54 protein-coding genes, 1 tRNA gene, 4 pseudogenes and 2 riboswitches (1 of these 61 only partly in view) are annotated in these 54,795 nt (G+C 63.9%); of the genes and pseudogenes, 23 read left to right on the top strand and 36 right to left on the bottom strand.

Translation table 11 applies throughout. The annotated features are described in order from the left end of the window. Positions 1-979, bottom strand: the 5' portion of a protein-coding gene (locus K359_RS0123645; RefSeq protein ID WP_029081555.1) for a circularly permuted type 2 ATP-grasp protein. Its footprint begins 440 nt before the window's first position; only the first 979 of its 1,419 coding nucleotides appear in the window; its start codon is at positions 977-979; its stop codon lies off the left edge, out of view. 225 nt (positions 980-1,204) lie between these two features. Here K359_RS0123645 and K359_RS0123640 point away from each other — a divergent pair, with 225 nt between their 5' ends. The 3 genes from K359_RS0123640 to K359_RS0123630 all read left to right on the top strand — a co-directional run bounded on the left by K359_RS0123640 (position 1,205) and on the right by K359_RS0123630 (position 3,231). After that, on the top strand, positions 1,205-1,960 hold the full coding sequence (locus tag K359_RS0123640) for a molybdopterin-binding protein (protein ID WP_029081554.1): 756 nt from the start codon (positions 1,205-1,207) through the stop codon (positions 1,958-1,960). 6 nt (positions 1,961-1,966) lie between these two features. After that, positions 1,967-2,494 carry a xanthine phosphoribosyltransferase gene (gpt, locus tag K359_RS0123635; RefSeq protein ID WP_029081553.1) on the top strand — a complete coding sequence of 176 codons (528 nt, stop codon included), beginning with the start codon at positions 1,967-1,969 and terminating at the stop codon, positions 2,492-2,494. A gap of 113 nt (positions 2,495-2,607) precedes the next feature. After that, positions 2,608-3,231 carry a hypothetical protein gene (locus tag K359_RS0123630; protein ID WP_029081552.1) on the top strand — a complete coding sequence of 208 codons (624 nt, stop codon included), beginning with the start codon at positions 2,608-2,610 and terminating at the stop codon, positions 3,229-3,231. Between the two features lie 16 nt (positions 3,232-3,247). Here K359_RS0123630 and K359_RS0123625 read toward each other — a convergent pair whose 3' ends face one another. Then, the gene (locus K359_RS0123625) at positions 3,248-4,270 is read right to left on the bottom strand and encodes a methionine synthase (protein ID WP_035976962.1); all 1,023 of its coding nucleotides are present in this window, start codon (positions 4,268-4,270) and stop codon (positions 3,248-3,250) included. A gap of 99 nt (positions 4,271-4,369) precedes the next feature. Between K359_RS0123625 and K359_RS0123620 the strand changes: the two genes are divergently transcribed. From K359_RS0123620 to K359_RS0123610, 3 genes are all read left to right on the top strand, one after another. Then, the gene (locus tag K359_RS0123620; protein WP_029081550.1) at positions 4,370-5,074 is read left to right on the top strand and encodes a glutathione binding-like protein; all 705 of its coding nucleotides are present in this window, start codon (positions 4,370-4,372) and stop codon (positions 5,072-5,074) included. Positions 5,075-5,212: 138 nt separating this feature from the next. Then, complete coding sequence (locus tag K359_RS0123615) at positions 5,213-5,824, top strand: 2-hydroxychromene-2-carboxylate isomerase (RefSeq protein ID WP_029081549.1); 612 nt, start codon at positions 5,213-5,215, stop codon at positions 5,822-5,824. Continuing rightward, complete coding sequence (locus K359_RS0123610; RefSeq protein ID WP_029081548.1) at positions 5,824-6,798, top strand: NADPH:quinone oxidoreductase family protein; 975 nt, start codon at positions 5,824-5,826, stop codon at positions 6,796-6,798. The genes K359_RS0123615 and K359_RS0123610 overlap by 1 nt, the downstream gene beginning before the upstream one ends. Positions 6,799-6,875: 77 nt before the next feature. On the opposite strand, the gene K359_RS0123605 is transcribed toward K359_RS0123610, so the two are convergent. The 11 genes from K359_RS0123605 to K359_RS0123555 all read right to left on the bottom strand — a co-directional run bounded on the left by K359_RS0123605 (position 6,876) and on the right by K359_RS0123555 (position 21,082). Continuing rightward, the gene (locus K359_RS0123605; protein ID WP_029081547.1) at positions 6,876-7,550 is read right to left on the bottom strand and encodes a triacylglycerol lipase; all 675 of its coding nucleotides are present in this window, start codon (positions 7,548-7,550) and stop codon (positions 6,876-6,878) included. After that, positions 7,547-8,437: a crotonase/enoyl-CoA hydratase family protein gene (locus K359_RS0123600; RefSeq protein ID WP_029081546.1), complete on the bottom strand. Its 891-nt coding sequence runs from the start codon at positions 8,435-8,437 to the stop codon at positions 7,547-7,549. Before K359_RS0123600 ends, K359_RS0123605 begins: the two co-directional genes overlap by 4 nt. Before the next feature lie 138 nt (positions 8,438-8,575). Continuing rightward, positions 8,576-9,994: an amidase gene (locus tag K359_RS0123595; RefSeq protein ID WP_029081545.1), complete on the bottom strand. Its 1,419-nt coding sequence runs from the start codon at positions 9,992-9,994 to the stop codon at positions 8,576-8,578. Then, positions 9,987-11,159: a M20 aminoacylase family protein gene (locus K359_RS0123590; RefSeq protein WP_029081544.1), complete on the bottom strand. Its 1,173-nt coding sequence runs from the start codon at positions 11,157-11,159 to the stop codon at positions 9,987-9,989. The genes K359_RS0123595 and K359_RS0123590 overlap by 8 nt, the downstream gene beginning before the upstream one ends. Positions 11,160-11,164: 5 nt before the next feature. Then, positions 11,165-12,685: a M81 family metallopeptidase gene (locus K359_RS0123585; RefSeq protein WP_029081543.1), complete on the bottom strand. Its 1,521-nt coding sequence runs from the start codon at positions 12,683-12,685 to the stop codon at positions 11,165-11,167. A gap of 271 nt (positions 12,686-12,956) precedes the next feature. Further along, positions 12,957-14,621, bottom strand: a complete 1,665-nt coding sequence (locus K359_RS0123580) for an ABC transporter ATP-binding protein (protein WP_029081542.1) — start codon at positions 14,619-14,621, stop codon at positions 12,957-12,959. Further along, complete coding sequence (locus K359_RS0123575) at positions 14,618-15,505, bottom strand: ABC transporter permease (protein ID WP_029081541.1); 888 nt, start codon at positions 15,503-15,505, stop codon at positions 14,618-14,620. Before K359_RS0123575 ends, K359_RS0123580 begins: the two co-directional genes overlap by 4 nt. A gap of 3 nt (positions 15,506-15,508) precedes the next feature. Further along, positions 15,509-16,450, bottom strand: coding sequence for an ABC transporter permease (locus K359_RS0123570; protein WP_029081540.1), 942 nt, complete (start codon positions 16,448-16,450; stop codon positions 15,509-15,511). Between the two features lie 278 nt (positions 16,451-16,728). Next, a complete protein-coding gene (locus tag K359_RS0123565) occupies positions 16,729-18,027 on the bottom strand; it encodes an ArgE/DapE family deacylase (RefSeq protein WP_029081539.1) in 1,299 nt (432 codons plus the stop codon). 233 nt (positions 18,028-18,260) lie between these two features. Beyond that, positions 18,261-19,568 (bottom strand): D-amino acid dehydrogenase, encoded by a 1,308-nt coding sequence (locus K359_RS52770; RefSeq protein WP_051346325.1) that lies wholly within the window; start codon positions 19,566-19,568, stop codon positions 18,261-18,263. A gap of 65 nt (positions 19,569-19,633) precedes the next feature. After that, positions 19,634-19,749: riboswitch (glycine riboswitch) on the bottom strand. 3 nt (positions 19,750-19,752) lie between these two features. After that, positions 19,753-19,859: riboswitch (glycine riboswitch) on the bottom strand. 92 nt (positions 19,860-19,951) lie between these two features. Further along, positions 19,952-21,082, bottom strand: coding sequence for a M20/M25/M40 family metallo-hydrolase (locus K359_RS0123555; protein ID WP_029081538.1), 1,131 nt, complete (start codon positions 21,080-21,082; stop codon positions 19,952-19,954). 265 nt (positions 21,083-21,347) lie between these two features. Between K359_RS0123555 and K359_RS0123550 the strand changes: the two genes are divergently transcribed. Next, positions 21,348-22,967, top strand: coding sequence for an ABC transporter substrate-binding protein (locus tag K359_RS0123550; protein ID WP_029081537.1), 1,620 nt, complete (start codon positions 21,348-21,350; stop codon positions 22,965-22,967). Between the two features lie 174 nt (positions 22,968-23,141). Here K359_RS0123550 and K359_RS0123545 read toward each other — a convergent pair whose 3' ends face one another. Then, the gene (locus K359_RS0123545) at positions 23,142-23,438 is read right to left on the bottom strand and encodes a hypothetical protein (protein WP_029081536.1); all 297 of its coding nucleotides are present in this window, start codon (positions 23,436-23,438) and stop codon (positions 23,142-23,144) included. A 278-nt stretch (positions 23,439-23,716) separates the two neighbouring features. Between K359_RS0123545 and K359_RS0123540 the strand changes: the two genes are divergently transcribed. Further along, on the top strand, positions 23,717-24,004 hold the full coding sequence (locus K359_RS0123540; protein WP_245284703.1) for a PilZ domain-containing protein: 288 nt from the start codon (positions 23,717-23,719) through the stop codon (positions 24,002-24,004). 95 nt (positions 24,005-24,099) lie between these two features. Here K359_RS0123540 and K359_RS0123535 read toward each other — a convergent pair. Further along, a tRNA-Leu gene (locus tag K359_RS0123535) sits at positions 24,100-24,186 on the bottom strand. A 224-nt stretch (positions 24,187-24,410) separates the two neighbouring features. Here K359_RS0123535 and K359_RS0123530 point away from each other — a divergent pair. Further along, positions 24,411-24,848: a hypothetical protein gene (locus K359_RS0123530; RefSeq protein WP_029081534.1), complete on the top strand. Its 438-nt coding sequence runs from the start codon at positions 24,411-24,413 to the stop codon at positions 24,846-24,848. A 54-nt stretch (positions 24,849-24,902) separates the two neighbouring features. Here K359_RS0123530 and K359_RS0123525 read toward each other — a convergent pair whose 3' ends face one another. Beyond that, positions 24,903-26,105 carry an FAD-dependent monooxygenase gene (locus K359_RS0123525; protein ID WP_029081533.1) on the bottom strand — a complete coding sequence of 401 codons (1,203 nt, stop codon included), beginning with the start codon at positions 26,103-26,105 and terminating at the stop codon, positions 24,903-24,905. A 7-nt stretch (positions 26,106-26,112) separates the two neighbouring features. After that, positions 26,113-26,358 (bottom strand): zinc-finger domain-containing protein, encoded by a 246-nt coding sequence (locus tag K359_RS0123520; protein ID WP_029081532.1) that lies wholly within the window; start codon positions 26,356-26,358, stop codon positions 26,113-26,115. 235 nt (positions 26,359-26,593) lie between these two features. On the opposite strand from K359_RS0123520, the gene K359_RS0123515 reads away from it, so the two are divergent. Together K359_RS0123515 and K359_RS59005 are read left to right on the top strand one after the other, a co-directional pair. Next, positions 26,594-27,727 carry a hypothetical protein gene (locus K359_RS0123515; RefSeq protein ID WP_029081531.1) on the top strand — a complete coding sequence of 378 codons (1,134 nt, stop codon included), beginning with the start codon at positions 26,594-26,596 and terminating at the stop codon, positions 27,725-27,727. Between the two features lie 57 nt (positions 27,728-27,784). Continuing rightward, a complete protein-coding gene (locus K359_RS59005; protein WP_084518491.1) occupies positions 27,785-28,537 on the top strand; it encodes an alpha/beta fold hydrolase in 753 nt (250 codons plus the stop codon). Between the two features lie 15 nt (positions 28,538-28,552). On the opposite strand, the pseudogene K359_RS52765 reads toward K359_RS59005, so the two are convergent. Then, positions 28,553-29,932, bottom strand: a pseudogene (locus K359_RS52765) (hypothetical protein); the annotation flags it as partial. 197 nt (positions 29,933-30,129) lie between these two features. On the opposite strand from K359_RS52765, the gene cysE reads away from it, so the two are divergent. Both cysE and K359_RS0123490 read left to right on the top strand, forming a co-directional pair. Further along, positions 30,130-30,957, top strand: a complete 828-nt coding sequence (gene cysE, locus K359_RS0123500; protein WP_029081529.1) for a serine O-acetyltransferase — start codon at positions 30,130-30,132, stop codon at positions 30,955-30,957. Positions 30,958-31,142: 185 nt separating this feature from the next. After that, the gene (locus tag K359_RS0123490; protein WP_024582483.1) at positions 31,143-31,355 is read left to right on the top strand and encodes a DUF3126 family protein; all 213 of its coding nucleotides are present in this window, start codon (positions 31,143-31,145) and stop codon (positions 31,353-31,355) included. Positions 31,356-31,509: 154 nt separating this feature from the next. Here K359_RS0123490 and K359_RS0123485 read toward each other — a convergent pair whose 3' ends face one another. The 3 genes from K359_RS0123485 to K359_RS0123475 form a co-directional block, all read right to left on the bottom strand. Continuing rightward, positions 31,510-32,247 (bottom strand): sulfite exporter TauE/SafE family protein, encoded by a 738-nt coding sequence (locus K359_RS0123485; protein WP_245284702.1) that lies wholly within the window; start codon positions 32,245-32,247, stop codon positions 31,510-31,512. A 124-nt stretch (positions 32,248-32,371) separates the two neighbouring features. After that, complete coding sequence (locus tag K359_RS0123480) at positions 32,372-32,968, bottom strand: family 16 glycoside hydrolase (RefSeq protein WP_084518490.1); 597 nt, start codon at positions 32,966-32,968, stop codon at positions 32,372-32,374. 656 nt (positions 32,969-33,624) lie between these two features. Beyond that, a complete protein-coding gene (locus tag K359_RS0123475; protein WP_029081526.1) occupies positions 33,625-34,335 on the bottom strand; it encodes a hypothetical protein in 711 nt (236 codons plus the stop codon). A 219-nt stretch (positions 34,336-34,554) separates the two neighbouring features. Between K359_RS0123475 and K359_RS0123470 the strand changes: the two genes are divergently transcribed. Next, complete coding sequence (locus tag K359_RS0123470) at positions 34,555-34,884, top strand: hypothetical protein (RefSeq protein WP_029081525.1); 330 nt, start codon at positions 34,555-34,557, stop codon at positions 34,882-34,884. Between the two features lie 22 nt (positions 34,885-34,906). Here K359_RS0123470 and K359_RS61460 read toward each other — a convergent pair whose 3' ends face one another. After that, complete coding sequence (locus K359_RS61460; RefSeq protein WP_156928634.1) at positions 34,907-35,077, bottom strand: hypothetical protein; 171 nt, start codon at positions 35,075-35,077, stop codon at positions 34,907-34,909. Between K359_RS61460 and K359_RS0123465 the strand changes: the two genes are divergently transcribed. Then, complete coding sequence (locus K359_RS0123465) at positions 35,076-35,606, top strand: gamma carbonic anhydrase family protein (protein ID WP_029081524.1); 531 nt, start codon at positions 35,076-35,078, stop codon at positions 35,604-35,606. The two genes, K359_RS61460 and K359_RS0123465, sit on opposite strands and share 2 nt — an antisense overlap. 4 nt (positions 35,607-35,610) lie before the next feature. On the opposite strand, the gene K359_RS0123460 is transcribed toward K359_RS0123465, so the two are convergent. Together K359_RS0123460 and K359_RS61455 are read right to left on the bottom strand one after the other, a co-directional pair. Then, positions 35,611-35,865, bottom strand: coding sequence for a hypothetical protein (locus K359_RS0123460; RefSeq protein WP_029081523.1), 255 nt, complete (start codon positions 35,863-35,865; stop codon positions 35,611-35,613). Between the two features lie 147 nt (positions 35,866-36,012). Next, positions 36,013-36,234 carry a hypothetical protein gene (locus K359_RS61455; RefSeq protein ID WP_029081522.1) on the bottom strand — a complete coding sequence of 74 codons (222 nt, stop codon included), beginning with the start codon at positions 36,232-36,234 and terminating at the stop codon, positions 36,013-36,015. A 174-nt stretch (positions 36,235-36,408) separates the two neighbouring features. Here K359_RS61455 and K359_RS0123445 point away from each other — a divergent pair, with 174 nt between their 5' ends. Together K359_RS0123445 and K359_RS63365 are read left to right on the top strand one after the other, a co-directional pair. Beyond that, entirely contained in the window at positions 36,409-36,927 is a 519-nt protein-coding gene (locus K359_RS0123445) for a hypothetical protein (protein WP_035976957.1), read from the top strand. Positions 36,928-37,138: 211 nt separating this feature from the next. After that, positions 37,139-37,288: a hypothetical protein gene (locus K359_RS63365; protein ID WP_165124383.1), complete on the top strand. Its 150-nt coding sequence runs from the start codon at positions 37,139-37,141 to the stop codon at positions 37,286-37,288. A gap of 351 nt (positions 37,289-37,639) precedes the next feature. On the opposite strand, the gene K359_RS0123430 is transcribed toward K359_RS63365, so the two are convergent. The 3 genes and pseudogenes from K359_RS0123430 to K359_RS52760 all read right to left on the bottom strand — a co-directional run bounded on the left by K359_RS0123430 (position 37,640) and on the right by K359_RS52760 (position 39,238). Next, a complete protein-coding gene (locus tag K359_RS0123430; RefSeq protein WP_029081520.1) occupies positions 37,640-38,131 on the bottom strand; it encodes a hypothetical protein in 492 nt (163 codons plus the stop codon). A 157-nt stretch (positions 38,132-38,288) separates the two neighbouring features. Then, a pseudogene (gene fabA / locus K359_RS58995) lies at positions 38,289-38,564 on the bottom strand (bifunctional 3-hydroxydecanoyl-ACP dehydratase/trans-2-decenoyl-ACP isomerase); the annotation flags it as partial. 20 nt (positions 38,565-38,584) lie between these two features. Continuing rightward, a complete protein-coding gene (locus K359_RS52760) occupies positions 38,585-39,238 on the bottom strand; it encodes a TetR/AcrR family transcriptional regulator (RefSeq protein WP_051346321.1) in 654 nt (217 codons plus the stop codon). A gap of 112 nt (positions 39,239-39,350) precedes the next feature. Between K359_RS52760 and K359_RS0123420 the strand changes: the two genes are divergently transcribed. Together K359_RS0123420 and K359_RS0123415 are read left to right on the top strand one after the other, a co-directional pair. Continuing rightward, complete coding sequence (locus K359_RS0123420; protein ID WP_029081519.1) at positions 39,351-39,584, top strand: hypothetical protein; 234 nt, start codon at positions 39,351-39,353, stop codon at positions 39,582-39,584. Between the two features lie 164 nt (positions 39,585-39,748). Continuing rightward, on the top strand, positions 39,749-40,135 hold the full coding sequence (locus tag K359_RS0123415) for a hypothetical protein (protein ID WP_029081518.1): 387 nt from the start codon (positions 39,749-39,751) through the stop codon (positions 40,133-40,135). 175 nt (positions 40,136-40,310) lie between these two features. On the opposite strand, the gene K359_RS0123410 is transcribed toward K359_RS0123415, so the two are convergent. The 6 genes and pseudogenes from K359_RS0123410 to K359_RS0123390 form a co-directional block, all read right to left on the bottom strand. Then, positions 40,311-40,925 (bottom strand): transglutaminase-like cysteine peptidase, encoded by a 615-nt coding sequence (locus K359_RS0123410; protein ID WP_029081517.1) that lies wholly within the window; start codon positions 40,923-40,925, stop codon positions 40,311-40,313. Positions 40,926-41,258: 333 nt separating this feature from the next. Then, a complete protein-coding gene (locus K359_RS0123405) occupies positions 41,259-41,876 on the bottom strand; it encodes a PilZ domain-containing protein (protein ID WP_029081516.1) in 618 nt (205 codons plus the stop codon). A 133-nt stretch (positions 41,877-42,009) separates the two neighbouring features. Continuing rightward, positions 42,010-42,456, bottom strand: a complete 447-nt coding sequence (locus K359_RS66230) for a hypothetical protein (protein ID WP_334262147.1) — start codon at positions 42,454-42,456, stop codon at positions 42,010-42,012. A gap of 78 nt (positions 42,457-42,534) precedes the next feature. Further along, positions 42,535-43,568, bottom strand: a pseudogene (locus K359_RS52755) (FAD-dependent monooxygenase); the annotation flags it as partial. 244 nt (positions 43,569-43,812) lie between these two features. Beyond that, positions 43,813-44,748, bottom strand: a complete 936-nt coding sequence (locus tag K359_RS0123395) for an acyl-CoA desaturase (protein ID WP_029081515.1) — start codon at positions 44,746-44,748, stop codon at positions 43,813-43,815. 144 nt (positions 44,749-44,892) lie between these two features. After that, positions 44,893-45,579 carry a GDSL-type esterase/lipase family protein gene (locus K359_RS0123390; RefSeq protein WP_029081514.1) on the bottom strand — a complete coding sequence of 229 codons (687 nt, stop codon included), beginning with the start codon at positions 45,577-45,579 and terminating at the stop codon, positions 44,893-44,895. A gap of 76 nt (positions 45,580-45,655) precedes the next feature. Between K359_RS0123390 and K359_RS0123385 the strand changes: the two genes are divergently transcribed. Next, positions 45,656-46,756 carry a hypothetical protein gene (locus K359_RS0123385; protein ID WP_156928633.1) on the top strand — a complete coding sequence of 367 codons (1,101 nt, stop codon included), beginning with the start codon at positions 45,656-45,658 and terminating at the stop codon, positions 46,754-46,756. A 91-nt stretch (positions 46,757-46,847) separates the two neighbouring features. Here K359_RS0123385 and K359_RS0123380 read toward each other — a convergent pair whose 3' ends face one another. Continuing rightward, a complete protein-coding gene (locus K359_RS0123380; protein ID WP_029081512.1) occupies positions 46,848-47,330 on the bottom strand; it encodes a hypothetical protein in 483 nt (160 codons plus the stop codon). 139 nt (positions 47,331-47,469) lie between these two features. On the opposite strand from K359_RS0123380, the gene K359_RS0123375 reads away from it, so the two are divergent. The 3 genes from K359_RS0123375 to K359_RS0123365 all read left to right on the top strand — a co-directional run bounded on the left by K359_RS0123375 (position 47,470) and on the right by K359_RS0123365 (position 51,872). Then, positions 47,470-48,621 (top strand): zinc-binding dehydrogenase, encoded by a 1,152-nt coding sequence (locus K359_RS0123375; protein ID WP_029081511.1) that lies wholly within the window; start codon positions 47,470-47,472, stop codon positions 48,619-48,621. A 168-nt stretch (positions 48,622-48,789) separates the two neighbouring features. Further along, the gene (locus K359_RS0123370) at positions 48,790-50,673 is read left to right on the top strand and encodes a cyclic nucleotide-binding and patatin-like phospholipase domain-containing protein (RefSeq protein WP_245284701.1); all 1,884 of its coding nucleotides are present in this window, start codon (positions 48,790-48,792) and stop codon (positions 50,671-50,673) included. 59 nt (positions 50,674-50,732) lie between these two features. Continuing rightward, positions 50,733-51,872, top strand: coding sequence for an amidohydrolase/deacetylase family metallohydrolase (locus tag K359_RS0123365; protein WP_029081509.1), 1,140 nt, complete (start codon positions 50,733-50,735; stop codon positions 51,870-51,872). Between the two features lie 1,051 nt (positions 51,873-52,923). Here K359_RS0123365 and K359_RS0123360 read toward each other — a convergent pair. Together K359_RS0123360 and K359_RS58985 are read right to left on the bottom strand one after the other, a co-directional pair. After that, positions 52,924-54,144, bottom strand: a complete 1,221-nt coding sequence (locus K359_RS0123360) for an ABC transporter substrate-binding protein (RefSeq protein WP_035976956.1) — start codon at positions 54,142-54,144, stop codon at positions 52,924-52,926. Positions 54,145-54,342: 198 nt separating this feature from the next. Then, positions 54,343-54,795, bottom strand: a pseudogene (locus K359_RS58985) (IS5 family transposase); the annotation flags it as partial.

The raw sequence follows: 54,795 nt of genomic DNA, 5'->3' as shown, positions 1-54,795 counted from the left end.
TGTCGGGCATGTAGGAATAGATCGCCTTGTCGTCGGCGATGCCGGTGCCGACCGCGTTGGCAAGCGTGATGTTGCCGGCCGCATAGGCCGACATCAGCCCGGGAACGCCGAGCGCGGAATCCGGGCGGAAGGTGAGAGGGTCGAGGAAATCGTCGTCGACGCGACGGTAGATCACGTCGACCCGCTTCAGCCCCTCGGTGGTGCGCATGAACACCTCGTCGTTCTTGACGATGAGGTCGCGCCCCTCGACCAGCTCGATGCCGAGCTTGTCGGCCAGGAACGAGTGCTCGTAATAGGCGGAGTTGTAGACGCCGGGCGTCATCAGCGCCACCGTCGGCTCGGCGGAGGCGCTGTGCGGCGCCACCGAGCGCAGCGCCGACAACAGCTCGTCAGGATAGCGCTCGACCGGCGCGACGCGGTGCCGCGCGAACAGGTCCGGAAACAGCCGCATCATGATCTCGCGGTTTTCCAGCATGTAGGAGACGCCGGACGGCGTCCGTGCATTGTCCTCCAGCACGATGAAGTTGTCGGGATCGGTGCGGATGATGTCGATGCCGGCGATGTGCACGTAGATGTCGTGCGGCACGTCCTGGCCGTTCATCTCCGGACGGAACACCGGGTTCTGGAAGATCAAATCCTCGGGGATGACGTTGGCGCGCAGAATGTCGCGGCCGTGATAGATGTCCTTGAGGAACATGTTGAGCGCGAGCACGCGCTGCTTGAGGCCTTTCTCCAGCAGCGTCCATTCGTTCGCCGACATGATGCGCGGAATGACGTCGAACGGGATCAGCCGCTCCTGGGCTTCGGTATCGCCATAGACCGCGAAGGTGATGCCGATCCGGCGGAACAAGAGCTCCGCTTCCTGGCGTCGATATTCGAGCGCATCCGGCGGCGTCTCTTTGAGCCAGCGGGAAAGCTCCTGGTAGGCCGGGCGAAGGTCCTCGCCAAGGCCGTTCATCTCATCGAACGCGACTGCCATATATCCTGACTGCCCTCCCAAGCCATGTGACACAGTGCATGACTTGATGGGATGGTAGCAAGGGGCGGGCCAGCGCGATATGCATTGGCTTATGGCATTTGCTAAGGGTGAGACGGAAGGCCTGCCCGAAAAACCGGCTGAGGTCTGCTTAATTCGGCGGCAAAACCTCGTGACATCAAGGCATTGGGTCGGCAATGTCAGGGGATCAAGTTAGGGAATGAGACCATGAGCGAGATTGTCACGGCGGGGATATTGGTGATCGGCGACGAGATCCTGTCCGGCCGGACCAAGGACAAGAACATCGGCTTCATCGCCGAATACCTGACCAATATCGGCATCGACCTCAAGGAGGTCCGCGTCGTCGCCGACGACGAGGCCGACATCATCGCCGCCCTTGATGCGCTGCGGCATAGATACAACTACGTGTTCACCACCGGCGGCATCGGGCCGACCCATGACGACATCACCGCCGACAGCGTCGCGAAGGCATTCGGGGTCGAGATCCACCATCATCCTGACGTGGTGGCGCGGTTCAGGGAGCGCTGGAGCGAGCAGGACCTCAACGAGGCGCGGCTCCGGATGGCCCGGGTGCCCGACGGCGCCGAGCTGATCCAGAGCGCGACCATCTTGGCGCCGGGCTTCAAGCTCGGCAATGTCATCGTGATGGCCGGTATCCCCACCATCATGCAGGCGATGATGGACATCGTGGCGCCGACCTTGAAATCCGGCCAGCGGATGCTGTCGGATTCTGTCCGCGCTGACGCGCGGGAAGGCGATATCGGTGGTCCGCTGCGGGCGATCGCGGAGGCCCATCCCGACACCATCATCGGCAGCTATCCGTTCCAGGATGAGAACCAGAAGCCGAACACCAATCTGGTGGTGCGCTCGCGCGATTCGGAGAAGCTCGCGGCTGCGATGGCCGCGGTGAAGGACATGCTGAAGCAGGTGCAGGCCGCGCAGAAAAAGCCGGCAGCGGGTTGAGACGATATGGTCGAGAGAAGTTCTGAACCGAGTGCGCAGGAGCGGGCCGGCAGGCCGTTCCCGGTCTCGTGGGATCAATTCCACCGGGATTGCCGGGCGCTGACCTGGCGGCTCAACGAGGTCGGCCCGTTCCATGCGGTGATCGCCATCACCCGCGGCGGACTGGTGCCGGCCGCGATCGTGGCGCGCGAACTCGGGCTGCGGATCATCGATACGGTCTGCGTCGCGAGCTACGACCATGACAAGCAGGGCGATCTGAAAGTGCTCAAGGGCATTTCGGAGCAAACCGCCAAGCTCGGCGGCGGCACCGGCAAGGGGCTTCTGATCGTCGACGACCTCGTCGATACCGGCAAGACCGGCAAGCTGGTGCGCGAGCTGCTGCCCGACGCGCATTTCGCAACCGTCTACGCCAAGCCGAAGGGACGGCCGCTGGTCGACACCTACATCACCGAGGTGTCGCAGGACACCTGGATCTTCTTTCCCTGGGATACCGCGCTGTCGTTCCAGCCGCCGATCCGCGACGGGGCGGCGTAACTTGACCGTCATTGCGAGCGAAGCGAAGCAATCTATCGCGCCGCACCCGTGGATGCATGGATTGCTTCGTCGCTGACGCTCCTCGCAATGACGGTTGTGGCTAAAGGTTCGCCATGCCCCTGCAAAACCGCGTCACCCCGACCGGAGACATCGTCGCGTCAGAACATCGCGGCACCTTCACCGGCAATCGCGGCATCATCCACGATCCGGCGACGCGGACGCTCTTGAACAAGCGCTGGTCGTCGCCGGCGTGGCTCACCTGTGTCTGCGAGTTCAGGGGACGGCGGCGCAAGGTGATGAGCCGGCAGAGCTGGACCGAACTGTTCTTCCTTGATGAAGCGACCGCCTTCGCAGCCGGGCACCGGCCGTGCTTCTACTGCCGCCGCGATGACGCCAAGCGGTTTCGCACGGCCTGGGAGAGCGGCAACGGCGTCAACGATCTCAGTGCCAAGGCGATGGATGCGATGCTGCATGCCGAGCGGCTCGCTCGCGGCAGGAAGCGGCTGCATCCGTTGCCGCTCAAGCTGCACGAACTGCCCGACGGCACGATGGTGCAGGCGAACGGGGAAAGCTATCTTGTCGCCAATGGCAAGACGTTGCGCTGGTCGTTCGCCGGTTACGACCGGGCTGATGTGACCGGTCCCGCGATGCTGCTGACGCCGCCGTCGACTGTCCGCGCGTTTCAGGCCGGCTATTGGCCGGTGTTGCATCCGAGCGCGGCGACTGCTTTGGGCTGAGCCGCCGCTGCTGCCCTTACGCCAACCGTTGTCGCGCCAGCTTTGCACCCGCACCGAGCGCAATCAGCTTGGCTTCGGCGATGTCCCGCCGCATCGGGGCCATGCCGCAATTGGTGGTCGCGATGATGTTGCCCTTCGGCACGAATTTCGCGACCGCCTCGATCACCTTGACGACATCCTCGGCGGTCTCGACCTCGTCGCTGGCGACGTCGATCACGCCGGCCTGCACGATCTTGCCGGGCAGCGCCGCGAGCAGCTCGATCGGCACCTTCGAGTTGCGACATTCGATCGCGACCTGCTGGATCGTGCTCTTGTCGATCACCGGGAAAGTCTCTTCATATTGCCGCCACTCGCCGCCGAGCGTCTGCTTCCAGTCGGTGTTGGCCTTGATGCCGTAGCCGTAGCAGATGTGAACCGCCGTGGCGCAGGTCAGGCCCTCGGCGGCGCGCTCCAGCGCCTTGATGCCCCAGTCGCGGACCTCATCCATGTAGACATTGAACGCGGGCTCATCGAACTGGATCATGTCAACGCCGTCGGCCTGCAACGCCCTGGCTTCCTGGTTCAATAGCTCGGCGAAGGCGAAGGCCATCTTCACGCGGTCGCCATAGTATTGGTCGGCGATGGTATCGATGATCGTCATCGGGCCGGGCAGGGTGAACTTCAGCCTGTTTTTGGTGTGGGCGCGTGCCGCGCGCGCCTCGCTTTCGTGGACACGGCCCTTGAGTTGCAGCGGCGCGACCACCTGCGGCACCATCGCCTTGTAGCGGTCCTTGCGGATGCCCATCTCGACCTTGTGGGCAAAATCGATGCCCTCGATCCGCTCCAGAAAACCGTGCACGAAGTGCTGGCGCGCCTGCTCGCCCTCGGTGACGATGTCGACGCCGGCATCCTCCTGCAGCTTGACCGCAAGCACCGTGGCATCGCGCTTGGCGCGGGCGAGCTCGGCGCCGTCCGACTTCCAGGGCGCCCACAGCATGTTCGGTTCGGCGAGCCATTCCGGCTTCGGCAGGGAGCCTGCGATCGTGGTTGGAAACAGCATGGGTGCCTCCCGATGGGTTCTGATTGAGCGCCTGTGTGCCATGTCCTAAGGTGGAGGTACAGAACAACAAAAGTCTTTGTGATGGGGAATAGGACGCCGATGATCGACCTGCACTACGCGCCGACGCCGAACGGCTGGAAGATCTCGATCATGCTGGAGGAACTGGGGCTGCCCTATCAGGTGATCCCGGTGAACATCCGCGCCGGCGAGCAGTTTCGGCCCGAGTTCCTGGCGATCAGCCCGAACAACCGCATCCCCGCGATCGTCGACCATGCGCCTGCCGATGGCGGCGGGCCGTTCCCGGTGTTCGAGACCGGCGCGATCCTGATCTATCTCGCCGACAAGACCGGCCGCTTCCTGTCCCGGGAGCTGCGTGCGCGGTCGAATGTCATCCAATGGGTGATGTGGCAGGTGGGCGGCCTTGGGCCGATGCTCGGCCAGCACGGCCATTTCGCGCTTTATGCGGCCGAGAAGATTCCCTATGGGATCCAGCGCTACCGCGACGAGACGGCGCGGCTCTACGGCGTGCTCGATCGCCAGCTCGGCAAGACCGGTGCCTACATCGCCGGCGACGACTATTCGATCGCCGACATCGCCTGCTTCCCCTGGACCATGACCCACAAGGCGCAGGGCTTTACCCTCGACGATTACCCGAACATCAAGCGCTGGTACGCGGCCGTGCGCGCCCGCCCGCAGCTGCAGGCGGGGCTGGCGATCGGAAAATTCGTCAAGGAACCGTTTGACGAGGAATCACGCAAGAACATGTTCGGCCAGCGTGCGAAGGAGCTGGTCGAGAGGAAATGATTGTCGTCATTCCGGGGCGCGACGTAGTCGCGAGCCCGGAATCCATAACCACCATCGTGAATATGGATTCCGGCTCGCGCCAAGGGGCGCGCCCCGGAATGACGAGAATGAAAGAATGAAACTCTGAGGGAAAACGCCATGATCGAATTCTTCTTCGACTGTTCCAGCCCGTGGACCTATCTGGCCTGGCACAACATCCAGCCGCTTGCGAAGGAGTTCGACGCTCCGATCAGCTGGCGGCCGATCCTGGTCGGCGGCATCTTCAATACCGTCAATCCGTCGGTCTACGCGCAGCGCGAGACGCCGGTGCCGCTGAAGGCGCGCTACATGAAGAAGGATCTCGCCGACTGGGCGCGCTCGGTGGGCCTTGCGATCAAGATGCCGCCGACCGTATTCCCGGTGAACAGCGTGAAGGCAATGCGCGGCTGCATCCTTCTCGGCAACGAGAAGATGGTGCCGTTCGCGCGCGCCGTGTTCGAGGCCTATTGGGGCGACGACAAGGACATCTCGCAGGACGCGGTGTTGGCCGAGATCTGCACCAAGGTCGGGATCGATCCCGCAAAGTTCCTTGCCGGCATCGGCGATCAGGCGATCAAGGACCAGCTCAAGGCCAACACCGAGGAGGTGATGGCGCGCGGCGGCTTCGGCTCGCCCACGATCTATCTCGACAAGACCGACATGTATTTCGGCAACGACCGCCTGCCGCTGATCCGCGAGGCGCTGGCACGTCTCAAGGCGAGAGCTGCCTGATGCCGAAAGCCGTTGTTTGCCGCGAGCTCGGGCCGCCCGAGCGCCTGCAGCTGGAAAACTTCGCCTCGGTGCCGCTGAAGCCGGGCGAGGTGCGTGTTGCGATCCGCGCCGCCGGGATCAATTTCCCCGACATCCTGATGGCCGCCGGCGAGTACCAGCTCAAGCCGCCGCTGCCGTTCACGCCGGGCTCGGAAGCCGCCGGCGATGTCGTCGAGGTCAACGATGCCGCTGGCGTCGCCGTCGGCGACAAGGTGATCGTCAAGATGCGCTTCGGCGCCTATTGCGATGAGACGGTTGCTGTGCCGTCGCAGCTCGTGCCGGTGCCGTCGACCTTCGACTATGCCGAAGGCGCGACCTTCCTTGCCGCGCACGGCACCGCGTATCACGCGCTGATCGATCGCGGGCAGATCCAGCCCGGTGAGGTGCTGCTGGTGCACGGTGCCGGCGGAGGCGTCGGGCTTGCCGCGGTCGAGATCGGCAAGCTGCTCGGCGCCACCGTGATCGCGGCAGCCTCCAGCGAGGAGAAGCTTGCGATCGCTAAGGCGCGCGGCGCGGATCATCTCGTGCTCTATGCGCGCGAGCCGTTCCGCGACGCGGTCAAGCGCCTCACCGATGGCCGCGGCGCCGACGTCGTGTTCGATCCCGTCGGCGGCGAGGTGTTCGAGAACTCGATGCGCTGCATCAACTGGGGGGCGCGGATTCTCGTGGTCGGCTTCACCGGCGGCATCGGGCTTCCCCGCACCAATCTGTTGATGATCAAGGGCGCGAGCGTGCTCGGCGTCCGCGCCGGTGAGGCGGTGCGGAAGAACCCCGCGCTCGGCGAGGTCAGGTTCAAGGCATTGAGCGAATGGGCCGAGGCCGGCCGGGTGCGGCCAAACATCTCACACCGGCTGCCGCTGGAGGACTATGCGAAGGCGATGCGGCTGCTGATTGAGCGCAGGGCCATCGGGCGTGTGGCGCTGATGACCAGATGAAGTAGGGCGGGTTAGCCGCAAAGCATAACCCGCCGCGCTTTGCCGAGAAGCGGTGGATTACGCTTCGCTAATCCACCCTACGCTTTTTCGAACTTCCCCTCCCGCAAAAACGCAACCGTCTGCGCGATCGCGTCCGCGTTGCGCACCAGCCAGGGATGCGAGGTGCGGATCACGATGTGATCGGCCATGCCGTCGAGCCGGGTGTTGGCGACCGACACCCGTCCGTCATGCGGTCGCGGCAGGCCGATGGATGTGATCGGATAGACCGAGCGGTTGCCGGCGATGATGCCGGTCGGGTAATCGATCGCCGGCAGCAGCGCACTGGTCGCGGCATCGCGGCGGGTGACGAGCTGCTGGCCGGCCGGACCGAAGAAGGCGCGATAGGCGGCGAGGTTTTTCAGGCGGTCGGCGATCTCGCTGCCGCCGTTCGGCGTGCCCAGCATCACGACGCGGCCGAGCCGGGCCGGGCGATGTTGTGCCAGATAGACGCGAGCCAGGAGCCCGCCCATCGAATGGCAGACGAAATGCACGGCGCCATCGAGGCTGTGCGCGAACCGGTCGAGCGCAGGATGGATGTCTTCGGCCAGCGCATCGAGCGGCTTACGCCGACTGTCATAGTCGAGATTGAGGGTAGCAAAGCCGGCATCATCAAGCGCCAGCTCCATCCGGCGAAACGAGCGCGCCGTCCTGCCGATGCCATGCAGCAGGACGACGCCGTCGGATGGAGACGCCGCGGGACGCCGTTCGCTCACTTATAGTCGCGCTCTTGCCACCATGGGAAATAGTCGGGCATATCAGACGACACCTTGTTCTTGAACTGCGCGGGGCGCTTTTCCAGGAACGACACCACGCCTTCCTTGACGTCGTCGGAGCGGCCGCGGGCATAGATGCCGCGGCTGTCGACCTTGTGCGCCTCCATCGGATCGTCGGCGCCCATCATCCGCCACATCATCTGGCGGATCAGCGCCACCGACACCGGCGCGGTCTTGGCCGCGAACTCCATGGCGAGCGCGCGCGCGGTCGGCAGCAGGTCGTCCGGCGGTACCACCTTGCTGACGAGGCGGCCGGCGAGCGCTTCCTGCGCCGGGAAGACGCGGCCGGAATAGCACCACTCCAGCGCCTGCGAGATGCCGACGATGCGCGGCAGGAACCAGCTCGAAGCGGCCTCCGGCACGATGCCGCGCTGGGAGAACACGAAGCCGAAGCGCGCCGCGTCCGACGCAATGCGGATATCCATCGCAAGCTGCATGGTGACGCCGATGCCGACCGCCGGACCGTTCACCGCGGCGATCACCGGCTTCAGGCACTTGAAGATGCGCAGCGTCACCTGGCCGCCGCCGTCACGCACCTGCGGATCACTGTAGTCGACGCTGCCGTCGGCATGCCGCTTGACCGGGCCGCGCCGCGCATCGCGGTCGAAGGTGTTGGCGCCGGACGACAGATCGGCGCCGGCGCAGAAGCCGCGGCCGGCACCGGTGACGATGATGGCCCTGACGTCGTCGTCCTTGTCGGCTTTGTCGAACGCGTCGATCAGCTCCTGCTGCATTGTGGCGTTGAAGGCGTTGAGCTTGTCGGGCCGGTTCAGCGTGATGGTCAGGATTTGCTCGGCGACCTCGTACTTGATCGTCTCATACGCCATGGGGATGATTTCCTCTCGGTTTTCTTGAATGGGCGGCGCTACGCGCGTCTCCATCCAGTTAACCCGGCAATCATCCCTTGTGAAGAAGTCGGATGCGCGGCGTGCCCCGTGCCGCGCATCGCGACTTGCGTTGAGGCGCTACTTCTTCGGCGGCGTCGGCCACGGCTTCTGCGGGCCGCGCAGGCCTTCGAAAGCCTTGCCCATGCCAAGCACGCCGATGTCGTCGAAGCGGCGGCCGATGATCTGGACGCCGATCGGAAAGCCCTTCTTGTCGTAGCCGGCGTTGATCGACAGCGCCGGGTTCTCAGACATATTCCACGGCACGGTAAAGCAGATGTGCTCGAACGGCTTTGCGGGGTCGTTGAGTGGGGCTGCGAACTCCGCCGGGAAGTTCACCGCCGGCGACACCGGCGAGATCACATAGTCGAACTCGCAGAACAGTTTTGCGGCGGCCGCGCGGATCGCCATCGTCATGTTGAAGCCGCGCATCACATCGACGCCGGAGAGCTTTGCGCCGGCCTCGGCCCAGTTGAGGATATAGGGCAGGGTCTTGCCGCGGTCGGCCTGCGACAATTTCGACAGCTCGTCCCAGGTCCGCGCCCGCCAGAAATTGTCGAGTCCCTCGAGCATCTCGGGGGTCAGGATGCCGTCGATCTCGGTGATGACGGCGCCGGCGGATTCGAACGCCTTCGCTGCCTTGACGACGATTTCGCGAACCTCCTTCTCGACCTTCTGGCCGGATCCGGCGTCGAGCATCAGCCCAATGCGCAGCTTGCGCGGCGACTTCTCGATCGCCTTCCAGTTCACCTCGAGCGCCGGCAGGCTCATGCCGTCGCGGCGGTCGGGGCGCGACAGCACGCTCATCATCAGCGCGGCGTCGTCGACGGTGCGGGTCATCGGACCGGCAACGCGGCCGACATAGGGCGGATCGATCGGCACGCGGCCGAGGCTCGGCTTCAGGGCGACGAGGCCGCACCAGGAGGCCGGCAGCCGCACCGAGCCGCCGATATCGGTGCCGAGATGCAAGGGACCATAGCCGGCGGCACCGGCGGCGCCCGCGCCGGCGCTCGAGCCGCCCGGGTTCTTGCTGACATCCCAGGGATTGCGGGTGAGGGGATGAAACGACGACAGTCCCGACGACAGCATGCCGTAATCCGGCATCGTGGTCTTGGAGAAGATCACGCAGCCGGCCTCGCGCAGCCGCGCGGCAGGCGGCGCATCCTTTTCCGCCGGCGCGAGCTTGACGCTCGCGGCACCCAGCGGCACCGGCTGGCCCTTGGTCGCGACGTTGTCCTTGATGGTGACGGGCACGCCATCGAGCGTGCCGACCGGCTCGCCTTGCTGCCAGCGCTCGGTCGCGGTCTTGGCGACCTTCCGCGCCCCGTCAGGGTCGTACAGATACAGCGCCTTGATGTGCGGCTCCCAGGTCGCGACCTGGGAGATGATTTCCTCGAGCACCTCGGAGGGCGAGAACTGCTTGGCACGGTAGCCGGCGAGCAGGTCGACGGCCGTGAGATCGTGCAGCGATGTGATGGCGTCCGGTTTCGGCTTATGCATGGGCACCTGCCGGCATGCGTTTCTCGATGATGCGGGCAAACATGCTGGCGCCGATCGGCAGGATCTTGTCGTCGAGAACGTAACCGGGATTGTGCACTGGCACTGAACCGTCATGGCCGATCCAGAAATACGCGCCGGGAATGGCCTGCATCATCTCGGCGAAATCCTCGCTGCCCATCTTGGGCGTCGAGCGGGTCAGCACCTTGGCCGGATCGACGACGGTGCGCGCGACTTCCTCGACCACGCGGGACTGTTCTTCCTGGTTCACCAGCACGCTGAACGTGTCGCGGATATCGGCCTCGATCTCGACGTCATAGGCCGCGGCCATGCCGGCGCAGATCGCGCGCATGCGCTTGCGGATCAGGGCACGGGTGTCGTCGTCGAAGGCGCGCACGGTGCCGCACAGCCAGGCTTCGCCCGGAATGACGTTGTAGGCGGAGCCGGAGTGAATCTGGGTGATCGAGACCACCGCCGGCTGCAGCGGATCGACATTGCGGCTGACGATCGACTGGATCGCCTGTCCGAGCGTCATCGCGATCACGACCGCATCCTTGGAGCGCTCCGGCATCGCGCCATGGGCGCCGTAGCCGTGGATTTTGATGTCGAAGAAGTCGGCGCCGGCCATCGCCGGTCCCGGCAGGATCGCGATCTCGCCATGGTTCAGGTCGGGCGCGTTGTGCAGGCCGTAGACCTCGTCGCAGGGGAACTGCTTGAACAGGCCGTCCTTGATCATGGCGCGGGCGCCGCCGAGGCCTTCCTCGGCCGGCTGGAAGATGAAATGCACGGTGCCGTCGAAATTGCGGGTCTCGGCGAGATAGCGCGCCGAGCCGAGCAGCATCGTGGTGTGGCCGTCATGGCCGCAGCCGTGGAAGCGGCCGGGAATGGTCGAACGCCACTTCAGATTGGTGTTCTCCTCCATCGGCAGCGCGTCCATGTCGGCGCGCAGGCCGATCTTTTTGGTGCCGCTGCCCTTGCCCTTGAGCACGCCGACCACGCCGGTGCCGCCGAGGCCGCGATGCACCTCGATGCCCCAGCTCGTCAGCTTGTCGGCGACGATGCCGGAGGTGCGAACCTCTTCGAAGCCGATCTCGGGATGCGCATGCAGATCCCGTCTGATGGCAGTGAGTTCGTCGGCAAAACTGTCGATGCGCTCAATGGTCGGCATGGTTTCTATCCGTTTGTACGTGATGGGGAGGTGGGTGCGAAAGTCGGGCCGTTGGGCTTGATACGGATACCGGGACGCAAATGTTTCCACGGCAGGGTGGCGGTATCGGCCGGCATCGCGCCCGGCGCGGCGCAGATCAGCAGCTTTTCGGCGATCGGCTCGAAATCGGCGCGGAAATGTACCGAGCTCTTGTTCACCAGGATCTTCTGCGCCGTCGGCTCGATGCCGACATAGCGATACATCGACTGGTCGGCAAGCTGGGCCTTGTAGGAGCCGACCACGACGCGGACGTCGCCGATGCGCAGGCAGGCGGAAGGACCCATATCCATGTCGCGGCCGCCGAAATAGGGGCCCGGTGCGACGAACTTGCCGTCCGACAGCTTTTCGACGACGAAAGTCTCGCGGTATGGCGCGTCACCGGGAATGCCGGACTTGCCGCCGAGTTCGAGCGTGACCGTCGCGCCGATCCCGGCGGTGTGCGCGGCTTTCGCCGATTGCGGATCGTAGATCACACCGGTCGCGGCACTTGCCTTGTTGCGCACCAGCGCGCGCAGCATGCCGGTCGTGTCAGAATCGCCGCCGGCGCCGGGATTGTCCTGGGTGTCGGCGATGATGATCGGCTTGCTCGCCGATTTCGCCAGCTCCATCGCAAGCTGGACGCCTTCGTCGGGCGAATAGATCCGGCCGTCGAAATCGTCTTCGTGGCTTTCGACCAGGGCGACAATCTTGTCTGCGGCGGCATCCGCATCGGCCTGGGTCCGGCCATAGGCGAACACGCTCGGCCCGCAATCCCTGAAATCGGCCGCCGGGAAGCCCGGCGCAAACGACAGCGTCGGCACCGCGTCGCTCTCGAGCGCGGCGAGCTTTTGATAGATGCCCTTGGTCGGCTGGTCGTTGGTGCATTGCCAGCTGATCGGAATCAGGAACGGCAATTGCCGGAACGCCTTTGCGAAGCGTTGTTTTGTTTTCAGCAGCAGCGCCAGATGCCTGGCGCAGGCGCGGCCGGTGTCGGCCATATCGACATGCGGGTAGGTGCGGTAGGCGATCAGCGCATCGGCATGCTCGATCATCTTGGGCGAGACGTTCGCATGCAGATCGAGGCTTACGACCAGGCGGAGGTCGTTACCGATCACCTTGCGCACGCGGGCGAGGACCTCGCCTTCACCGTCGTCATAGTGCTCGGCGACCATGGCGCCGTGCAGGTCGAGATAGACCGCATCGATCGGCCCGGCCGCGGCAATGCCGTCGACCATTTCGGTCACGATCCGCTGATACGCATCCTTGCTCACATGCGCCGACGGGCTTGCCGCCGCGAAAATCGTCGGCACCAGCTCCCAGCCATTGGCTTCCGCCGCCTCGACAAAACCGGCGAGGCCGACATTGATCTTGCGCATGACTTTGAGCACATCGGCCCCATGCGTCATCGACGGCCAGCCGCCGCCGTGCACGAAGTCGTCATAGGTTGCCTTCGTCGGTGCGAAGGTGTTGGTCTCGTGCAGGAAGCCGCCAACGGCAATGCGGGTCATCAAGTTGGTCTCGATACGTTTCTTCGATCATGATGCGAATGGAACGGCCCGCGCCACGATCTCGTCTCGTTGGTTGGAGCGCGATCTTTCGGAGAAACCGGTGTCCACCTTCCGGCTCACCCTCTAGGGCGCGACGTTAAGCGTGTCGTCGCGCCCAGCGCAAGCCGGGGAGCACTACCGGATTTGCATGCCCTATGGGCGTAAAGGCCCAAGGCCAGGTCATAAAGCCATGTCAGCAAGGCTAGGTCGTAAGGCTGCTGCTGCTAAAGACTTAGGCCGTCGCTACAATGCCTTCCGAAACCGGGCGGAAGTTCGCAAAATCCCAGCCGCGGCCGGGTGCGGCATCGAGTAGCGCGCGGGTATAGGCCTGCTGCGGATTGGTCAGCACCTCGGCCGCCGGTCCCTGTTCCACGACGCGGCCGCGCTGCATCACGGCGACGTCGTCGCAGATTTGTGCGGCGACGCGCAGATCATGCGTGATGAACAACAGTGCGATGCCCAGACGCTGCTGGATTTCGTCAAGCAGGTTCAGAACCTGCGCCTGCACCGAGACGTCGAGCGCGGACACGGCTTCATCCGCCACCAGAACGTCGGGGTCGAGCGCCAGTGCGCGCGCGATCGCGATGCGCTGGCGCTGGCCGCCGGAGAACTGGTGCGGGTAGCGCGCGATCGCGTCGGGCGGCAAATGGACCAGCTCGAGCAGTTCGCGGGCCCGCGCCAGCGCGTCCTTGCGCGGCATGCCGTAATTGATCGGGCCCTCCGCGATGCTTTCGCCGACGGTGACGCGCGGATTGAGCGAGCGGTAGGGGTCCTGGAAGATGATCTGGATCTTCTGGCGATGCGGCTGCAACAGTCGCCGCGACAGATCTGAGATCTCGCGGCCGGCGAGGCGCACGCCGCCCGAGGTCGGATCGATCAGGCGGACGATGCAGCGCGCGACCGTCGATTTGCCGGAGCCGCTTTCGCCGACGATGCCAAGGGTGCGGCCCTTGCGCAGAGTGAGCGTGACGTTGCTGGCGGCCGCGACTTCACGGGCTTTGCCGTACAGCGACCGCTCCCGGTAGACCTTGCAGAGCTCGTTGGCCTCCAGCACCACCGGCTCCTGCGTCTCCGCGCGTGGCGGGCGCGGCACCAGGCTCGGCACCGAGGACAGCAGATTGCGGGTGTACTCCATCTTCGGATTGCGCAGCACGTCCTGCAGCGGGCCGGTCTCGACCAGCCGGCCGTGCCGCATCACCGAGACGCGGTCGGCGATCTCGGCCACGACGCCCATGTCGTGGGTGATGAACAGCACCGCGGTGCCGTGATCGCGTTGCAGGTCGCGGATCAGGGTGAGGATCTGCTTCTGCGTGGTGACGTCGAGCGCGGTGGTCGGCTCGTCCGCGATCAGGAGCTTCGGTTCCAGCACCAGCGCCATCGCGATCATGATGCGCTGGCGCTGTCCGCCCGACAGGCGGTGTGGGTAGGAGGAGAAGATGCGCTCCACATCCGGCAGCCGCACATGCTCCATCATCGCCAGGATCTTCTGGCGCCGCGCGCGGGCGTCGAGATCGGTATGGGCGCGCAGCACCTCGTCGATCTGGCGGCCGACCGGCACCACCGGGTTGAGCGCAGTCATCGGCTCCTGGAAGATCATCGCCATCCGCGTGGCGCGGAGCTGGCGCAGCCGCCGGTCGCTGGCGGTGAGCAGCTCCTCGCCGACCAGTTTGACGCTGCCGCCCGAGGGCACCAGCGTGCCCTTCTGCAGCAGGCCCATCACGGTGAGCGAGGTCACCGATTTGCCGGAGCCGCTTTCGCCGACCAGGCAGAGCGTCTCGCCTTCGCGCACCTGCAGCGAGAGGTCGTCGATGATGCGGTGCGCATCCTGCTTGCGGCCGAGGCCGACGACGAGATTGTTGATGTCGAGGACGACGTTGGTCGAGCTGGTTGCGGTCACTTGCCCTCACGCTGCTTCATACGGGGATCGAGCGCGTCGCGCGCGGCGTCGCCGATCAGATTGATGCTGAGAATGGCGATCGAGAGCAGGAGCCCCGGCCAGAAGATCAGCGAGGGCTTGACCTGAAAATAGGCGCGGCCCTCGGCCATGATGTTGCCCCAGGTCGGTGTTTCCGGCGAGATGCCGGCGCCGAGGAACGACAGGATCGCCTCGGTCAGGATCGCGGATGCGCAGACATAGGTGCCTTGCACGATCAGGGGCGCGATCGTGTTCGGCATCAAATGCCGCCACATGATCTTGGGCAGGCTGGAGCCGAGCGAGATCGCGGCCTCGACATAGGGCTCCTCGCGTGCGGTCAGCACCACCGCGCGCACCAGCCGCGCCACGCGCGGGATCTCGGGGATGGTGATCGCGATCATCACGGTCCAGATGCTGGCGCCCGACAGCGACACCACGGCGATCGCGAGCAGGATAGCGGGGATCGCCATCAAGCCGTCCATCACACGCATCATCACCGCATCGACCCAGCGGAAGAAGCCGGCGACGAGGCCGATCAGCAGCCCGATAGCAATTGAGCAGACGGCGGCACCGAGCCCGATCACCAGCGAGATCCGCGCGCCGTAGATGACGCGCGACAACAGGTCGCGTCCATAGGCGTCGGTGCCGAGCAGGTACTGCGCGCTCGACGGCTTCAGCCGCTGCGACGGCGTCAGCAGCAGCGGATCGTGCGGCGCGAGCAGCGGCGCGAAGATCGCCATCAGGATGATGAGGGCGAGACAGATCGTCGCAACCGCGATGATCGGCGTCGAGGTGAGGAAGCCGAGCTTGACGCGGAACGGCCGGGTGACGGGGATAGAGGATTCGGGAAGGGTTTCGATCGCCATTGCTCAGTACCGGATACGAGGATCGAGCAGGGTGTAGGCGAGGTCGATCAACAGATTGACCGCGACATAGATACCCGACGTAAGAAGGATCATGGCCTGGATCACCGGATAGTCGCGCGCCAGCACCGCATCGACGGTGAGGCGGCCGATGCCGGGCAGGTTGAACACGCTCTCGGTGACAACGACGCCGGAGATCAGGAGCGCGAAGCCGGAACCGATCACGGTGATGACCGGCACCGCGGCGTTGCGCAGCGCATGGCGCAGCAGCACGCCGGTCTCGCCGATGCCCTTGGCGCGCGCGGTGCGCACGTAATCCTCACCCAGCACATCGAGCATCGAGGCCCGTGTCATGCGCGCGATCAGCGCGACATAGATGAAGGAGAGCGTGCAAGTCGGCAGGATGATGCGCTCGAAGAATGGACCGAAGCCGGCCGAGATGCTCTTGAAGCCCTGCACCGGCACCCAGCGCAGATCGATCGCAAAGATCTGGATCAGCACATAGCCGATCACGAACACCGGCACCGAGAAGCCGAGCACCGAGAGCCCCATCACGAAGCGATCGATCCATGTGCCGTGCTTCCACGCCGCGATCACGCCGAGCGGCACCGCCACCAGGATCGAGAGGATGATGGTGGCGAGCGCGACCGAGATCGACGGTTCGAGGCGCGGGCCGATCATCTCGAGGATCGGCTTGTTCGAGATCAAGGAGACGCCGAGGTCGCCATGCAGCAGTCTGGCGACCCAGGTGTAGAACTGTATGTAGATCGGCTCGTTGAGACCAAGCGAGGTCCTGATGCGTTCGAGCTGCTCCGGCGTCGCATTGTCGCCGGCGAGAATGGCGGCGGGGTCGCCCGGCGTCAGCCGCAGCAACAGGAACACGAACAGAGCCACCACGCCCATCACGGGAACGGCAGCGAGGATGCGGCGGATGAGATAGCCGATCATCGTTGCTATCTCCCGTCGTCAGGCGGTGCGAAGCGAAGGCTGGGCCGCATCATACTCATGGTGTCCCCGTGATGTGTCTCATGCGCTTCTGCGTCTTCTCTCAAAGCTAGCGCGAAAGTGATGAATTTGCAGGCAAATACTGTGCCAATGGCGACGCTATATCAAGGCGCGGTTCAGGCCGTTGGAAGCCTCCCTTGGTCTGAAGCTGCTCCATCCGAAGCTGCTATTTCGAATTGCACATTTCGTCATGCGCCACCGACCTGAAACGACAAGTCCATTCACGCTCTCATCACGCCGCACCAGTTAGCGACGAACAATGCGATGCTCTGCGTTGTCTTGCGAAGGCTGTCGAGCTCGACGCGCTCGTTGAACGCATGTGGGCCGATACCGTAAGGACCATAGCAAAGGGCAGGGATGCCGTAGTCGACGCAATAGTAGCGGGTGTCGTTGACGGCGGTAGACAGGCGCTCCTGCATTGAAGCCTGGAACACGGAGTGATGGGCGGCCGACAGAGCTGCTTCCGCTTCGCTGCCAGGCTCGCACACCGCTGGGTCTGCCTGAAAACCACTCCACACAAGCTCAGCCGGATTGTCGGACAGGAAGTCGTCGGCCTTGTGCGCATCGGCCAGGCATTCCTCGATGCCACGCATCGCCTCTCGCGGTGTCTCGCCCGGCAGCAGACCGAGCCGGCAATCCAGCTCGCACCAGGCCGCGGTCGAACTGGCCCAGTCGCCGCCTTTGATGATCCCGACGTTGAACTTGATCGGATTCTTGACGCTGCGGAACCAGCTGTTGTCGAGCGCCCGGGCATTGAGCGTTTTGGTGTAATCCTGGAACGCGCGCACCAGATGCATCGCCGACAGGATGGCGCTGGTACCGGCCTCGGAATAGGCGACATGCACCGGCGTGCCGCGGACGCGCAGGCGAAACCAGATGGCGCCGACCTGGGCGCGCGTGAGCGTGTGTCCGGTTGGTTCGGGAATGAGACAGGCGTCGGCGCGATAGCCGCGCATCAGAGTGGACAATGCGCCGTTGCCGGTGCTCTCTTCCTCGGCCACGGTCTGCAGATGGATGCGCCCGCCCGGGGCATATCCGGCGTCGCGGATCGCATCGAGCGCGAAGATCATTGCCGAGACACCGGCCTTCATGTCTTGCGCACCACGCCCGAACATCCAGCCGTCGCGCACGGCGGCTGCGAACGGCGGCTGATCCCAAAGGTCAGCGGGCCCCTCCGGCACCACGTCGATATGACCTTGCAGGATCAGGCTGCGCCCGCTGCCTTTGCTGTTCTTCGTCGCAACAACCTGCTGCGATCCGGCAAGATCGATGCCGTCCATTGGCGCAGCCTTCGGATGGCTCATCAGGTTGACGTCCGCAAGGCTGAACACATCGACGTCGTAGCGGCGTTTTGCGAACTGCTCGGCCAGCCAAACTTGTTGCGGCGCTTCCTGTCCGCGCAAGCTGCGGAACTGCACCATGCGTGACAGGAACGCGATCTGATCGTCGAAGTTTCGGTCGACGGCCGCGCACAGCTCTGCGGCAATCTGATCCGGCTTGGTCAACGTCTCAATTGTCATGTCGCGCCTTTCGTGGAGCCCTGTGCAGAAGGCTGAGCTTTGACTGTTTTGGAAAGACGGCACGGAGTCGGCGCAATGTCATGCGTGCCCGCCACCCCAATGCGCATTGTCCCCTCCCGCGATGAAGCGCTTTTTCCCATTGTGACGCTAGTTCCTATCACGCGGCGTTTCTCAGCGAATTCCGACTTGGCCATAGGCAAATACGCTCATATTCTTCCTCTTCGGCCGGACAATTAGGGGAAATCTGCGTGAGTGGTCTCGGTCGTATCGACCTGCGACGGCACCATTGAAGGCGTGTCGAGGTCGCTGCAATCATCGATCGCCCCTGCGACCATCTGCGCCGTCGCGGCAGACAGCGTCCAGCCGAGATGACCGTGGCCCGTATTGTAGAACACGCCCGGAATCCGTCCGGCGCGAACCACCGGCATCATGTTCGGCATCATCGGTCGCAGGCCCGCCCATGGCACGATCGTCGACGTGTCGATCCCTGGGAAATGATGTCGCACCCAGTCCACCAGCGGCTGGATCCGGTCGGCGCGAATGTCGCGGTTGAAGCCGTTGAACTCAGCGGTGCCGGCGACGCGGAAGCGGTCGGCGCCGAGCCGGCTGGTGACGATTTTCGCAGCTTCATCGAGCAGGCTGACGGTCGGCGCAGCGTCCCGGCTCTGCGGCGCATCGAGTTGCACGGTGATCGAATAGCCCTTCACCGGATAGACATTGACGCGGTCGTTGAGCATGCCAGCGAAGTAGCGGCTCGCCACCCCGGCGCAGATGACTACACCGTCCGCCTGCAACTCATGCCGCGTCGCGACGTCAGCGTCGTGCGAAGCGGCTTCGTTCCAGCTGATGCGGAAGCCGTCATCGCCGCGCGCGATCGCATCGACATCGGCTTCGTGGATGAAGGCCGCGCCGCGGCGGATGCAGGCGTCGGCGAGCCCGCGGGTGAACTTGTGGATATCGCCGGTTGCATCCGACGGTGTGAAGAAGCCGCCATAGCAGGCCGTCTGCAGCGCGGGCTCGATGGCGCGGATTTCGTCCGCCGTTACCGGCCGGCGGTCGAGCCCGCCTTGCTGCAGCAGCGTGTTGACCCGCAGGCCCGCTTCGAAGCCGGCCTTGTCGTGATAGACGTGCAGGATGCCGCGGCGTTCGAGATCGAAGGCGATGTTCTCGCGCTGTGCGATCGAGAACAGATGTTTGCGCGCCTCGATGGCGAGCCGCGTGGTCTCGATGGTGTTGCTGAGATAGCGGCCGATGTGGCCGACGAACTCGCCGATCCAGGAATATTTGTGCCAGCTCGGCTTCGGATTCATCAGCAGCGGCGCGTCGCTCCTGAGCATCCAGCGCAAACCCTTGAGGATGGTCGCGGCGCTGTTCCAGACTTCGGCGTTGCTGGCGGAAAGCTGTCCGCCATTGGCGAACGAGGTTTCCATCGCGGCGTAGCGATGCCTGTCGAGGACAGTCACCCGGTAGCCGCGTTCGAGCAGGGCATAGGCCGTCGTCACGCCGGTGATGCCGGCGCCAATGATCGCAATGTGAGGCATGGTGGTCTTCAGGCTCCCGTGGGTTAGGTTCGCCGAACCACCGGTGAAACCGGCGTCGGCGCCCCATCTGTCACGGTACCTGAGAGCTTGATCCGCATCGGGCCGAGGCCCAATAGCGAACTATCCCCTTCGGTGGACGTCATGGCCCTTGATGTGTGGCCATGTTCGTCTCTCTCCAGATCGTCCTGACGATACAGTCCTTTTGCCTGAGAGTTTCCGGGGCGGTTGCTCCGTCGGCGCCGAAGCCAACAACACGCATGTTGTCGCTCCGATCTCTCCCGCATCGTCGTGTTGGACGGCCGGACCGTAGGCGAAGCCTGAAAATTGGACAAGGCTAAATTTCGATCCGGCAGTGCCAACGTGTTGTGCAGTGCAAATCGACGTCAGTCCAGCGTCGCCAGCAGCGCCGCCATCAGGCGGCCGCGCTCGGCGAGGCTGTCGACCTCGATATGTTCGTTGAGCGTATGCGCATCGGCGCCGCGAACGCCGAGGCCGTCGAGCGTGGGGATGCCCATCGCGCCGGTAAAGTTGCCGTCCGATCCGCCGCCGGCGCTGCCGTGCGGCAGATCGAGGCCCATCGCCGCCGCGAGGCTCTTTGCCTTTTCATAGAGCACCATGGTGCCGGCATCCGGCTCCCACACCGGGCGGGTGACGCCGCGCGTCACCTTGAAGGTCACGTCGTTGGCGGTGCCCGACAGCGCCAGCATGCGCTCGACGCCGCGGTCGAGATCGGCCTGGCGCTTGGCCATGCTGAGCGCTTCGCCGGTGCAGGTCGTCGCGACGCAATTGACCCATTGGCCGCCATGCACGATGCCGACCGAGAACGTGCAGTCCTCGGTGGTCATGCCGTCGATGGCGATGATCTGCCGCGCCATCTCGCGGATCGCGGAGCGGCCGGACGACAGCGTCGCGCCGGCATGGCTCGGCTTGCCTGTTGCTTCCAGATTGAAGCGCGCGATCGCGTAGCGACCGGTGACGACGCCGTTGTTCGGCCGGCCTGGCTCCGGCACCAGCACATATTTGTTGCGTGCGGCTTCCGCCTCGATGATGTCGCGCGTCGACGGCGTGCCGACCTCTTCATCGGGGGTGAACAGCACCGTGATCGGCAGCGGCGTCGTGAATGCGGCGCGCGCCAATTGTCTGATCGCCTCGACCGACAGATAGTTGCCGCCCTTCATGTCGAAGATGCCGGGCCCGAAGCACTTGTTGCCTTCGCGCCGCCACTTCAGCTTCTCGATGGTGCCAACCGGGTGCACGGTGTCCAGGTGACCGGCGATCAGGATGCCGGGCTGGCCTTGCTTGGGATGAGGAAAACGGGCGCGGACGCAGCCGGCAAAGCCCTGGCGTCCGGCGATGCGTTCGATCGTCGCACCCATGATCGCCATCTCGCGCGCGGCAAGGTCGAGCATGCGTTCGACCGCCGCCGAATCCCAGGTCGGGCTCTCGCATTCCACCCAGCTACGTAGCCCTTGCAGCATCGCTTCGGAATCAAAGGGAAGATTGGCTGGGTTCATCGTTTTTCTCTCTTGTTGTTTTGATCGCGCCGGCATCGCGCGCGCGTTACGAAAATCTCAGCCGACGAATTTGTAAAGCCAAAATCTGGCGCGCGGCCTCATTCGTTTGTGTACGTCCGATCCCGCCCGAAACCGATTGACGCGCATTGCGCTTGGTGCAAGTCTCGATTTCACAAGCCGTACAGCATGTTAGTTCGCCTAAATAACGAACCGCATGCATAACGAATAAGCCGGCTTTGACCAGTTTCACGTCAGGAGAAATTGCATGTTCCCTATCTCGCGTTGGAAGCACCGCACGCTTGCGGCTGCGTTGACGGCGCTTGCACTGTCGTTCGCGCCGCAGGAATTGTCTTTGGCACCGCAGGCGATGGCTGCGGGCAAGACCATCACCGCGGTGATGCACTCGGATCTGCGCGTCATCGATCCGATCATGACCACCGCCTACATCACCCGCGATCATGGCTACATGATCTATGACACGTTGCTGGCGACGGATTCCAACTTCAAGATCCAGCCGCAGATGGCGGACTGGAAGGTGTCCGACGACAAGTTGACCTATACGTTCACGCTGCGCGACGGCCTGAAGTGGCACGACGGCGCGCCGGTCACCGCGGAAGACTGCGTCGCCTCGCTGCAGCGCTGGGGCAAGGTCGACGGCATGGGCCAGAAGCTGATGGACTTCGTCGCGAGCCTGGAGGCGACCGACGCCAAGACCATCACGTTGAAGCTGAAGGAGCCCTACGGCCTCGTGCTCGAATCGATCGGCAAGCCGTCGTCGCGCGTGCCGTTCATGATGCCGAAGCGTCTCGCCGAGACGCCGCCGGACAAGCCGATCCCGGAACAGATCGGCTCCGGGCCGTTCAAGTTCGTGCAGGCGGAATTCCAGCCGGGCGTGAAGGCGGTCTACGAGAAGAACAAGGACTACGTGCCGCGCAAGGAGCCGGCGAGCTGGACCGCGGGCGGCAAGGTCGTCAAGGTCGACCGCGTCGAGTGGATCACGATGGCTGATGCGCAGACCGCGGTGAACGCGCTGCAGTCCGGCGACATCGATTTCATGGAACAGCTTCCGTTTGACATGCTGCCGGTGCTCGAAGCCAATCCGGATCTCAAGATCGACGTGCTGAACAAGTTCGGCTTCCAGACCCTTGGTCGCATGAACTTCCTCTATCCGCCGTTCGACAATCCGAAGGTGCGCCGCGCCGCATTCCTGGCGATGAACCAGAAGGACGTGCTCGACGCGCTGGTCGGCAATGCCAAGTACCAGAAGATTTGCGGCGCCTTCTTCGTCTGCGGCACGCCGCTGGAGACCGACGTCGGTGCCGAGACCTTAGTGAAGGGCAGCGGCATGGCGGAGGCCAAGAAGGCGCTTGCCGCGTCCGGCTATGACGGCACGCCCGTCGTGATCATGGGGCCGGGCGATGTCACCACGCTGAAGGCCCAGCCGATCGTCGTGGCGCAGCAGTTGCGCGATGCCGGCTTCAAGGTGGATTTCCAGGCCACCGACTGGCAGACCGTCGTGACCCGCCGCGCCAGCCAGAAGTCGCCGAAGGAAGGCGGCTGGAATATGTTCTTCACCAACTGGGTCGCAGCTGACGTCGCCGATCCGATCGTCAACGCGTCGATCACCGGCCGTGGCAAGAACGGCGGCTGGTTCGGGTGGGCCGAGGACCCGAAGATCGAGGAGCTGCGCGACAAGTTCGCGCGCGCCGGCTCGGCCGAGGAAAAGAAGAAGATCGCCGCTGACATCCAGACCGAGGCCTACGATCAGGTGATCTACATCCCGCTCGGCCAGTACACGGTTCCGAGCGCCTGGCGGAAGTCGTTGACCGGCGTGCTCGACGGTCCGGCGACACCGATCTTCTGGAATATCGACAAGTCCGAGTAAGCTTGCGATTTTGCTCACGACGAATGGCCGGGCGTTGTCCCGGCCATTTTTCGTTTCGAACTGTCGCTTCTAAAGCTTCGGTTCTGATTGAATCAGAACCGAAGCTCTAGTTTCTTGTTTGACGCGTTTTCTTCACGCGAACCGGTGCCCACTTCGCTCGAAAACGCTCTAATGTCAGTGACCCGATTTCGCGGCGTTCGCGCTCGACAGGCTGGAGAGCTGTGTCGGCCCGACGGCCGCGCCGTTAATCCAGACGGCCGTTCCCGCGGCGAGTGCCAGCAGTCCGTACAGCATGATCGCGCCACGAATCCATCGCCGGTAGATCACGCGCTCGTCGGGCGTCGCGTCCCGGAATTTCTGGGCATTGAGCCCGTTGCTGCAATGGGCCGCGTCGTCGCCATGCTCGAGAATGGAGGCGCTTTGTTCGCACGCCCTGTCGCCAGCAATCCGATTGCAGTTTGCAATCTCCATCACCGATCTCCGACCATTGATTTCGAAATGCGACGGCCGCGAAATGTGCGGCCGGAATTTTCCAATGCGCGAAGATTACGAGACGCGGCGATCCCGGCTTGTGAACCGTGCCACAGCCCGGAAACACGATCAGGTGATGCGAGCGTCGTGATACCGCGCGTGCCCGCCGAGGCCGTGGGCGCGCGTGGCATGCCAACGCGTTTGGCGATGTCTTAAGGTTCCCGTCAGAATCGCGTCGTAATCTGGCCGCCAGCTTGTGTACCGACCGCGACGGGTTCATGGCCGACGACAAAAGCAGGCCCGCACCAGCCAGCGGGCAACAGCCAATGCCGACCGACGAGCGGCGTGCCGGCTCCCGTCGCCGCGTCCTCAAATCGGGGGCGATCGAGTTCGGCAATGAAGCGATACCCTGCACGGTCCGAAATCTTTCTCCGCAGGGGGCCTGCATCGAAGTCAATTCGCCGCTGTGGTTTCCCGACCGCTTCGTGCTCGCCGTCGACGGCCAGCGGCACACCTGCCGGGTGATCTGGAAGAAGGAGCGGCGGATCGGTCTGGGGTTTGACTGACGAACGGCTTGGCCGAGCCGTAGCTCGCGGCAGCCGCATCGCCTTCGCCTGGCCGGCCGTGGCGCCAACGCTACTCATTTCGCGAGCGAGAGGCCTGGTGCGGGCGGTGGGAGTCGAACCCACACGACGTTGCCATCGAGGGATTTTAAGTCCCTTGCGTCTACCAGTTCCGCCACGTCCGCATTGCGCCAGGCGCGCCGATTTCTAGCGCGTTTGGGCGCGAAGTGGAATTGTCATTATCCGCTGCTAACAGGTGCGGTTTCAAAGACTTAAACAGTGGCCTGCAATTCCATTTGCTTCGGCCGCCTCGCATTGGGATAAGCGGCGCGCCGCCGCGATTGAGCCTCAATCCGGACACCGGCGGCTGCTTTAGGCAATCTCAACACTGTCTGATTAAGAAAGCCGAATGCCTGTTCGTTTCCCACGCCGCTCAAAGCTGTCGCGCGCGGCGGCCGTCATTGTGCTGCTCGCCTCGGCCGCGGGCGTTTCCGGCTGCGCGCAGATCGGCGATACCATGTCGCCGGCGTTCGCCGATCCCGCCAAATACGACCTCTATGATTGCAAGCAACTCGAGACCGAGCGCAAGAACCTCGCGACCAGCGCTGCGGATCAGGAAAAGCTGATGGCCAAGGCGGAGACCGGCGTCGGTGGTACCGTGATCTCCGAGATGGTCTATCGCAACGAACTGATCTCGATTCGCGCCCGGCAGAAACTTGCGGATCAGGCCTGGCGCAGCAACAAGTGCCACGAGAGCCCGCCGGACGAGACCGCTGCGGCCGCAGCGCCCGCCGCGCCGGCGCCTGCCGCGAAGGGGGCACGCGTCCCGCGGGGCGTCGTCCACTAAACTCAGCGCTTTCGAGCGAAGCCGATCGCTGTTCGCGTGCGCTCAGCTGATGGCTCAGACGCGCCAGTCGTAGATCCAGTCCTGCCGCGCCAGCATGCGCTGCGGACCGATGGCGCGGATCGCGAGATCGCGCGCGATCGCGAGCGGCCCGCGCAAGTGATAGATGCGGCCCTGCTGCCGGGCCAGGCGCTGGACCTTCAGTATGCGCCTGCGCCGCATCTCGGCGTAGCGCTTCAGCGCGGCGGGAATGGCTGAGGTGTTTTCCCCGGTGCAGTCGCCGAGCGCCTTGGCGAGCACGGCGGCATCCTCGATTGCCATGCCGGCGCCCTGCGCGGCGAACGGCAACATCGCATGCGCGGCATCGCCGAGCAGCGTCACCGCGCCTTCGCTCCAGCGGCCGATGTCGGGCAGGGTGAACAGCGCCCATTTGCGCCAGCTGTCGACGGCGCCGATCAGCATCCGCGCGGTTGCGGGCCAGCGCGCCGTGGCGAACGCGCCCTTGATCTCGTTGATGTCGCCGGGTGCGCTCCAGCCCGGCCGGTTCCAGGTGCCTGCGACGATCGCGACCACGTTGATCTGGCGCCCACCCGAGATCGGATAGGCCACAAGATGGGCGTCCGGCCCCATCCAGAGCTGGACGCGCGGTGCGGTGTATTCACACGGCAGGGCGGTTGCGTCCAGCGTGCCGCGCCAGGCGATCAGGCCGGAGAATTTCGGCTGTACATCCGGAAACAAATGCCCGCGCACGGCGGACCAGATGCCGTCGGCGCCGATCAGCGCGACGGCCAATTCCTCCCGCCGTGCGTTGCCGCGGCGCTGCACCACCGTCAGCCCTTTGGCGTGCTTTGTCACATCCTCGAACTGGCAGCCGAGCCGCAGGTCGATATCGGGGTGGTCGTTGACCGCGGCCTGCAGTGCGGCCTGCAGGTCGGCGCGGTGGATCACCCAATAGGGTGCGCCGGCGCGGAACTCGGCCGCTTGACCAAGCGGCATCCGCGCGATCTCGCCGCCGGCCCGCGCGCTCAGGATGTTGACGGATTCAGGCGTAACCGCCCGCCGCGCAAGCGGTTCCTTGAGCCCGAGCCCGACCAGGATGCGGCTGGCATTGGGAGAGAGCTGGATGCCGGCGCCGGCTTCCTCGAGCCGCTCGGCCTTCTCCAGCACGACGACGCGAAAGCCTTGTGCCGCCAGTGTCAGCGACGCCGTCAGTCCTCCGATCCCGGCGCCTGCAACGATGACGGTTCGCGTCAGGGCCACGGAGCGGTCAGGCGACCTTGTCTTTCAGCACGCATTCCGGCGGCCGCGCCTCGCCGGCAGCCAGGTCGGGCGCGAAGCGATAGAGCGTCGAGCAGTACGGGCAGATGATCTCGCTGTCGTTACCGAGGTCGAGGAACACGTGCGGGTGATCGAACGGCGGGTTGGCGCCCACGCACATGAACTCCTGCGATCCGATTTCGATCACCGAGACACCGGCATCGTTATGGAAGTGCGGGACGACGTGGTCGGACATATTCTCACCTTGGTGGCAACGATGGGCAGACGCAATCGACAGCATGCGGCATCGCGAAATGCCGCGCACCATACTGGCGGGAACAGTTGATTCCTAGAGCCCCGACGGCTCATTTGCTCATGCAAATTCGACACAATCTTGTCGTCCCAGAGAAGCCCTTCTTTGGTCGGAGCCGTTGTGTCGCAAAAACGGCACACTATTTCCAAGGCGAATTAAACTTGAGGTTTCAAGCGGAATGAACGGGGTTCGCCTCAGTCTTGCGGTGGCCGGCCTGGCAGCGAGCGCTGCCATCGGCGCGGTCATTTGGCCGCATGCCCATGACGCCGGCACGATCCTCGCCGCGCGGGACAATCCCGCCGAGCTCGCCGACCTCAGGATCAATTCCGTGCTGCGCAACAACCCGGCGTTGATTTCGGACAATATCGAGGCGGCACTGGCCGCGGGGGATGCCGACCTTGCGACGAGCTTTGTCGCGCTCGCCGCCGAGAAGGACATCGCGCTCAGCGACGAGCTCACACGGCGGGTCGACGAGGCGCGCGCCGAGCAGTCGTCCACCACGCATTTCGCCAAGGGGTTCGCCACCGGCCTCGTGACCGGCAACGCCGACGATGTCGCAAGCCTGTCCGGCACGGTCGCGGGCGACCTGTTCGTGTTCGGCGATGTCAGGGACGTCGTGCGCGAGGGCAAGCATCTCGTGATGGGTGAGGACACCGACCAGCTGGTGCTTGGGCTTGCGGCCGCCGGGCTCGCCGTGACGGCGGCGACCTATGTGTCGGTCGGCGGCGCCGGGCCGCTGCGCGCCGGGCTGACGCTGGTCAAGGATACGCGCAAGGCGGGACGGCTGAGCGAAGGGCTGATCGAATCGGCCGGGCGTTCGACCCGCGAGGTCGTTGACCAGCCGGCGCTGCGCGAGGCGGTCGCCTCCGGCTCGGTGCTTCGCCCGGCAGAGACCGCAACCGCGATCCGCGCGGCGTTCCGCGCCGAGAAGGCCGGGGCGCTGGTGCGCGTCGCCAAGGACGTCGGACGCGTCGGCGAGGCCGCCGGGATTCGTGCCGCACGGGACACGCTGAAGGTCGCGGAGAACCCGCAGGAGATCGCGCGCGCGGCCCGCATCGCGGAGGCAAAGGGCGGCCAAACCCGCGCGATCCTGAAGCTGCTCGGCCGCGGCGCGCTGCTGCTTGCGGCCGGCACGTTCAATCTCACCATGTGGCTGTTCGGCGCGCTGCTCGCGCTGTTCGGCTTCCTGTCCTCGATCAAGGCGACCACCGAACGGGCTACCGGGTGGTGGCTCAGGCGGAGCAAGGCGCGTCGCCTGCAGCGGCAGATGTCCGCTCAGGTTGCGCTGGCGGGTTCTGCCGCCCAGGGCTAAGCTCGCGGTCGGCTTTTCGATCGCCAAACTCAATCCCAAAAAACAACGGAATGGATGATGCCGAGTTTCCATCACGGCGACGTTGAAATTGCCTATATCGACGAAGGCGAGGGCGAGCCGATCGTGCTCGTGCACGGCTTTGCCTCGAGCAAGAACGTCAACTGGATCTATCCGACCTGGGTGTCGGATCTCGTCAAGGCTGGCCGGCGCGTCATCGCGCTCGACAATCGCGGCCACGGCGAATCCGCCAAGCTCTACGATGCCGCGCAGTACGAGATCGCGATCATGGCGAGCGACGTGATCGCGCTGATGGATCATCTCGGGATCGCGCGCGCCGACATCATGGGCTATTCGCTGGGCTCGCGGATGACAGCGATCCTGGCGCTTGAGAATTCCGATCGGGTGCGCTCGGCGATCCTGGGGGGCATCGGCATCGGGCTGATCGAGGGCGGCGGCCCCGGCGAGACCGTAGCCCTCGCGCTGGAGGCACCGTCGCTCGACGATGTCACCGATCCGGTCGGCCGCACCTTCCGCGCCTTTGCCGACCAGACCCGCTCCGACCGCCGCGCACTCGCCGCCTGCCTGCGCGGCTCGCGCCGGCTGATGACGCGCGAGGAGGCGGCCGGCATCCGCGTGCCGGTTCTGATCGCAGTCGGCAGCAAGGACGAGATCGCCGGCTCAGCGGCGGCGCTCGGCAGGATCATTCCGGGTTCGGAGGTGCTCGACATCCCGAACCGCGATCATATGCGGGCGGTCGGCGACAAGGTCTACAAGACCGGCGTCATCGACTTCCTGTCGCGGCGAAAATAGCTCGTCGGCTTCGTTCTCCGCATCGTCCTTGGCGAAGGCGCGCGCCGCCGCGATCAGCACCACGAAGGTCGCAACCCACACCATGCGCGCGCCGTAGCGGTCGTGCGGACCCGAGATCACGCCACAGATCACGGCATTGCCGAGCAGCGCGAGCGTGACGGTGCCCGCCAGCAGCGTGAGGTCGTCGAGCCGCCGCTGCCACAGCCCGCGGCCGAACAGGATCACGACCACTAGCATCGAGGCCAGTGCGACCGGCACGTGGATGCGGTTGATGGCCGTGAAGTCGAGGCGCCAGCGCCGCTGCCGCGCTGCGCGCATCGGCGCGACCTGTTTGGGAATGTAGCGCTCGATGATGCCGTAGGTGTGCGGGATCCAGCCCGAGGAGCCTTCGCCGGTTGCGACATGCATCAGCTGGTCGACGGTGGCTTCCAGCGCCGCCTTGGCCTGCCATCCCGGATATTCGGCCAGCGAACGTTCCACGATGTAGCCCATCTCGTCATTCAGTCCCTGGAAGCGGCCGAGCGTGTTGAACATGCTGTGGCCCCACAGGAAGTCGTCGGCGGTCGGCGGCAGCTCGTTGCGATAGGGACAGAGCTTCAGATTTTCGTTGGCGCAATGATCGCGCAGATATTGCGCCACGATGCCATCCTGCAGCATGCGGCCGAAGGCGACGCCTACTCCGCCGGGCGTCCAGGCAAGCTGCCCTGACAGCGCGAAGTTCGCCGCCAGCAGCATCGCCGCGCCGGCGACGGCGGTCAGGCTGCCTTGCACGACGCCCGCGATCGGGATGCGCCGGCCGAGCCACGGACGCAGCATCCAGCCGACGCAGCACAGGCCGAGCAGCACGGCGAGCGTCGCGCTGTGCGTTGCGGCCGAGAACGCCGTGAACGCAAACAGCACCGCCTTCTCCAGCGCCGAAATCCGTTCGCCATGCAGGATCAGGATGAAGAGCGCGAGGACCGCAAGGCCGGCAAAGATGTCGGTCAGCAGCATGCTGGCGAGCCAGGGCAGGGCGGTGGTTGCGACCAGCGCGAGGCTGATCGCAATCAGCCGGACCGGCTGGGCGAGGTCGAGCACGCGCAGCGTCAGCTGCAGGATCCACAGCGTCGCCAGGGTCTGGATGCCGAGGTTGAGCCAGAAGCCCGATGCCTCGCCGGCATGGAGGTAGATGCCGAACACCGTAGACCGGCTCGGCACCAGATAGCCCTCGTACCAGCGCGCCAGGTAGCCGCCGGTATCCCATTGGAGCAGCGGATAGCCGTTCCAGAAGGCAGGGGCGAGTAGGAGCAGGGGGATGGCGATGGTGGCGATCCAGACCGACCGCGCGTCGGTCAGGCGGGCGCGTAAACTCCGGGTATTGATGTTGTTTCCCCCCTTTTTATTGGGGCCGACCATGCCCAAAACCACACTCGCGACGAAATCCGTCAATAGTTGCAGACGCACGGCTTGATTTCGGCAAAATCCCGACCAACTCCCTTAGACGCCGGCCCCGGGGGTGTTCGGCCGAGGTTTACCGTACCGAGCCATCCCGGGACGCGCTGGGTCCATCGTGCTATAACGCACATCAGAACAAACGAATTGCGAGAGCAGCCATGGCAGTTCATCAGGTCAATCCGCAGGGGGGAAAGCTGGCGGCGCTCGATCCGATCTGGGATCGAATCCGCGGCGAGGCGGAAGACATCCTGCGGCGCGAGCCGGAACTCGCATCCTTCATCTATGCGACCGTGCTGCATCATGAGCGCCTGGAAGATTCGGTGGTCCATCGCATCGCCGAGCGGCTCGATCACGCCGCGCTGTCGGGCGACCTGATCCGCCAGACCTATGACGAGGCGTTGCGCGATGCGCCCGATATCGGCAACGCCTTCCGCGCCGACCTCGTCGCCGTCTATGATCGCGATCCCGCGACCTCGCGCTTCATCGACCCCTTGCTCTACTTCAAGGGCTTTCACGCGCTGCAGACCCATCGTCTCGCGCACTGGCTGCATCAGAAGGGCCGCAAGGATTTCGCGTTCTACCTGCAGAGCCGCTCGTCGGCGGTGTTCCAGACCGACATCAACCCGGCCGCCAGGATCGGCCGCGGCATCTTCCTCGATCACGCCACCGGTTTCGTCTGCGGCGAGACGGCCGTCATCGAGGACGATGTGTCGATCCTGCATGGCGTCACGCTCGGCGGCACCGGCAAGGAGAACGAGGATCGCCATCCGAAGATCCGCCACGGCGTGCTGATCGGTGCCGGCGCCAAGATCCTCGGCAATATCGAGATCGGTCATTGCGCGCGCATCGCGGCAGGCTCGGTTGTGGTCAAGCCTGTGCCGCACAACGTCACGGTTGCGGGTGTGCCGGCGAAAATCGTCGGCGAAGCCGGATGTGCGGAGCCGTCACGCACCATGGACCAGATGCTCAACGCGATCGGTCTTTGATTTCACTCGTTTTCTGACCGCGGCGCGCTTTTCAGCGAAGTGGGCGCCGGTTCGCGTCAGGAAACGCGCCAAAACAAGAATCGTGTGCGCAACATCACGTCGCCAAAGGCCGAAAAGGCTCTGGCGATCTTTGCCGTCTCGTCCTAAAACTCCCCCGAAAATCATCGACCCGATTGGAGACGGCCGTGGACGTTCAGGAAGTCAGGAAGCTCGACGCGTATCTCAAACGCGTGTTCAGCAATCCCAAGATCCGCGTGGTGCCGCGGCCCAAGAAGGACGACTCGGCCGAGGTCTATATCGGCGAGGAGTTCATCGGTGTGCTGTTCGTCGACGACGAGGACGATGATCGCTCGTTCCAGTTCCAGATGGCCATCCTGGAAGAAGATCTGAGCGAGTAAGGCCGAACAGCCTCGCTGCCACCAGCGCCGTCGTATATGAGCGTCGGTGCTGATAAGCATTGGCGTGCTGCGCCCGCTGCGCGGAATCAATGAATCCGAAAAGCCTAGGCTTCGCGCCGGCGACCGACCGGTCGCCGGGTCCAAGAATCGTGACTCAGGCGCCGTGCGAGAGCAAGGTTGGCACGATCAGCGACAGGCCGGCGAGCAGCAATAGTACCAACACCACCCTGCGGAATATCTCGTCATCGATCTTTCCGTACAGCCTGAAGCCGCTCCAGAGGCCGGCGAGCAGAAATGGCAGACCCAGCCCATACAATTTGAGGGTTTCCGTCGTGAAGGCGCCGGTGACGCCCATCGAAAGCGAGATCACCACAAAGGCGGTGAACAGGACCGGCTGGAATACCGCGCGCTGCGCGTCCTTCGTCCAGCCGCGCCATTGGCAGGAGATGGTCGAGACGACGCCACCAAGTCCGGTGAGTCCGCCGACCAGCCCGTTGACGAGGCCGATGGCGACGTCCGGCGCGACCCCGATCTTCATCGGGCTGAACGCCGGCCGCGCCAGACTGTAGATCGCATAAATTGCCAGCAGTGTACCGACACCAAATCGCAAATAGACGGGGCTGAGATAGCTGAGCAGGACCACCCCGGTCGGGATGCCGATCATCGTGCCAAGCGACAACGGCCAGATAGCGTGCCAGTTCAGCGCCTGACGCAATTTCAGGATGCCGTAACCCTGCGTCATCAGGCCGTAGCCCGCGATCAGCGCCGCGGTCTGGACCGGCGTGATGATGTGCAGCCACACACCCGACACCACGAGTCCCATCGCAAACCCCGAAAAGCCGCTGACGAACCCGCCGGCAAGAGCGGCAACAACAAAAAGAACAAGACCCATTCCATCCATCGGTCGTTCCCCCAAAAGCGAGGTGACGCACGCTTGGATGGAGGTCCATCTGATGGGGAGGATGCGAATCCCCGAGCTTGCCGATTTGGCAGTTACCAACTGGTCGCCAGCTTGCCTATTTCGCTTCTCCATAGGTGATTTGATCGAATAGCGTCACACTGTCGGCCTTGGTCCAAAGCCCGACCTTGCCCGCATCGCCGAACGTGGAATCCTCCACCTCGAACAATTGCTTGCCGTTGAAAGATACAACGAAGCGCGAGGCCTTGAAGTCGATACGCAGGGTGTGCCAGGTGTTGGACGGCACCTTGATATCGGTTCCGTAGCCGCCCTTGCGGCCGACAATGTCGAGCGGGCTTCGGACGCCGTTCACGGTCTTGTAGAGGACGACGTTGTCCTCAAGTGCGTTGGCGCGGGTCACGTAGTAGTTGTTCGCGTCCTTCGCCCGCCAAACAATGCCGGCGGCGCGGTCCTGAGATCCCGCGACAGCCTTGAACATGACCTCGACAAAGCCGTCCTTGATGCCGGTGTCGTCCTTCAACAGCAGCGGGTAGGTCGCTTGGCCGGATTGCTTGAGCACCTTCGATTTCGACGGCGCCGTCGCATCGCTTTCGACCGTCCATCTTGAATCGCCTGACCCCGTGACGGTGGCGGTCCAGCCGTCAGGCGCAACACCGATCTGGGTACCCTCAAAGCCGATTGCGTAATTTGACATGTCATTCACTCCCGAGAGAAGCAGCGTTGCTGCGGCAATGGCCATGCGTCGTTGGGGATGGGGCATTTCCAGGCTCCCGTGAGATCGCGAACTATGCGGACGCCGTCGTGAAATGCGAACTGACCGGGCGCTGATCATTCGAAAAGCCCGGACCCTTGAACGGGAGGCTCCACCGGGTCGGGAAGTTGTTCGAATCCTGCGATCCCCATTGCGCGCAGCGCTATGAGGAATCCTTCCCGGACTTCCTCTCCGCTCCGGTGATAGACGGTGACCGGAGATTCATCGGAGCAATCGTCCCGGCCAGGCTGAGTTGGCCCAGACCAATCTTGCCACTCGCCGGCGACGAGTCCGTCTGACCTTGCGGGGGGAGGATCGATATCCGCCGGGGTCCGCGCAGGGGCAGACCGTAAGGTAAATTGGCTGGGAGGAGTTGGAGGCTTGCTTTCGTCCATGTGCGCATGACCTCGACAAGTCGAGCGTTGCACAGTTCTTGGACCGAAGCCTCAAGGGGAGACCGTACTTCCCCTGAAGACGTCTTAGTCCAGCGAAGCGACAAAGGCAATACGGCCTCGACCCGCGCCGCCGCGGATTGCTTCGCGCAGCCGGTGATACCGCGGCTTCGCGCCGACCGGGTGGCTCGCAATGACGGGCGGGGCTCAACCCTTCGCGCTGTGCATCTGCGCGGAGAGGCGGTTCATCGCGGTGGCGATGTCGCGCCATTGCGCGAGCCAGCCGCGCGGAAAGCGGAAGGTCAGATCGGCGCCCTCGATGCGCTGCTCACTCAGGCACATGCCGGGCGTCGAGCTATCGCGCGTGCAGCGCGCGGTCAGCTGCGGCTCGCTCGCGGTGAACAGGTCCTCGCCGCCATAGGGCGTGCCGTCGCGGAATGCGCGCGTCGTCAAGCTGTCATCGGTCGTCGCGCGCTCGTCCAGATAGCGCGGATAGATCGTGCGCAGCCGCATCTCGGGTGCGAGTGAATCGTGGTGCGCCGCGATCGACACGAAGATCCGGTCGATCGGCTGCACCTTGTCCTCGACGGTGTCGGCACTGTAGTGCTTCGGCGCGGCAGGCGCCTCCAGCGACGGATAGAGGAAGCTCAGATCGACACGCTCCTGCGGCCCGGAATGGCGCTGAATCTTCATGCGCACGGCCATGGTCGGCACGTTGAACAGCGTGCCGCCGACGCTCACCGGCAACCGCGACGGATCGCTCGGCGGAGCGGTGGTGTAGGTCGGCCACAACAGATAGGCGACGAGCGTGATCGCGCCGGCTGCGATCACTGCCGAGGCGATGACCGGAGCGAGATGCGCGCGCGGGTTGCGGCGGGTGTCGCGGGCGAGATGCTGGGCCGTCGAAAGAAGCGTCATGGGCGAAGCTGAGAGCAGGCCGGGAGTGGCCGAATCACCTGCCGAATATGCCACGAGGCGAGGAATTTCCGTACGATTCCAATGGAATCCCAAATTGATTGGCCATGCGCAAACGCCGCGCCGGAGCAGTCCGGTTAACCTTTCCTTAAGGATGATGTGGCGGCCAGCCGCCAATTCTGCGAAGCAGGGTGAGTGGCCTGTTGCGTAGCGGAAGTGCCGATGTCGCCCGATACCCTGAATTCCCTGTTCACGCTCTTCATTGGCTTCGCGCTCGCCGGCGCACTGGCCAGCGGCTATCAGGCAATGGCGGAGCGCCCGGCCGGCTTCGGCCTGCTGCAGGAGGGCGTGGCGCCGAAGACCTTTGCCGCGGTCCCGTTCCTCGTCTTCGCCGCACCGTTCATCATCATGCGCAACACGCTGCGCGGCGCCCGCATCGAGCGCCGCCGCTTCGAATTCGTGATGATGGCAACCGTGATCTCCGGCTTCTGGAGCCTGATGTCGGGCACCTTCTTCATGATGACGCTGCGCGCTGCCGGCGTGCTCGCCTGATCCGGTCGCGATCCGCGCCGGATCAATGGCTGCGGTTGCTTGAAACCACATCAGTCGCTGTGCCAAGGTCGTCCTGACCAGAGCTTCGGTTCTGATTAATCAGAACCGAAAGCGCGGGATTGTCGTTTTGACGCGTTTTCTTCACGCGAACCGGTGTCCACTTCGCTTGAAAACGCTCCAGGGAGACCTTCATGGCGATCTACGAACTCGACGGGCAGGGGCCCGATCTTCCCGCTGACGGCAGCTATTTCATCGCCGACAATGCCGTTGTGATCGGCAAGGTGCGCCTCAAGTCCGCGGCGAGCGTCTGGTTCGGCGCCGTGCTGCGCGGCGACAACGAGTGGATCGAGATCGGCGAGGGCTCCAACGTCCAGGACAATTCGACCCTGCATGTCGATCCCGGCTTTCCCCTGACCATCGGTAACCACGTCACCATCGGCCACAACGCGATCGTGCATGGCTGCACGCTGGAAGACGGCGTGCTGATCGGGATGGGATCGATCGTGATGAACGGCGCGCGTATCCGGCGCGGCAGTGTCGTCGGCGCCGGCTCCGTCATCACCGAGGGCAAGGAATTTCCGGAATATTCCCTGATCATCGGTGCGCCCGCACGCGTGGTGCGCACGCTCGACGCCGCCCAGATCGAGGCGTTGTCGCGGCCGGCGAAGTCCTACGCGATCAGGGGCCCGCAGTACAAAGCCGGGCTGAAGAAGATCGGCTGACCCTTCAGCGCTTCCCGCCGCGCTTGCGTAGGCCCTTCGGTGCTGCGGTGCCTGGCTTTGCTGTCTTCTGCAGTCTTGCCGCCCCCTGAAGCCGTGCGCTCTTGCGCAGCGCATCCTTCAGGTCGATCGGGATGCCGTGCTTCTTGAAGAGGTCGGCGAAGGCCTCGTCGGCGAGCTCCTGCAGGGTCGCCATCCGGTCGCGGCCAAGCTGCTTCAGCTTGTCGAACGTGTCGTCGTCAAACTCGATCAGCTTGCGCAAATTGCATTACTCCCAAACTGTATTGCTCCAACGCCTGCCGGAACCTCCGTTTTGCGGACTCGTTGATGTCCGCAAGGGAGAATTCCATGCGCAAACTATCCGCCACCGTCGCGTCAGCGACAATCGCCATTCTGCTGGCGCCTGCGGTTACCGTCGCCCAAGCAATGGGAGCGGCAGCCCTTCATCAGCCAGCCCCGCCTCGGCGCAGGTCACGTCGCCGCCACCCGGCACCAACAGCGCCGGCACGGCGCAATCCTCCGGCCGGCTGAACAGCGGTGAAGGCGTCACCACCGGATCGGCGTCGACCGAAAGCATCGACAAGGCAATCGCCGACGAGAACAGGATGGTCGATCGCCGGATGAACGGCATCTGCCGCGGCTGTTAGCTTTTCGCCGGCTGCGTTTTCGATGAACGACGGTCGCGTAGAAGTGAGTGCGACAAAGGCGCGCGGCGGAAGCTGCGGTCCTACATTGAGTTAGCATGCGCGGGACGCGGCGGAGGAGGCTTGAAAAGAAAAGCCTTGGAAAGAAGGAGTAACGGGTGATGTTGCGTAAAACGATGATTGCCTTGCTGGCTGTGGCTTCGGTCGGCCTGTTCACGGTCGACGCCGCGTCGGCGCGCGGCGGTTTTGGCGGCGGCGGTTTCCATGGTGGTGGTGGCGGCTTCCGCGGCGGCGGCGGTTTCGGCGGCTTCCATGGCGGCGCTTTCCGCGCCATGGGCGGAGGCGGCGGCTTCCGCTCGGCTGCGATCGGCGGCGGCGGTTGGGCCGGCCGCGGTTGGGCTGGCCGCGGTTGGGCCGGCCGCGGTTGGCACGGCGGCGGCTTCCGGCGCGGCTGGGGCTATCCGTTCGCTGCTGCAGCGGTTGGCTTCGGACTCGGATACGGCGCCTACGATTACTATGACGGCTACTATGGCAATCCGTATTACGCCGGTTACGGCTACGACGACGGCTACGGCTACGGTTATGGCAACGGCTATAGTGATGGCGGCTGCTACGTCGTTCGCCGTCGCATGCTGACGTCGTATGGCTGGCAGATCCGCCCCGTGCAGGTTTGCAACTGAGCCATCCACTGACGCATGGCGGGTCCATTCGATTGCCATGGTGATGGTCCTGGAATGGTTGGCGCGGCCTCGGTGTTGCGATGCTGGGGCGACGTTGGCTGTCGTGCACTGGTATGCGGCTTGCTTCGCATTGCGGCAGTTGATGCGTGAACGCGTCGCGAAAACAAAGGGCCCGGCTGCGATTTGAGCCGGGCCTCAGAGGATATCAGAGATGCTCACCATTCCTGATCTGACATTGCTGTTCATGGTCGTTGTGTCGAGTCTCGCCGTTGCGTTGATCTACATGCTCCATCAGCTCGAGCCGAAGCTTGCCCGGCTGAGGCTGCGAGTTGATCGCGCCAGAGGCGAACGCATCAGGTAAATCCGCAATACTGCACGCGGGGGTTCGATCAGCTCGAGCCCGCCGTGGGCATCGCTGCGCTGGTGCACCTGTCCCGAGCGCGCCAATGATAGTCGGGAAGGGCGGGCCGCATTCCAGGGCCCTCAAAAGAACAAGGCCGTCGACGTAGTATACCGTCAACGACCTTGCCAGCCCCGGATATTGAAATCGGCTCACGCCATCCGGTGATTTGAAGATGACTCGGATTCGAAGTCCGATATGTGAACCAGTTCACAAAGTCAGGATTAATTCCCGCTAACGGGCACTTGGTCGGTTTTACGGAATTTTACGGGGCCGACCGATTGGGGAGCGCGGTGGAGACCTCGCGAGGGATCAACCGCGCGATCTGTGGCGCTTCCGGCTGGCGCTGCGGCTGGCCTTCGAGCGCTTGCGCGGGGAGGCCTCGGCGGCCGGCTCGTTGGCCTGTGCGCTCGCCAGTGACTGGCGCAGGCCCTCGACCTGTTCGGTCAATTGGGCGACCTGATCGGACAGCTTCTTGGCGTCGGCCTGCTGCGCCGTGAACTGCTTACGCATGGTCTGCAGCTCGTCCTGGACCAGCTGCAACTGGTCGATCGCTTCCTGCTGGGTCTCCTCGATTCCCTTGGTTTTCTCCACCAGGGCCTCGGAGACCTGTGCGGTCCTAGCCTGCAACTGACGGGCGGCGACCATGCGGTCGGTCTCGGGCACGTTGCCGGTGAAGCTGCGCCACAGCGCGATCGAGCCAATCCCGAACAGCACGAGCACCAGCGCCACGGCGCCGATCGCGATCGGCTGCACGCCAATCAGGCTGCCGACTGGTGAATTCCGGGGGGCAAGTTCGACCATGCGACCAGAACCGGACATCAATTGAAAGATTTTGATTAGCACAACCGCGGCGCGGGCAAAACCCGGGTCCCGCTAGGCCCATGCGGCAACAGCGAAATTTGCCGAAAACTGCACGCGCTGCCCCAAAACGGGACGGCTTCCGACCAGCCGACGGGCCTGCCGCCGCCCCGAGGCATCCCGGCATCACGGGGTCGCCGGCAAAGTGGCAGGTGAAGAACCAGTGGCCGGGCGCAATGTCAAGCTCGCCGGCGACATGGCCCTTGCCGAAGGCGCCGCCGTCGAGGCTGATTTCAGTGATGCGGTCCATCATCAGCATCGGTGGCGCCGGCAGCTGGGCGTTGCCGGGGCCGAAATAGCCGCCCTCGCTCGATCGCAGCAGATCCGGCCTTGTGTAGGACGATTGCGGTAGGTGAAAATCGTGCGGGTTGAACAAGCTGGCCATTGAAATTGCGGTTATTGTTGAACGTTAGGGCGGCTTCGCCGGATGGTCTTTGACGGCCCGGATTGAGCCTCGGCAGGCAGCCGCAGCGCGGCCGCCATGAAGGCCCAGATATCGTCGGTCAGCTGTGCCGGATCAGGCCGCCGCTCGCCGGTCAGTGCGCCGATCAGCGCCTGGCGGATGCCGCCGATCATCAGCGCAATGGTGAGGTGAGGGTCGATGTCGCTGGACACGATCCCGTCGCGCCGGGCGGCTTCAAGCATCCGGGCACCGGCTGCAAGCTGGCGGCTGGTGAAGGCGGTCTCGACATCGAGGACCTCGGACGCGCGGCTCAGCGGTCCGATGACCAGCGGCGCAAACGGATGATCGTAGTGAAAGGCGACGTAGGCCCCGATTCGCTGCCTTTCCCGGTCCGCCCAGCTCTCGGCTGACAGCCTTGCGCCGGCGAATGCCGCTTGATCGAGCCGGCCGTAGAACTCCTCGACCACGGCGGCGATCAGGCCCGCCTTGGAGCCGAAGTGATGATAGGCGAGCCCCACCGACACCTGCGCCCGCCTGGCGACGGCCTGCATCTCCAGCTGCCCGTGGCCCTCGATGAGCTCCTCTTGCGCCGCCGCGAGCAGCCGTTCCCTTGTCCCAGGACTCGTCGCGCTGCTCGCCGCGCTCATTGGTTGCTCATCGCCTGGCAATCCGCCGAATTGAATTCAATTCAATATCGCTGCGGCCAGCATGTCAAGTCTCCGATGCCGGATGGCGCAGTGAACCGGTGGAGGGCCTGCGATGGCGTTTGCGATCAAGACCGGGATCCCCGATCCACCGGCGAAGGCGTTCAACTTCACCGCCCGGAAAACCATGCATAGCGGCGGGCACGTCGCCGCCGATGACATCGTGGTCCTGTTTGCCAGCGAGAATGAGGGCGGACGCGAGCTCAACTTTAGATTCTATCGCCAGGCCACCAACAAGATCGTCGGCATCACGGACGGGGCTGCGTCCTTTCTCGATCGTTTCTTCTGAGGCCTGCGGTCGGGAACCGGGCCTCACCCGAAGTCCTACTGATTGCAGGAGGCCCCGCCCGGAGTTAGAATATTGGCCAGTTAGTACCTTTTTCGATCAGGTTTTTAAGCAGGCCTTCTGCAAAGCAGGCCCTGCTACGTTCTGTTAGCACGCTGGGGGAAGCGATGGGTGCCGACAAGGTTCTGTTGCCAATTTTCGTTGTCTACGCATTGGGCTGCATCTTCACGATCGGCGCCTTTTACCGCGATCGCGAGCACGCGATCGGCGTCAAGCAGATCATATGCACCCTCATCTGGCCGATCTGGTGGCCGGTCGCGAACGGTTTCGGGCCGATGCTCGATGCCATCGATAATGCCGTGACGGCGACGGATGGGCGGAAGAGCATTTCGTTTGCGCTGGGACTCTTTGCTGCCGGTCACTGCCTGTCGAGCAGTTGGGGCGATTGCGGCGGCGCTGTTGCCTGCAGCGGAGTGCTTTTGAAGAGCACCGCGATGTTCTTTCCACCGCTGAACTTCGTCTATGTGACCTGGCTGGTTACGCAATTCGCGTAGCGACGCGCGCCGGCCTGCATTGCAAGCCTCGATCACCTTCATCCGTCAAGGCTTTCCCGCCCCCAAAAAGGTTGCGGCCAGGCTTTGGGGGAAGCCTGGCCGCGCGCGAACCGGTCTGGGACGGGGAGGGGTGGGGATGTGACCGGGTCGCGAACTCGAAAATCCTAACTCTTGCTCAGCGCGAGCTTGCCGTTGAAACTGCCGGGCGGTTGTCGCCGAGCGAGACCCACACATTGGGATCGCTCTGCGATTGCCGCTTGACGAAGCGGTAGCCGGTGTCTGTCCAGGCGACGATGCTCTCGTTCTGGTTATCGAGCACGAACTCGCCCTTGTCGGTCTTCACCGTCAGCACTGCGTGGCCTTCGCCCTTCTTGTCGCGGACCACCGTGATCAACAGCGCCTCGCGGGGCCAGCCGGCGTCCATCAGCATCTTGCGCTTCAGGAGCACGTAGTCCTCGCAGTCGCCGTAACCGTCGGATGGCAACGACCATTTCTCGATCACGCCCCAATGATCCATGTCGGTCATCGGCTTGATGGACTCGTTGACCCACTTGTTGACCCGCACCAGGTCGCGCCAGGCGGTCTGCGACAACACGATGTCGCGTGGTTGCGTCGCGCCGCCGCGGCATTCGCCCGGATTGTCGGCGCAGAATTCGACCCAGCCGATCGGCGAACGCGCGACGTCACCCAGGCTGGCGTAGACCACGTCGCCGGCCTTGGCCGACACGCACGTCGCAAACAGGATGGCGGCAACCGCCAAACTTTTCCCCTGTCCCCTGAACCCAAACATTGTGGCCCCCGTTCTTCTTGTTGGGACCACGTGTCGCACAAAGCTTTTTCGCCGCCGCTAAGTACGCAAAGTAGATTTGACGCGAATACTCGTAAAACCTGCGGCGAATTCGATCTATACTTGAATCGAATTCGCATAAAATTTGAAACAACTGCAATTGATTCAAATTTTATGCATTAACTCGGCGCGCGCTGCGCCTGTGCGGTTTGTTGCGCCAAACGCGCCGGCCGTTAACCGCCGATTTCACCAGGCCAAACGCGGCGAAGGCGGCCACCGGTGCACCGGTGGCCGCCTTCGCGGGCTGAAAAAAGGGGGCGTGAGCGGCTTTTCGCTTTACCTCGCGGTAACGCTCTCTTCGAGCGTTTCCGCGGACTGCTCGTGGACGAACTCGAGTGCGAAACCTTCCTCGAGGTTTCGCACCACGCGGGACTGCACCTTGCCGAGCATCACGAGCGACTTCAGCGGCGGACGGTTCTCCGCGGCAATCGCGGCACCGGACAATGAAAGGTCGATGATGCGGCAGGTCATCCGCGTGCCGTCCTCCTGGGTGAGCAGGGCGATCGGGTTGCGCGGCACGATACGGTCGTGGCGGCGATCCTCGGGCAGATTGAGGATGTCGCGGTTGGCGAGCCAGGTGAGCTGGGCGGCGAGCTTGTCGCGCTTGCGCGCGGTGGCGCCGATCGTCATCGCAAAGCCGTTGTCGATGATCCGGGTGATGCGGCCTTCGACCCGGCCGATATGGTCGAGATAGGCGATCACGCGGTCGCCGACATTGCCGATGCCCGGCGCCAGCAGCGCGAGGCCGCCCGGGGACATGTTGATAATCTGGCAGGGAAACTCGCGCCGGTCGGGCAGCATGTAGCGGCCGAGCAGGTGCACCTTGACGCGTTGGAAGCGCCGTCGCTCCTCGGCTACGGGGACGACGGTAGTTTTCTTCTGTGCAAACGACATCACAACAAACCCGGCCGCCGTCCATTCGGAGCCCCGATGACCCTAAGGCTGATAGGGTTAACGGGGCGTTACGGTTGTGGCCGGGAACCCGGACACGGAGCGAGAGAGTTTCACGCGCGCCGTGCCCGAGGACTTAGGCGCGTTCATGCGCCGCGTCAGCCTCGCCGAACCATCGTGCCATGGCTTGAGCGGCGTCCTCGAGGTCAGGGGCAGCGTCGATGGCCCAGGCGACGAAGCCATCGGGGCGCACCAGCACCCCGCGCAAGCCCAGCCGATCGCGGGCGTCGCTTGCGACATAGGTGATCCGCTTGCTCCAGCGAGCTGCAACGGCTTGCAGGGAAGCGCACGCGTCAAAGTCGAGCAGCAGTCCGCGCCCATTCCTGAGCCGCTCGCCGAGCCTGCTCCCGCAGGCGAGCTCGAAGTCGGGTGCGCTGCGGCCGACCAGCGGATGGCTGCCGCCAAGGTCGTAGCGGAGCGAAACACCCCACACACGCTCGGCAAAGTAGGTCGCGCCGTCGGGCGTCTCGATCAGATCGCGGATGATGGCTTCGAGCGCGCGCGAACTCCGGCGCGGCCGCATCAGCGCGACCTGGGCGCGCGACCAGTCGAGAATCTGCGCGCCCACCGGATGCCGCTCGCTGAAATAGCTGTCGAGCAGCCTGGCCGGCGCGTCGCCGCGGATCGTGGCGGCGAGCTTCCAGCCGAGATTCATCGCATCGCCAAGCCCGAGGTTGAGGCCCTGGCCGCCGAGCGGCGAATGGATGTGCGCGGCGTCGCCGGCGAGCAGCACGCGCCCGTTTCGGTAAGCCGTCGCCTGACAGGCGCGATCGGTCCAGGTGGTGGCAAGCTGGAGCGCAGTCAAGGTGACGTCGGTGCCGGAGACACGGCGCAGCACCGCCTGCACATGCTCAAGCGTGATCTCCTGGGTGCGGTGGAAGGCGCCGCCGTCGAATTCGACCATCGCGATGGTGCCGGGCGGAGCGTAGGTGTACATGCCCGTCGGCGTGTAGTGGCGGCCCGCGCGGAGCTGGTCCGGATCGGCGATCGCGACCTCGACCGAATAGCCGGTGAATTCGGGATCGGTGCCGACGAATGCGTAGCCGCCGGCCTTGCGCACTGCGCTGCGTCCGCCGTCACACCCGACCAGCCAGCGTCCGTGGAAGCGCCACTTGCGCGAATGGTCACGCCGTCCTGCGACTGTTCGAAATCCTCGACGGCCAGCCCGTGCCTGATCTCTATCCCCATCGCGGTTGCGCGCGCAGCCAACGCGGATTCGAGCGACTCCATATCGATCGCCATGCTGGTGCCGGCCGGACCCGGCAGGCGAAACGGCCACGCCGAGCTGTCGATCTTGTCGTGATAAAACTGGATGCCCGCGAAATGGCCGGCCGGGCGGCGCGGCTGTTGCAGCCAATGCGCGGCGTTCGATGCGCCGTGTCCCGAGCCATCGTTCGCGCGCTGCGCCACCGCGATGTCGTCCAGCATCCCGCGGCGGTAGAACGCCTCGATGGTGGGCGCCGACAGGCCGCGCATGCCGAACGGCAGCCGCTTCAACGGCGAGCGCGCCTCTGAGGCCTGCTCCAGCACCAGCACCGAGAGCTCCGCGAGCCGCAGCTGACAGGCAAGCAGCAGGCCAACGGGGCCCGCACCGGAAATCACGACGTCATGGGGAAGGGGGGCGCGGTTGTGCATGAACTGTTCCTGTGTCGATGTTCGACCGGAGCGGTTCGTCGGGTTGAGAACCACACGGACGAACAATGGACGCTTCGATGGCGTCCGGTGTTCGTCGTGGGGATCTCATGCACGAGGCAGAAGATCAGAGCTTTCGTTTCCGAAAGGACTTGGGCTTACCAAACCAAGTCTGCCTTTTCCAACGCGGGCTATATAACGGGATGGCGATCGATCCGCAACTGGCGTGCGGACCAATACGCGGCCGCTATGTCCCGGCGACTGCATCCGCGCTGCCCGCGCTGTCGACCCGACGCGCGCCCGGGCGCGGCGCAAGATTGTCCGGCGTCTTGATGTTGCTCGCGAGTCCTGCGGCCTCGAACGTCTTGATCAGCCACCAGCCGAGATCGATCTGACCCGGCAGCAGCCCGAGCTTCGCGGAGCTTGGATAGGCATGGTGATTGTTGTGCCAGCTCTCGCCCATGCTGATCAGCCCGGCGATGCCGACATTGTAGCCCTGGGCCGCGACTCCCTCGATGATCCAGGTCTGTCCGCCCTTGCGATGCGAGTAATGACCGATCAACCAATGACCGGCGACGCAGACGGCAACGCGGGCGCAGATGCCCCAGACCAGCCAGCCCCATGAGCCGATCGCAACGAACAGCAGCGCCCAGGGCAATTGCTGCCACATCCAGGTTCGCTCGACGAAGGCGTAGAAGCGGTCATCGGCGAGCCGTGGCTCGAGCCGGAAGACCGGCGGGTGTTTCAACACCAGCGTGCAATGCAATTGCCACCAGGCATCGCGCCAGAAGCCGGCGCGGTGGCAGGAGTAGTCGTGACACGCGGCCTGGCGTTGCGCCCAGTCGCGGAAATCATGCAGCCGTACCATGCCGTAGGGGCCGGCCATGCCGACCAGCGTGCCGAGATAGACGCAGAGCCGTTCGAGCCACAGCGGGCAGTCGAAGCTTGCATGGATCAGGCGGCGGTGCATGCCGACCGAATGCCCGAAGCACAGCGTGATCGCGCTGGTCGCGATGAACAGCGCGAATGCGCTCCACGAGAACGTCACTGGTCCAAACATTATCGCGACCGCGGTCATGGTGCCGAGCCACAGCGATTTCGCGGGTGCCCATCGCACCTGTCCGTCCAGCGGGTCGGTGCTGCTATCCGCGAGAATTCGTTCGGAGCCGGGCTGCAGCTTCATTCCATCACCTGAGGTTGTGTCGCAGGTTGCGGTGAAGCGCTCGTCGCTGTCAATTGGCCGCGAACGTCCGTCATGTCGCAGCCGACATTGGCATCTCCGGCGGCTTGACCTGGCCTGTCGTGACTCCGGGGACCGTGAAACGGCTCAGTTGCTGCTGAGGTTTGTCCTGACGATCTGCGTCAACTGCTCATATCCTGTCCTTGTCAGGTGAAGCAGGTCTTCGCGGTAGTTGGCGCAGGGCGTGCTGTTCTGGCAGGCGATCGCCGATGCATCGAGGACGCGGTACTTCTGCACCGACTTCTCTCGCGACGAGAGCGATGCGTTGACCGCTGAAATGTTTTCCTTTGCGCCCGTCATATTTGGGCCGCGCGGCAAGATGAGAATCTGGACCAGACGAGCCTTTGGCCAGATCCGGCTGATGCGGTCAAATAGGTGGTCAAAGGCAAGCCGGACGCCGCACGGCTTGTCCAGGTAGATGTTGTTCGTGCCAAGCAGCAGGATCACGGACTGAGGTTGGATGCGCTTGAGCTGCTGTTCGAACGAGGTCAGCAGCCACAGCGTATTCTGGATGCGATCGCGACCGACCCCGAGATTCAGGACGGGACGTCCCGCAGCGAGCGAGGATGTGAGGTCTTCCGGCCAGGCTTCGACCAGCGAGTCGCCAAGCATCACGATCGAGGCCTGGGCAGGCAGCGAGCTGACGTTCTTCAGATCGCGCCGAAGCGCATTTGCGGAGTCGGGGATCGTCGGCGTTGACGCGATCTGCTGGTCCGCCTCATCGCATGCGGGTCCGCTCAATGGCGCGGCACTCGCTGATGAGATCGTGGCCATTGCAACGATTGACAATGCAAGCGGGATGGTTCGAAGTCGAAGTCTGAGCATATGCTGACAGCCGTTGGGGAGTGGAATGACGACTAGGATCGCGATTTTGGGTCAATCCAACAGCATTCTCAAGGAAGGTTTCTTCAACAAATTTTTAGATCGTCATCAGCCGGTTGAAGTGGTGTCGATGGGACGCGTCGGCGCGAGCCCATCGCTGCTTGGCCCCTATTTTGCTAGTCGCTCGTTCTTTCGGAACGCGGAATTTTGCATCATTGACATGTGCGCGATCGATTACTCGCTGCTATCGGCCGGTGCGATCGGGCTTTACGACGTGGTGAAATGGATCGAGTGGATCGGGCACAGCGCCAAGAAGAATGGATGCGAGCCGATCTTCGTCTGCATCCCGGTCAGCACCGTGGAGCTCTCCAAGCATTTGATCTCGAACTGCATCTCGGTGTTTGAACGAAACGAATGGTTCTATCTGGATGTGCGCGATTGCATCACCCACCTTCTCGAAGATGGAACCAGACGTCCGGAAAGCCTCTACAAGGATCCGAGCCATCCTGGCGTGGAACTCTCGGAACTCATCGCCGACAGCATGAAGGAGCTGATCAGCGCAATTCGTGCGATGCCGATGATCGAGGTGGACCGGATGTTCCCGATCACCCGGTTCGAGGTGATCAACCTGCAGGATCGGCTTGCGGCTGCCCCGGCAAATTACAAGACATCCCTGATCGAATTCAGAGGGGTGCGTCTTGAACGGGGAAAGACCTATGAGCTGAAGGTCGGAAGCATCAGTGCATTAAGTGGCATGCTGCTCAATTCCGCGGCGTGCAAGGGCGTTCTTGAAATCGAGGGCGACAGGAAATTCTACAAGAACCTGCGGCTGCGGGCTTACCATCCAACGAATTTTGAGGCGCGCTTGGTTCCGATCTGCAAGCCGCTCCGGGATGGAGAGGGAGCAATTGCGTTGACGGTTGCCGATGGCGCCCCAATTGAAAGCGACACGACCTTTCACAGCGTCAAGACGCCGGAAGACGATCTGGGCTTCGTCGAGGTCTCGGAAATCATCGTGGAGAGGGGCTATGACCTCTTCACTTACAGGTCGAGGCGCCCGGCAAATGGGCACATGACGCGTTGGACGCCCAAAAGCGCAAACAAGCTCGCCCAGGTTATTTGGGAATGATGACTGGGTTGTGTCTGACAGAGCGGCTCGATAGCTTGTCGGGCCGCACCGTCATCTGATCTCGGCGCCGATTGATCGCGGCGTTCACTGCCTATTCAACAGTCACCGCTTTCAGGACTTTCCTGTTCGCTGCGCGGACCTCGAGCTGCAGGGGCGGCTGAAACGACCCGCTTGGCGGCACGAACACAAAGGCATGGTGCCCGTCACCCTTGTTGAGCTTGAGAAGATCATTGCGGAACTGATCGGCCACGACTTCGGCAACGTGGTCGCCGTTGAAGTAGATATCGATCTTCACCCGCTTGTCGGGGTGCTGGTCGTAGAGCGCCCAGCCGGCGATCCTGTTTTCGTTGAAGGCGTCGACATGGCCGGTGATCTCGCCCGAGAGGCTCTCGATGCCGGCCTCGATCACGTCGAGGTCGCTCCGGTAGATCGACCGCGTCACATCGAAGCTGAAATGCTCGGTATCGACGCATTGCTCCAGCAAGCCCTGCCGATGCTCCTTCATCCGTTCGAGCGTGTCCAGTTCGCCCAGCTTGACGTACATGCCAACGATACCTTCGATACCTGGATTCATCGTGCCTTTCCCCGCGATGCTACAAGCCTATCCGCTTAAGGCTGCCGCTTTAAGCTGCCTTCATGACATCCCGATCGTCCTGACCTAAAGTCGGCACGGCCGAACCCGGCCCAACGACAAGGACAGGGAGGACGAACCGATGGAGCAGATCCGCGTCTGCACGCATGAGGGGCCGGGCGCCAAGCCGGTGATCCGCACCGTGCCATGGCCTGATGTCAGCAAAAAGGCGGCTCTGATCAAGGTCGGCGCCTGCGGCGTCTGCGGCACCGACCTGCATATCCTGAAGGGGCACTGGCCGAAGCCGCTGCCATGGCCGTTCACGCTCGGCCATGAGCTCGGCGGCGTGATCGTCGAATGCGGCCCGGAGTTTTCAGAAGATTTCATGAGCAAGCCGCTGCAGGTGGGATCAAAGGTGATGATCCCGCCCTTGATGCCGTGCGGCCGTTGCTATTACTGCATTCACTACCCGCAAAGCGCCAACAAGTGCCTGACGCCGGTGTATTACGGCCGCTATCTCGGCTTCGACAAGCCGCCGCATATGTGGGGCGGCTGGGCCGAATATGTCTATGTCGATCTCGACATGCTGCCGGGCACCAAGATCTACAAATTGCCCGACGACATGTCGCTGCGGCTGGGCGCGCTCTCGGAGCCCTTGACCTCCTGCATCCGCGCCTTCAACCGCGCCACCCGCGCCGGCGGCTTCAGCTGGGGCGATACGGTGGTGATCCAGGGCTCGGGCCCGATCGGCATCCTCGCGGTCGCCGCCGCGCAGGAGATGGGGGCAGGGCGCGTGATCTGCGTCGGTGCGCCGGAGACGCCGCGGCTGGCGCTGGCGCGCAAGTTCGGCGCCGAGGCGACCGTCGATATCGAAGCGCTCAGGACGCCGGAGGAGAGGATCAAGGCGGTGCGCGATATCGTCGGCGGTTTCGGCGCCGACCTCGTGATGGATTGCTCGGGCCATCCGACCGCCGGCCCCGAAGGCATCGAGATGCTGCGCGACGGCGGCACCTATGTCGAGATGGGCCAGTTCACCGATGCCGGCTCCATCAACACGTCGTGGCACCGCATCTGCACCAAGGACCTCAACGTGCTCGGCTCCTGGGGCTTTACCGGCAACGACCTGCCGCTCGGCGTCGACATGCTCTATCGCACCCGCAACAAATATCCCTGGCTCGATATGCAGACGATCTATCCGTTCACCGAGGAGGGCGTCGCGCAGGCGGTCGCGGACGCGATGGCCATGAAGACGGTGAAGTCGACCATCGTGCCGTGGCCGGAATTGGTGGAGTGAGCCCGGCGAACGCGGTGCTGCAAATCCTGTTGCAGTGCTCCCAACAATAGTGGCGAGGGTGAGGCCGGTATGGCCCTGATATCGCTCGCCGGGACGGCGGCCCGGGGCTAACATCGGCGCATGCAATCGAACCGTGTGCCGCCGAGTGCAACGTCTGCGTGGGGAAACGTGTCCGAGGACTTCCCGCTGTTCAGAACGCTCAGCGCGGAGCAGCGGCTGATCGCCATCGGCGCAATGACCCGGCAAGACCTCGTGCGTGGCCAGTTGCTGGTCGAGCAGGGCGGCCCCTCGGACGCATTGTTTCTGGTGCTGCACGGCGCGCTCGCGGTGTACCGGACCGATCATCCTGAACCGATTGCGGAGCTCCGCGCCGGCGAACTGGTCGGCGAGATCGGATTCTTCGCCAACATCCCGCGCACGGCCAATGTGATCGCGATCCGCGATAGCAGCGTGCTGGTGTTGACACGTGCGGCCTATGCGACGCTTGTGCAGGAAACGCCTGAGATCGTCGAGGCGCTGCTTGCCGCTCTTGCTCAGCGGTTTGCCATCCAGACCGCGCGCCTGTTGCCCGCCCGGGCGTCGCCGAAGGCACGCACCGTCGCGCTGATCTCCGGCGGACGGGAGCCGGTGCCTGCGGCCTTTGAACAGCGCATGCGTCAGAGCCTTGCCGCCGCCGGTGCCGAGATCGTCGACCTCGCGCGAGTTCAGGCCATGTTTCCCGGCCGCCCGCTGGATGCATCCGAAGTGGCCGATTGGCTCAACAGGATCGAGTATGACGCGCCGCTGGTGGCCTATTTCGGTGGAGCTGACGCATCGGAGTGGGCGCGAAAAACCATCCGCCAGGCTGACCTCGTCGTATTCGCCTGCCGTGGCCATGCGCCTGCGCCTGATCTGACGGAGATCGAAAGGTTCGCCTGCGGGGTGCATCCGGCGTCAACGCGACGCCTCGTCCGTGTTCATGATATCAGGCGCAACGAGGTCAGCGGCACCGCGGCCTGGCTGATGCGACTGCCCTGCTTCATGCACCACCAAGTCGCGCTCGAGGACATGATCGATATCGACAGCCTGGTCCGCTTTCTCTGCGGGCGCGCCGTCGGATTTGTCGCCGGTGGCGGCGGCAGCCTCGGCACGGCGCATGTCGGAATCTACAAGGCGTTTCGTGAGCGCGGCGTGATGTTCGACATCTTCGTCGGCACCAGCGTCGGTTCGGCGATGGCGGCGGGCTTTGCCAAGAACTACGACGCCGAGCATCTCGAGCGCGGCACGCATGAGATCTTCGTCTCCAGCCGCAGCTTCCGTCGTCCGACCTGGCCGCGCTACGCACTGCTGGATCACAAGGCCTTCGATTCCGCGCTTGCCGATCAGTACGGCCATCACTGCCGGATCGAGGACTGCTGGCGGCCGTTCGCGGCGGTTGCGACCAATCTTTCGACGCACAGTCTCGAATTGATCCGGACCGGCCTGCTCTGGCAGGCGGTGCGCGCATCGAGCGCCATCCCCGGTCTGCTGCCGCCGTTTTACACAAGGGACGGCTTGATGCTGGTCGATGGATGTCTCGTCGACAACGTGCCGCTGGCGCAAATGCATCAGTTGAAGAGCGGCCCGAATCTGGTGGTCCATTTCGGCGAGCCGGCCAGTGAATTGTTCGACGTCGACTATGCCAAGCTGCCGGGACGTCTTGAACTGCTTGCGTCCCTGCTGACGCCGTTCCGGAGGAAATCGCTCCCGGCCGCGCCGAGCGCCGTCAACGTGCTGTGGCGGAGCCTCGTCGCCCATCAACGCTACGATACGTTGCCGACCACGCCGCTCGACATGGTGATGCGCCCACCGACGCCCGATGGCATCGACGTGACCGATTTCGACCGCCATCAGGAGATCTTCCAATCCTCCTACCATTGGGCCCGCGAGACCATTGCTGCCTCGGAGGCGGCGCAGAACCCGGCGATTGCGGCGATCGTCGCGTCGGCCAAGGCGGCGGATGAGGGGGCGGACAACAGCGCGGATGAGGCGACGGTGACCGCGCCGGTTTCCCATGAGGCCCGCGCCGGCTGAGCCGCTTGCAGGCACCGGCGATCTCGACCATCGTGCCGGACTGGAATCCGGAGATGACGATGCCTTTCGATTTGATTCTGCGCGGCGGACGCGTGATCGATCCGTCGCAAAAGCTCGATGCCGTGACTGACGTGGCGTTCTCGGGCGGCAAGGTTGCTGCGGTTGGACAGCGGCTTGTCGCCGATCCCGCAACCGACGTGCGTGATGTCTCCGGCTTGATCGTGACGCCCGGGATCATCGACCTGCACACCCATGTCTATTGGGGCGGCACCTCGCTCGGCATCGACGCGGAGGAATTCTGCCGCAACTGCGGCGTCACCACCTCGGTCGATACCGGCAGCGCCGGCCCCGGAAATTTTGCCGGCTTCCGCAAGCATGTCATCGAGCCGAGCCAGGTCCGCATCCTCGCCTATCTGCATGTTTCGCATGCCGGCATCTTCGGCTTCTCGGACCGGGTGATGGTCGGCGAGAGCGAGGAGTTGCGGCTGATGAACCCGGTCGACGCCGCCCGCGTCGCCGATGAGAACCGCGACCTGATCGTCGGCATCAAGGTGCGGGTCGGTCTGTTCGCCTCGGGCACTTCGGGGCTGGTGCCGCTCGAGATCGCGCTGGAGGTTGCGGAACAGGTCGGCATGCCGCTGATGGCGCATATCGACCACCCGCCGCCGAGCTATGAGGAGGTGCTGGCGCGCCTGCGCCCTGGCGATGTGCTGACCCATGCGTTCCGTCCGTTCCCCAACACGCCCGCGACCGCGCAAGGCACGGTGAAGAAGGTGGTGCTGGAGGCGCGCGAGCGCGGCGTGCTGTTCGACATCGGCCACGGCAAGGGCTCGTTCGCCTTCAAGACCGCGCGCGCGATGCTCGCCAACGGCTTTTACCCCGACACCATCTCCTCCGACATCCATCAGCTCTGCATCGACGGCCCGGCGTTCGACCAGGTGACGACGATGTCGAAGTTCCTCTGCATGGGGATGCCGCTGCCGGACGTGATCGCTGCGTCCACAGTCGATGCCGCGATGGCATTGCGGCGTCCGGAGCTCGGCAGCCTCAAGCCGGGCAGCGTCGGCGACGCCACGCTGATCTCGATCAGGGAAGGGCAGTTCGACTATGTCGACGTCGTCGGCGAGCACCTGACGGGCGATCGCAAGATCGCATCCGAAGGCGTCGTGATCGGCGGACGCTGGTGGCATCCGAGATAGGGCGCGTACTCATAAAACCCGAGTCCGCTGTCGTCAAAATGGCGACATCGAAGCCGGTCGGTTGTGGGCCAAGATCAGACACGGCAACGGCTTTGGGCCAGGTGTCCGCATGATCCTCGGCAACCATGTCAATGGCGGCCATCGGTAGAAATCCCTTTGACCCTCAGTGGCCAGGTTCGGATATTTCGGCTAGTTGAGTATGCGTGGTAACGCAATTGGGACGGGATGTCCGTCCTCCAGAGGACATGGTCATGAGATTGTCGTCGAGGCTTGTCGCGCCCTCCGCTGTCGCTTTCTTCTCAACTGTCTTGCTGTGTGGCCCGGCAGCGTCGCAAACCCCAACAGGCTCCGCCAACCCGCTTCCCGGCATCACGGTCGATGCGCCGAAGGAGGCAGCAAGGCCAAATAGGCCGAAGCAGGCGGAACACACAGTGGCATCTCGCCGGACATCGTCAACCCGTCAAGCGCCATCGGCAACCGCTCAACCGTCAACCGCTCGAACGCCATCGCCAGCGCCAGATTCAATATTGGGGAGGATTGCCAGGCTGGAGAAAGTCGCCAGCAATTGCAACGGTGGTTGTGAATCAAGCCTCCCACACGGCAAAGACCCTTGGGTTGGATGTAGCGAGTCGGCGGGCGGACAAGCACATGGGCCTTTCTCGTCAACGTGCAGAGACAACCTCACCTACAAATCCTACGTAGACTGCGTCGAGACCAAAGTGTTCTTGGGCGATTACCGAAATAGAGCCTACTGGGTTTGCAGCAGCCTGGACGCCGCCGGGAAGTTTCGAGTCGCCGAACTCAAGCGACCAAGACATTCGCGCTAAAGCATGATCCGGAAAAGCGCGAAGCGGTTTTCCCTCGCGACAAACGCGGAACGCGTTTGCGCGGAGATCATGCTTGAACAAAGAGCTAAAGCGCGATGACGATTCAACCCAATCTCATCGCGCTTTAAGGCGTTTTCGAGCGGAGTGGACACCGGCTCGCGTGAAGAAAACGCGTCAAAACAACAAGCTGGAGTATTGGCTCTGATTCAATCAGAACCGATACTCTAGTCGGCGACGATCGGCCCGAACGGCTCCCATCGTTCGCCGGTGAAGCGCATCATCCGGAACTCCTTGATCACGCGATAGTCGGTGCGGCTGGTATTGATGGCAAGACCCGGCAGCAGCAGATCGAGCTTCACATTCTTCAGGCTGGCGGCCTGGCGCATGATGTTGTCGCGCGAGACGTCGTCGCCGCATTGCTGCAGCACATGCACCAGCAGCTCGGCGGCGCTATAGCCGTAGACCGTGAAGAGGCTCTTCCTGTCGCCGTCCGGATAATAGGAGTCCATGAATGCGCGCCAGTTCTTCATGCCCGCATCGTCAGCCCAGGTCGGGTCGGCAGCCTCCTTGAACGAGCTCGCCGAGATCAGCCCTTTGGCATGCTCTATTCCAGCCGGTACCAGCACCGCGTCGATCGAGGACGAACCGACGCCGAGCAAATGTAGCGGTTGCCAGCCGAGCTCGGCCGTTTTGCGGATGGCCTGGGCGGCGAATTTCGGCGAGGCCATGTCGATCAGCACGTCGACCGCTGCGGCCTTGAGCCGGACCACCTGCGAGTCGATGGTCGGGTCCGTCGCATCATACGGGGCTTCGGACGCAAGCATGTCCGGCGCCCGCGCGCCGAGCGCGTCCTTGAGCCCCGCGAGATATTCCTTTCCGCTCTCGTCATTTTGGTAGAGCAGGCCGATCCTGGCGTTCGGATAATTGTCGAGAATGAACCGCGCATAGATGCGGATTTCGGTCCGCAGGTTCGGCGCGAATCCCATGGTCCAGGGAAAGCCGACCGGATCCTCGAACCGCGTGGCGCGCCCACCCGCGAACAGCTGCGGGATATGGCGGTCGTTGAGATACTTCTGCACCGCGATGTTCGAGGCGTTACCGACGCCCTGGAACGTGAACAGGACCTCGTCGCGCTCGACCAGTTTGCGAACCTGCTCGACCGTCTTGGCCGGCGTTGCCGCATCGTCATAGGAGATCAGGTTGATCCGGCGGCCGTTGATGCCGCCGCCGTCGTTGATCATCCGGAAGTAGGCGGCCTGCACCTTGCCGATGACGGAGAAGGCCGACACCGGGCCGCTATAGGGCATCGTCTGTCCGATCTTGATCTCGGCATCGCCGGCGCCGGGGTCGTATTTGCGGCCTTCGGCGTATACGTCGGCCGCAGCGAACAGAGCGAGGCCGATGACCGCAACTCCGATTGCCGGTCTCCACCGGTTCTTAGGCATCGCGTGGCTCCAGGGTCGGCGGTCATGAAGACGAGTCAGCAAGCGCACCGGGTTGTGGCAGGCGTGGTACGACCGTCGACCAGAGCGGAATGACTTTTCTTCGAACCGTCATCCCGCTCTAGCTCTTTGATTTGAGCATGATCTTTTCGGAAAACCGCTACACACTTTTCCGGATCATGCTCTAGGTGGCGTGGACACTTATCGCATCCATAGAACGATGGCTGCGAGAGTGACGACGGCAAGGTAATTTCGGGCGGTTTTTCGAAGCGGGTTGCGACGCGACGGACTGCTTGAGTTTGCTGAAGCAGCATTCCACGAGATGGCGCTGGGCATGGAGATGCTTGTCGAGCGGATGTTTGAGTGCCCGCGACGGGTTGTTGGGGATGACGGCGAGTGCCCCTTTGGCTGCGATGGCTTGGCGCAAATGATCGGCGTCGTAGGCCGTATCAGCCATAACGACCTCGGCAGGCAATCCCTCGATCAGTTCGGCAGCTTGCGGCGCGTCGCCCTTCTGGCCTGCGGTCAGCGTGAACCGCACCGGGCATCCCAGGCCTCGGACGGCCAGATGTATCTTGGTGCTCAGACCGCCGCGCGAGCGGCCGAGCGCTTGATCTTCAGACCCCCTTTTTTCGCTCCGGCGGCGTGCTGATG

Origin of the sequence: Bradyrhizobium sp. th-b2, from assembly GCF_000426785.1 — a bacterium.
Classification (GTDB): Bacteria; Pseudomonadota; Alphaproteobacteria; order Rhizobiales; family Xanthobacteraceae; genus Bradyrhizobium; species Bradyrhizobium septentrionale.
Note: the sequence above shows the minus strand (reverse complement) of the source record. Positions and strands in the feature narration are given on the sequence as shown.

Excerpts from the sequence above, each read along its gene's own strand:
- K359_RS0123640 (WP_029081554.1), top strand. The coding sequence starts at position 1,205 with ATGAGCGAGATTGTCACGGCGGGGATATTGGTGATCGGCGACGAGATC.
- gpt (WP_029081553.1), top strand. The coding sequence starts at position 1,967 with ATGGTCGAGAGAAGTTCTGAACCGAGTGCGCAGGAGCGGGCCGGCAGG.
- K359_RS0123630 (WP_029081552.1), top strand. The coding sequence starts at position 2,608 with ATGCCCCTGCAAAACCGCGTCACCCCGACCGGAGACATCGTCGCGTCA.
- K359_RS0123625 (WP_035976962.1), bottom strand. The coding sequence starts at position 4,270 with ATGCTGTTTCCAACCACGATCGCAGGCTCCCTGCCGAAGCCGGAATGG.
- K359_RS0123620 (WP_029081550.1), top strand. The coding sequence starts at position 4,370 with ATGATCGACCTGCACTACGCGCCGACGCCGAACGGCTGGAAGATCTCG.
- K359_RS0123615 (WP_029081549.1), top strand. The coding sequence starts at position 5,213 with ATGATCGAATTCTTCTTCGACTGTTCCAGCCCGTGGACCTATCTGGCC.
- K359_RS0123610 (WP_029081548.1), top strand. The coding sequence starts at position 5,824 with ATGCCGAAAGCCGTTGTTTGCCGCGAGCTCGGGCCGCCCGAGCGCCTG.
- K359_RS0123600 (WP_029081546.1), bottom strand. The coding sequence starts at position 8,437 with ATGGCGTATGAGACGATCAAGTACGAGGTCGCCGAGCAAATCCTGACC.
- K359_RS0123595 (WP_029081545.1), bottom strand. The coding sequence starts at position 9,994 with ATGCATAAGCCGAAACCGGACGCCATCACATCGCTGCACGATCTCACG.
- K359_RS0123590 (WP_029081544.1), bottom strand. The coding sequence starts at position 11,159 with ATGCCGACCATTGAGCGCATCGACAGTTTTGCCGACGAACTCACTGCC.
- K359_RS0123585 (WP_029081543.1), bottom strand. The coding sequence starts at position 12,685 with ATGACCCGCATTGCCGTTGGCGGCTTCCTGCACGAGACCAACACCTTC.
- K359_RS0123575 (WP_029081541.1), bottom strand. The coding sequence starts at position 15,505 with ATGGCGATCGAAACCCTTCCCGAATCCTCTATCCCCGTCACCCGGCCG.
- K359_RS0123570 (WP_029081540.1), bottom strand. The coding sequence starts at position 16,450 with ATGATCGGCTATCTCATCCGCCGCATCCTCGCTGCCGTTCCCGTGATG.
- K359_RS0123565 (WP_029081539.1), bottom strand. The coding sequence starts at position 18,027 with ATGACAATTGAGACGTTGACCAAGCCGGATCAGATTGCCGCAGAGCTG.
- K359_RS52770 (WP_051346325.1), bottom strand. The coding sequence starts at position 19,568 with ATGCCTCACATTGCGATCATTGGCGCCGGCATCACCGGCGTGACGACG.
- K359_RS0123555 (WP_029081538.1), bottom strand. The coding sequence starts at position 21,082 with ATGAACCCAGCCAATCTTCCCTTTGATTCCGAAGCGATGCTGCAAGGG.
- K359_RS0123550 (WP_029081537.1), top strand. The coding sequence starts at position 21,348 with ATGTTCCCTATCTCGCGTTGGAAGCACCGCACGCTTGCGGCTGCGTTG.
- K359_RS0123545 (WP_029081536.1), bottom strand. The coding sequence starts at position 23,438 with ATGGAGATTGCAAACTGCAATCGGATTGCTGGCGACAGGGCGTGCGAA.
- K359_RS0123540 (WP_245284703.1), top strand. The coding sequence starts at position 23,717 with ATGGCCGACGACAAAAGCAGGCCCGCACCAGCCAGCGGGCAACAGCCA.
- K359_RS0123530 (WP_029081534.1), top strand. The coding sequence starts at position 24,411 with ATGCCTGTTCGTTTCCCACGCCGCTCAAAGCTGTCGCGCGCGGCGGCC.
- K359_RS0123520 (WP_029081532.1), bottom strand. The coding sequence starts at position 26,358 with ATGTCCGACCACGTCGTCCCGCACTTCCATAACGATGCCGGTGTCTCG.
- K359_RS0123515 (WP_029081531.1), top strand. The coding sequence starts at position 26,594 with ATGAACGGGGTTCGCCTCAGTCTTGCGGTGGCCGGCCTGGCAGCGAGC.
- K359_RS59005 (WP_084518491.1), top strand. The coding sequence starts at position 27,785 with ATGCCGAGTTTCCATCACGGCGACGTTGAAATTGCCTATATCGACGAA.
- cysE (WP_029081529.1), top strand. The coding sequence starts at position 30,130 with ATGGCAGTTCATCAGGTCAATCCGCAGGGGGGAAAGCTGGCGGCGCTC.
- K359_RS0123485 (WP_245284702.1), bottom strand. The coding sequence starts at position 32,247 with ATGGGTCTTGTTCTTTTTGTTGTTGCCGCTCTTGCCGGCGGGTTCGTC.
- K359_RS0123480 (WP_084518490.1), bottom strand. The coding sequence starts at position 32,968 with ATGTCAAATTACGCAATCGGCTTTGAGGGTACCCAGATCGGTGTTGCG.
- K359_RS0123475 (WP_029081526.1), bottom strand. The coding sequence starts at position 34,335 with ATGACGCTTCTTTCGACGGCCCAGCATCTCGCCCGCGACACCCGCCGC.
- K359_RS0123470 (WP_029081525.1), top strand. The coding sequence starts at position 34,555 with ATGTCGCCCGATACCCTGAATTCCCTGTTCACGCTCTTCATTGGCTTC.
- K359_RS0123465 (WP_029081524.1), top strand. The coding sequence starts at position 35,076 with ATGGCGATCTACGAACTCGACGGGCAGGGGCCCGATCTTCCCGCTGAC.
- K359_RS61460 (WP_156928634.1), bottom strand. The coding sequence starts at position 35,077 with ATGAAGGTCTCCCTGGAGCGTTTTCAAGCGAAGTGGACACCGGTTCGC.
- K359_RS61455 (WP_029081522.1), bottom strand. The coding sequence starts at position 36,234 with ATGCCGTTCATCCGGCGATCGACCATCCTGTTCTCGTCGGCGATTGCC.
- K359_RS0123445 (WP_035976957.1), top strand. The coding sequence starts at position 36,409 with ATGTTGCGTAAAACGATGATTGCCTTGCTGGCTGTGGCTTCGGTCGGC.
- K359_RS63365 (WP_165124383.1), top strand. The coding sequence starts at position 37,139 with ATGCTCACCATTCCTGATCTGACATTGCTGTTCATGGTCGTTGTGTCG.
- K359_RS0123430 (WP_029081520.1), bottom strand. The coding sequence starts at position 38,131 with ATGGTCGAACTTGCCCCCCGGAATTCACCAGTCGGCAGCCTGATTGGC.
- K359_RS52760 (WP_051346321.1), bottom strand. The coding sequence starts at position 39,238 with ATGAGCGCGGCGAGCAGCGCGACGAGTCCTGGGACAAGGGAACGGCTG.
- K359_RS0123420 (WP_029081519.1), top strand. The coding sequence starts at position 39,351 with ATGGCGTTTGCGATCAAGACCGGGATCCCCGATCCACCGGCGAAGGCG.
- K359_RS0123415 (WP_029081518.1), top strand. The coding sequence starts at position 39,749 with ATGGGTGCCGACAAGGTTCTGTTGCCAATTTTCGTTGTCTACGCATTG.
- K359_RS0123410 (WP_029081517.1), bottom strand. The coding sequence starts at position 40,925 with ATGTTTGGGTTCAGGGGACAGGGGAAAAGTTTGGCGGTTGCCGCCATC.
- K359_RS0123405 (WP_029081516.1), bottom strand. The coding sequence starts at position 41,876 with ATGTCGTTTGCACAGAAGAAAACTACCGTCGTCCCCGTAGCCGAGGAG.
- K359_RS66230 (WP_334262147.1), bottom strand. The coding sequence starts at position 42,456 with ATGCGGCCGCGCCGGAGTTCGCGCGCGCTCGAAGCCATCATCCGCGAT.
- K359_RS0123395 (WP_029081515.1), bottom strand. The coding sequence starts at position 44,748 with ATGAAGCTGCAGCCCGGCTCCGAACGAATTCTCGCGGATAGCAGCACC.
- K359_RS0123390 (WP_029081514.1), bottom strand. The coding sequence starts at position 45,579 with ATGGCCACGATCTCATCAGCGAGTGCCGCGCCATTGAGCGGACCCGCA.
- K359_RS0123385 (WP_156928633.1), top strand. The coding sequence starts at position 45,656 with ATGACGACTAGGATCGCGATTTTGGGTCAATCCAACAGCATTCTCAAG.
- K359_RS0123380 (WP_029081512.1), bottom strand. The coding sequence starts at position 47,330 with ATGAATCCAGGTATCGAAGGTATCGTTGGCATGTACGTCAAGCTGGGC.
- K359_RS0123375 (WP_029081511.1), top strand. The coding sequence starts at position 47,470 with ATGGAGCAGATCCGCGTCTGCACGCATGAGGGGCCGGGCGCCAAGCCG.
- K359_RS0123365 (WP_029081509.1), top strand. The coding sequence starts at position 50,733 with ATGCCTTTCGATTTGATTCTGCGCGGCGGACGCGTGATCGATCCGTCG.
- K359_RS0123360 (WP_035976956.1), bottom strand. The coding sequence starts at position 54,144 with ATGCCTAAGAACCGGTGGAGACCGGCAATCGGAGTTGCGGTCATCGGC.